At 70.1% G+C, this 56,497-nt stretch carries 51 protein-coding genes, 1 tRNA gene and 1 riboswitch (2 of these 53 cut by a window edge); of the genes, 25 read left to right on the top strand and 27 right to left on the bottom strand.

Features of this window, described 5'->3' with window-relative positions; translation table 11 throughout:
* Positions 1–428, top strand: partial view of a cobyric acid synthase gene (locus L8H00_RS07325; RefSeq protein ID WP_242096619.1) — the 3' portion only. The gene continues 1,027 nt to the left of window position 1, outside the view; the window shows 428 of its 1,455 coding nt (coding positions 1,028–1,455); the start codon falls outside the window, past its left edge; the stop codon is at positions 426–428.
* Here the strand turns inward: L8H00_RS07325 and cobS are convergent.
* The 6 genes from cobS to L8H00_RS07295 all read right to left on the bottom strand — a co-directional run bounded on the left by cobS (position 411) and on the right by L8H00_RS07295 (position 6,086).
* Positions 411–1,121 carry an adenosylcobinamide-GDP ribazoletransferase gene (gene cobS, locus L8H00_RS07320; RefSeq protein WP_242096616.1) on the bottom strand — a complete coding sequence of 237 codons (711 nt, stop codon included), beginning with the start codon at positions 1,119–1,121 and terminating at the stop codon, positions 411–413. The genes L8H00_RS07325 and cobS overlap by 18 nt on opposite strands.
* Positions 1,118–1,678, bottom strand: a complete 561-nt coding sequence (locus L8H00_RS07315; protein ID WP_242096614.1) for a histidine phosphatase family protein — start codon at positions 1,676–1,678, stop codon at positions 1,118–1,120. The genes cobS and L8H00_RS07315 overlap by 4 nt, the downstream gene beginning before the upstream one ends.
* Positions 1,675–2,688, bottom strand: a complete 1,014-nt coding sequence (cobT, locus tag L8H00_RS07310) for a nicotinate-nucleotide--dimethylbenzimidazole phosphoribosyltransferase (protein ID WP_242096612.1) — start codon at positions 2,686–2,688, stop codon at positions 1,675–1,677. Before cobT ends, L8H00_RS07315 begins: the two co-directional genes overlap by 4 nt.
* A complete protein-coding gene (locus tag L8H00_RS07305) occupies positions 2,685–3,080 on the bottom strand; it encodes a DUF1636 domain-containing protein (RefSeq protein ID WP_242096611.1) in 396 nt (131 codons plus the stop codon). The genes cobT and L8H00_RS07305 overlap by 4 nt, the downstream gene beginning before the upstream one ends.
* A gap of 141 nt (positions 3,081–3,221) precedes the next feature.
* A riboswitch (cobalamin riboswitch) is annotated at positions 3,222–3,406 on the bottom strand.
* 44 nt (positions 3,407–3,450) lie between these two features.
* On the bottom strand, positions 3,451–4,050 hold the full coding sequence (gene cobO / locus L8H00_RS07300; protein ID WP_242096609.1) for a cob(I)yrinic acid a,c-diamide adenosyltransferase: 600 nt from the start codon (positions 4,048–4,050) through the stop codon (positions 3,451–3,453).
* Positions 4,047–6,086 carry a prolyl oligopeptidase family serine peptidase gene (locus tag L8H00_RS07295; RefSeq protein ID WP_347340717.1) on the bottom strand — a complete coding sequence of 680 codons (2,040 nt, stop codon included), beginning with the start codon at positions 6,084–6,086 and terminating at the stop codon, positions 4,047–4,049. Before L8H00_RS07295 ends, cobO begins: the two co-directional genes overlap by 4 nt.
* A 181-nt stretch (positions 6,087–6,267) precedes the next feature.
* Between L8H00_RS07295 and L8H00_RS07290 the strand changes: the two genes are divergently transcribed.
* Positions 6,268–7,962: a thiamine pyrophosphate-binding protein gene (locus L8H00_RS07290; RefSeq protein WP_242096605.1), complete on the top strand. Its 1,695-nt coding sequence runs from the start codon at positions 6,268–6,270 to the stop codon at positions 7,960–7,962.
* A gap of 16 nt (positions 7,963–7,978) precedes the next feature.
* Here the strand turns inward: L8H00_RS07290 and L8H00_RS07285 are convergent, their stop codons facing one another.
* Entirely contained in the window at positions 7,979–9,064 is a 1,086-nt protein-coding gene (locus L8H00_RS07285) for an alpha/beta hydrolase (RefSeq protein WP_242096603.1), read from the bottom strand.
* Between the two features lie 173 nt (positions 9,065–9,237).
* Between L8H00_RS07285 and L8H00_RS07280 the strand changes: the two genes are divergently transcribed.
* The gene (locus L8H00_RS07280; RefSeq protein ID WP_242096601.1) at positions 9,238–11,265 is read left to right on the top strand and encodes an alpha/beta fold hydrolase; all 2,028 of its coding nucleotides are present in this window, start codon (positions 9,238–9,240) and stop codon (positions 11,263–11,265) included.
* A 204-nt stretch (positions 11,266–11,469) separates the two neighbouring features.
* Here L8H00_RS07280 and L8H00_RS07275 read toward each other — a convergent pair whose 3' ends face one another.
* Together L8H00_RS07275 and L8H00_RS07270 are read right to left on the bottom strand one after the other, a co-directional pair.
* A complete protein-coding gene (locus L8H00_RS07275) occupies positions 11,470–11,799 on the bottom strand; it encodes a hypothetical protein (protein ID WP_242096599.1) in 330 nt (109 codons plus the stop codon).
* Positions 11,800–12,647: 848 nt separating this feature from the next.
* Positions 12,648–12,734 (bottom strand) — tRNA-Leu (locus L8H00_RS07270).
* Positions 12,735–12,834: 100 nt separating this feature from the next.
* Between L8H00_RS07270 and L8H00_RS07265 the strand changes: the two genes are divergently transcribed.
* The 8 genes from L8H00_RS07265 (at position 12,835) to L8H00_RS07230 (ending at position 22,569) form a co-directional block, all read left to right on the top strand.
* Positions 12,835–13,779, top strand: a complete 945-nt coding sequence (locus L8H00_RS07265; protein WP_242096598.1) for a complex I NDUFA9 subunit family protein — start codon at positions 12,835–12,837, stop codon at positions 13,777–13,779.
* Between the two features lie 35 nt (positions 13,780–13,814).
* Positions 13,815–14,624, top strand: a complete 810-nt coding sequence (locus tag L8H00_RS07260) for an undecaprenyl-diphosphate phosphatase (protein WP_242096596.1) — start codon at positions 13,815–13,817, stop codon at positions 14,622–14,624.
* 152 nt (positions 14,625–14,776) lie between these two features.
* Positions 14,777–16,219, top strand: coding sequence for an NAD(P)-dependent oxidoreductase (locus tag L8H00_RS07255; RefSeq protein ID WP_242096595.1), 1,443 nt, complete (start codon positions 14,777–14,779; stop codon positions 16,217–16,219).
* Entirely contained in the window at positions 16,216–16,518 is a 303-nt protein-coding gene (locus L8H00_RS07250; RefSeq protein WP_242096594.1) for a nucleotidyltransferase domain-containing protein, read from the top strand. Before L8H00_RS07255 ends, L8H00_RS07250 begins: the two co-directional genes overlap by 4 nt.
* Positions 16,515–16,985, top strand: coding sequence for a hypothetical protein (locus L8H00_RS07245; RefSeq protein WP_242096593.1), 471 nt, complete (start codon positions 16,515–16,517; stop codon positions 16,983–16,985). Before L8H00_RS07250 ends, L8H00_RS07245 begins: the two co-directional genes overlap by 4 nt.
* Complete coding sequence (gltB, locus tag L8H00_RS07240) at positions 16,982–21,487, top strand: glutamate synthase large subunit (protein ID WP_242096592.1); 4,506 nt, start codon at positions 16,982–16,984, stop codon at positions 21,485–21,487. Before L8H00_RS07245 ends, gltB begins: the two co-directional genes overlap by 4 nt.
* A gap of 39 nt (positions 21,488–21,526) precedes the next feature.
* Positions 21,527–22,198 carry a glutathione S-transferase family protein gene (locus tag L8H00_RS07235; protein ID WP_242096591.1) on the top strand — a complete coding sequence of 224 codons (672 nt, stop codon included), beginning with the start codon at positions 21,527–21,529 and terminating at the stop codon, positions 22,196–22,198.
* Complete coding sequence (locus tag L8H00_RS07230) at positions 22,198–22,569, top strand: tRNA-binding protein (protein ID WP_242096590.1); 372 nt, start codon at positions 22,198–22,200, stop codon at positions 22,567–22,569. The genes L8H00_RS07235 and L8H00_RS07230 overlap by 1 nt, the downstream gene beginning before the upstream one ends.
* 27 nt (positions 22,570–22,596) lie before the next feature.
* Here the strand turns inward: L8H00_RS07230 and pepN are convergent, their stop codons facing one another.
* Positions 22,597–25,185: an aminopeptidase N gene (gene pepN, locus L8H00_RS07225; protein WP_242096707.1), complete on the bottom strand. Its 2,589-nt coding sequence runs from the start codon at positions 25,183–25,185 to the stop codon at positions 22,597–22,599.
* Positions 25,186–25,298: 113 nt separating this feature from the next.
* Between pepN and L8H00_RS07220 the strand changes: the two genes are divergently transcribed.
* A complete protein-coding gene (locus tag L8H00_RS07220; RefSeq protein WP_242096589.1) occupies positions 25,299–26,135 on the top strand; it encodes an NAD(P)-dependent oxidoreductase in 837 nt (278 codons plus the stop codon).
* Here the strand turns inward: L8H00_RS07220 and L8H00_RS07215 are convergent.
* The 6 genes from L8H00_RS07215 to L8H00_RS07190 form a co-directional block, all read right to left on the bottom strand.
* Positions 26,045–26,962, bottom strand: a complete 918-nt coding sequence (locus L8H00_RS07215; RefSeq protein WP_242096588.1) for an EamA family transporter — start codon at positions 26,960–26,962, stop codon at positions 26,045–26,047. The two genes, L8H00_RS07220 and L8H00_RS07215, sit on opposite strands and share 91 nt — an antisense overlap.
* The gene (locus L8H00_RS07210) at positions 26,959–27,960 is read right to left on the bottom strand and encodes a beta-eliminating lyase-related protein (protein ID WP_242096586.1); all 1,002 of its coding nucleotides are present in this window, start codon (positions 27,958–27,960) and stop codon (positions 26,959–26,961) included. The genes L8H00_RS07215 and L8H00_RS07210 overlap by 4 nt, the downstream gene beginning before the upstream one ends.
* A 53-nt stretch (positions 27,961–28,013) precedes the next feature.
* The gene (locus L8H00_RS07205) at positions 28,014–30,056 is read right to left on the bottom strand and encodes a PBP1A family penicillin-binding protein (protein WP_242096584.1); all 2,043 of its coding nucleotides are present in this window, start codon (positions 30,054–30,056) and stop codon (positions 28,014–28,016) included.
* Positions 30,057–30,130: 74 nt separating this feature from the next.
* Positions 30,131–31,171: a putative sulfate exporter family transporter gene (locus L8H00_RS07200; protein ID WP_242096582.1), complete on the bottom strand. Its 1,041-nt coding sequence runs from the start codon at positions 31,169–31,171 to the stop codon at positions 30,131–30,133.
* Positions 31,172–31,233: 62 nt separating this feature from the next.
* Positions 31,234–31,800, bottom strand: coding sequence for a hydrolase (locus L8H00_RS07195; RefSeq protein WP_242096581.1), 567 nt, complete (start codon positions 31,798–31,800; stop codon positions 31,234–31,236).
* A gap of 98 nt (positions 31,801–31,898) precedes the next feature.
* Positions 31,899–33,137: a M20 family metallopeptidase gene (locus tag L8H00_RS07190; RefSeq protein ID WP_242096579.1), complete on the bottom strand. Its 1,239-nt coding sequence runs from the start codon at positions 33,135–33,137 to the stop codon at positions 31,899–31,901.
* An 86-nt stretch (positions 33,138–33,223) separates the two neighbouring features.
* On the opposite strand from L8H00_RS07190, the gene L8H00_RS07185 reads away from it, so the two are divergent.
* Complete coding sequence (locus tag L8H00_RS07185) at positions 33,224–35,266, top strand: S9 family peptidase (protein ID WP_242096578.1); 2,043 nt, start codon at positions 33,224–33,226, stop codon at positions 35,264–35,266.
* Between the two features lie 48 nt (positions 35,267–35,314).
* On the opposite strand, the gene L8H00_RS07180 is transcribed toward L8H00_RS07185, so the two are convergent.
* Genes L8H00_RS07180 through L8H00_RS07170 form a run of 3 tightly spaced genes read right to left on the bottom strand, consistent with a single transcriptional unit; the run spans position 35,315 to position 37,435 of the window.
* On the bottom strand, positions 35,315–36,109 hold the full coding sequence (locus tag L8H00_RS07180; RefSeq protein WP_242096576.1) for an RNA methyltransferase: 795 nt from the start codon (positions 36,107–36,109) through the stop codon (positions 35,315–35,317).
* Positions 36,090–37,022: a rhodanese-related sulfurtransferase gene (locus tag L8H00_RS07175; RefSeq protein ID WP_242096575.1), complete on the bottom strand. Its 933-nt coding sequence runs from the start codon at positions 37,020–37,022 to the stop codon at positions 36,090–36,092. Before L8H00_RS07175 ends, L8H00_RS07180 begins: the two co-directional genes overlap by 20 nt.
* Before the next feature lie 38 nt (positions 37,023–37,060).
* On the bottom strand, positions 37,061–37,435 hold the full coding sequence (locus L8H00_RS07170; protein WP_242096574.1) for a reverse transcriptase-like protein: 375 nt from the start codon (positions 37,433–37,435) through the stop codon (positions 37,061–37,063).
* A gap of 119 nt (positions 37,436–37,554) precedes the next feature.
* Between L8H00_RS07170 and L8H00_RS07165 the strand changes: the two genes are divergently transcribed.
* From L8H00_RS07165 to L8H00_RS07150, 4 genes are all read left to right on the top strand, one after another.
* Positions 37,555–38,724 (top strand): NAD(P)/FAD-dependent oxidoreductase, encoded by a 1,170-nt coding sequence (locus tag L8H00_RS07165; protein WP_242096573.1) that lies wholly within the window; start codon positions 37,555–37,557, stop codon positions 38,722–38,724.
* Positions 38,725–38,775: 51 nt separating this feature from the next.
* On the top strand, positions 38,776–40,482 hold the full coding sequence (locus L8H00_RS07160) for a DEAD/DEAH box helicase (RefSeq protein ID WP_242096572.1): 1,707 nt from the start codon (positions 38,776–38,778) through the stop codon (positions 40,480–40,482).
* A gap of 2 nt (positions 40,483–40,484) precedes the next feature.
* Positions 40,485–40,937: a YaiI/YqxD family protein gene (locus tag L8H00_RS07155; RefSeq protein ID WP_242096706.1), complete on the top strand. Its 453-nt coding sequence runs from the start codon at positions 40,485–40,487 to the stop codon at positions 40,935–40,937.
* 87 nt (positions 40,938–41,024) lie between these two features.
* Positions 41,025–43,682 carry a TonB-dependent receptor gene (locus tag L8H00_RS07150; RefSeq protein ID WP_242096571.1) on the top strand — a complete coding sequence of 886 codons (2,658 nt, stop codon included), beginning with the start codon at positions 41,025–41,027 and terminating at the stop codon, positions 43,680–43,682.
* Here L8H00_RS07150 and L8H00_RS07145 read toward each other — a convergent pair.
* The 3 genes from L8H00_RS07145 to L8H00_RS07135 are packed head-to-tail and all read right to left on the bottom strand — an operon-like array spanning position 43,679 to position 46,597.
* Complete coding sequence (locus tag L8H00_RS07145) at positions 43,679–45,217, bottom strand: ABC transporter permease/substrate-binding protein (RefSeq protein WP_242096570.1); 1,539 nt, start codon at positions 45,215–45,217, stop codon at positions 43,679–43,681. The genes L8H00_RS07150 and L8H00_RS07145 overlap by 4 nt on opposite strands.
* Complete coding sequence (locus L8H00_RS07140; RefSeq protein ID WP_242096568.1) at positions 45,214–45,978, bottom strand: ATP-binding cassette domain-containing protein; 765 nt, start codon at positions 45,976–45,978, stop codon at positions 45,214–45,216. The genes L8H00_RS07145 and L8H00_RS07140 overlap by 4 nt, the downstream gene beginning before the upstream one ends.
* A 46-nt stretch (positions 45,979–46,024) precedes the next feature.
* Complete coding sequence (locus L8H00_RS07135) at positions 46,025–46,597, bottom strand: hypothetical protein (RefSeq protein WP_242096566.1); 573 nt, start codon at positions 46,595–46,597, stop codon at positions 46,025–46,027.
* A 119-nt stretch (positions 46,598–46,716) separates the two neighbouring features.
* Here L8H00_RS07135 and L8H00_RS07130 point away from each other — a divergent pair, with 119 nt between their 5' ends.
* The 3 genes from L8H00_RS07130 to L8H00_RS07120 are packed head-to-tail and all read left to right on the top strand — an operon-like array spanning position 46,717 to position 49,571.
* On the top strand, positions 46,717–47,385 hold the full coding sequence (locus L8H00_RS07130; RefSeq protein WP_242096565.1) for a response regulator transcription factor: 669 nt from the start codon (positions 46,717–46,719) through the stop codon (positions 47,383–47,385).
* A gap of 10 nt (positions 47,386–47,395) precedes the next feature.
* The gene (locus L8H00_RS07125; RefSeq protein ID WP_242096563.1) at positions 47,396–48,733 is read left to right on the top strand and encodes a HAMP domain-containing sensor histidine kinase; all 1,338 of its coding nucleotides are present in this window, start codon (positions 47,396–47,398) and stop codon (positions 48,731–48,733) included.
* Between the two features lie 52 nt (positions 48,734–48,785).
* A complete protein-coding gene (locus L8H00_RS07120; RefSeq protein WP_242096561.1) occupies positions 48,786–49,571 on the top strand; it encodes an SDR family oxidoreductase in 786 nt (261 codons plus the stop codon).
* Here the strand turns inward: L8H00_RS07120 and L8H00_RS07115 are convergent.
* On the bottom strand, positions 49,568–49,861 hold the full coding sequence (locus tag L8H00_RS07115) for a 4a-hydroxytetrahydrobiopterin dehydratase (protein ID WP_242096559.1): 294 nt from the start codon (positions 49,859–49,861) through the stop codon (positions 49,568–49,570). The genes L8H00_RS07120 and L8H00_RS07115 overlap by 4 nt on opposite strands.
* A 62-nt stretch (positions 49,862–49,923) precedes the next feature.
* Here L8H00_RS07115 and ccmA point away from each other — a divergent pair, with 62 nt between their 5' ends.
* Positions 49,924–50,511 (top strand): heme ABC exporter ATP-binding protein CcmA, encoded by a 588-nt coding sequence (ccmA, locus tag L8H00_RS07110; protein WP_242096557.1) that lies wholly within the window; start codon positions 49,924–49,926, stop codon positions 50,509–50,511.
* Positions 50,508–51,152, top strand: a complete 645-nt coding sequence (locus L8H00_RS07105) for a heme exporter protein CcmB (RefSeq protein WP_242096556.1) — start codon at positions 50,508–50,510, stop codon at positions 51,150–51,152. The genes ccmA and L8H00_RS07105 overlap by 4 nt, the downstream gene beginning before the upstream one ends.
* Here L8H00_RS07105 and L8H00_RS07100 read toward each other — a convergent pair.
* A complete protein-coding gene (locus L8H00_RS07100) occupies positions 51,149–51,973 on the bottom strand; it encodes an inositol monophosphatase family protein (protein WP_242096554.1) in 825 nt (274 codons plus the stop codon). The genes L8H00_RS07105 and L8H00_RS07100 overlap by 4 nt on opposite strands.
* A gap of 68 nt (positions 51,974–52,041) precedes the next feature.
* Here L8H00_RS07100 and L8H00_RS07095 point away from each other — a divergent pair, with 68 nt between their 5' ends.
* Both L8H00_RS07095 and L8H00_RS07090 read left to right on the top strand, forming a co-directional pair.
* The gene (locus L8H00_RS07095) at positions 52,042–52,572 is read left to right on the top strand and encodes a peroxiredoxin (RefSeq protein WP_242096552.1); all 531 of its coding nucleotides are present in this window, start codon (positions 52,042–52,044) and stop codon (positions 52,570–52,572) included.
* Positions 52,573–52,643: 71 nt separating this feature from the next.
* The gene (locus tag L8H00_RS07090; protein ID WP_242096551.1) at positions 52,644–53,663 is read left to right on the top strand and encodes a GGDEF domain-containing protein; all 1,020 of its coding nucleotides are present in this window, start codon (positions 52,644–52,646) and stop codon (positions 53,661–53,663) included.
* Positions 53,664–54,067: 404 nt separating this feature from the next.
* On the opposite strand, the gene L8H00_RS07085 is transcribed toward L8H00_RS07090, so the two are convergent.
* The 3 genes from L8H00_RS07085 to L8H00_RS07075 all read right to left on the bottom strand — a co-directional run bounded on the left by L8H00_RS07085 (position 54,068) and on the right by L8H00_RS07075 (position 55,946).
* Positions 54,068–54,685 (bottom strand): YbhB/YbcL family Raf kinase inhibitor-like protein, encoded by a 618-nt coding sequence (locus tag L8H00_RS07085; protein WP_242096548.1) that lies wholly within the window; start codon positions 54,683–54,685, stop codon positions 54,068–54,070.
* A complete protein-coding gene (locus tag L8H00_RS07080; RefSeq protein ID WP_242096547.1) occupies positions 54,685–55,266 on the bottom strand; it encodes a hypothetical protein in 582 nt (193 codons plus the stop codon). Before L8H00_RS07080 ends, L8H00_RS07085 begins: the two co-directional genes overlap by 1 nt.
* Positions 55,267–55,328: 62 nt before the next feature.
* Positions 55,329–55,946, bottom strand: a complete 618-nt coding sequence (locus L8H00_RS07075; protein ID WP_242096545.1) for a flavin reductase family protein — start codon at positions 55,944–55,946, stop codon at positions 55,329–55,331.
* A 44-nt stretch (positions 55,947–55,990) separates the two neighbouring features.
* Here L8H00_RS07075 and L8H00_RS07070 point away from each other — a divergent pair, with 44 nt between their 5' ends.
* On the top strand, positions 55,991–56,497 hold the 5' portion of the coding sequence (locus tag L8H00_RS07070; RefSeq protein ID WP_242096544.1) for a cytochrome b/b6 domain-containing protein. Its footprint extends 228 nt past the window's final position; 507 of the gene's 735 nt are visible here — the first part of the coding sequence; it begins with the start codon at positions 55,991–55,993; the stop codon falls past the right edge of the window.

Raw genomic sequence — 56,497 nt, 5'->3', positions numbered from 1 at the left:
ATCCGGATGGCATCGAGGGCCCGGCGGGGCAGGTCGCGGGCCTGGGGCTGCTCGACGTTGCGACGCTGCTGACCGGCGCAAAGGCGCTGAAGCCCGTCACCGGCACCGCGCTCGGCGCGCGGTTCGAGGGGTACGAGATGCATATGGGGGTGACGCGCGGGCCGGGCACCGCGGCGCCGCTCGTCCGCTTCGACGACGGCCGCGGCGACGGCGCGTCGAGCGCGGACGGGCTGGTGGCGGGCACCTATGTCCATGGGCTGCTGGGCCATGCCGCGCAGCGCAAGGCGTGGCTGGCGCGGATCGGGGTGGCGGGGCGCGGCCCCGATCACCGTGTCGCGATCGATGCGGCGCTCGATGCCATTGCCGACACGCTCGAACGCCATGTCGATATCGACGCGATCGTCCGGCTGTCAGACCGTGCGGACTGAGGCGATCGCGAGCAGCAGGCCGGTTTCGACCAGTTCGATCCCGGCGCCATGCGCATCGCCGGTCACGCCGCCGATGCGCCGCTTCAGCCACAGCCCGACACCCGCGATCATCAAGGGCGCCGCGATCAGCGCGGGCGCGATGGTGCAGGCGGCGGCCAGCAGCGCGGTCCAGCCGATCAGGTCGCGCCGCCGCACCGCCCGCGCGACCATCGCACCCAGCCCGGCATGGAGCGGCGGCAGCCAGCGCGCCCAGGCGAGCGGCCCGATCCGCGCCGCGAACGGCACCAGCACGAGCGCCCAGCCGGCAGCGCCGATGGCGTGGAGCAGCACGAGCTTGGCGACGAGCTGCAGCCCGATCGCGACGACGCCGAAGCTGCCGATATGCGAATCCGCCATCACCGCGAGCAGCCGAGCGCGGTCGCCATGCGCCGCGCCGATGCCGTCGGCGAGATCGCCCAGCCCGTCGAGATGGAGCGCGCCCGTCACCGCGACCCATGCGACCAGCGCGGCCAGCGCCCCCGTCCACGGATCGATCCGCCCGCCGAGCCACCCCGCCGCTGCCACCATCACCCCGATCGCGAGCCCCACGACCGGATAGCAGCGGATGGCGCGCGCGAAATCGTCGCGCGTGGCGCCCACCGACGGCATCGGCAGCCGCGTCAGAAAGCCGAAGGCGGCGACCAGCGGCTTCATGCCTGAAGTCCGGTGATCTGCGCGGCATCGGGCCACAGCCGCAACGATAGCAGCGCCGCGCAGGGCAGGTCGAACGCCCAAAGTTGGCGCCGGTCGAACCCGCACAGCGTGCCGATCGCGGCACGGATCGATCCGCCATGCGCGACCACGAGCGTGGTGCCGTCCAGCGCGCCGAGCGCGTCGGCGACGCGCGCCATGAGCGTCGACCACAGCTCGCCGCCGGGCGGCGGACCGGCATCGGGATCCTGCCAGAAGGCAGCGAGTGCCATGGGATCGATCGCGTCCGGCGCCAGCCCGTCCCAGGCGCCGAAATCGAGCTCGCGCCACCGCGGATCGATCGTGACCGGCACGCCGTGCCGCGCACCGATCGCCGCGGCGCAGGCCTGCGCGCGTTGCCGGTCCGACGTGACGATCCGGTCGAACGCGAGCGGCGCACCGCGCGCCACGCAGGCCGCGATCCCCTCCGGCGTCGCGGGGCTGTCGGTGATGCCGAGCATCCGTCCCGCCAGCACCGGCGCGCCGTGGCGCATCAGGTGGAGCGTGCGGGCCGCGCTCATCCCCCCGCCACGCCGGCCTCGGCAAAGGTCGCCATGCCGTCATGCGCCGCCAGCGCCGCACGGATCACGCCCGCCGCCACCGCTGCGCCGCTGCCCTCGCCCAGCCGCATGCCGAGCGCCAGCAGCGGGTCCAGCTCCAGCCGCGCGAGCAGCTTAGCATGGCCGGGCTCTGCCGAGACATGGCCGGCGATGCAGTGGTCGGCGATCCGGGGCCAAGCCGCGGCGATCGGTGCGATCGCGGCGCTGCCGATGAAGCCGTCGAGCACGACGGCGATCCGTGCGGTGCGGGCCGCCACCACCGCACCCGCCATCGCCGCGATCTCGCGCCCGCCGACGCGGCGCAGCGTTTCGAACGGCGTGCGCGGTGCCTCCGCATGACGGGCGAGCGCGGCATCGACCGCGGCGGTCTTGCGCGCCAGGCCGTCGCCATCCACGCCCGTGCCGGGGCCCACCCACTCCGCGCCGCTGCCGCCGAAGCTGCGTGCGCAAAGCGCTGCCGCGGCCGTCGAATTGCCGATGCCCATCTCGCCGAGCACGAGCAGGTCGATGCCATCCTCCACGACGGCCGCGCCCGCGTTCAGCGCGGCGAGGCATTCGGCCGCGTCCATCGCGGGGCCGCGCGTGAAGTCGGCGGTCGGCCGGTCGAGATCGAGCGGTACGACGCGCAGTTCGAGCCCGGAGGCGGCGGCAAGCGTGTTGATCGCGGCACCCCCGGATGCGAAATTGGCGACCATCTGCGCGGTCACTTCGGGCGGAAACGCGCTGACGCCGCGCGCCGCCACGCCGTGATTGCCCGCGAACACCACCGCACGACCGCGATCGATCCGGGGGCGCTCGCGGCCCTGCCAGCCGGCGAGATCGATCGCGATCGCCTCCAGCCGGCCGAGCGACCCCGGCGGTTTGGTGAGTTGCGCCTGACGCTCGGCGGCGGCGGCGCGCGCGGCCCGGTCGGGCGCGGGCAGGCTGGCGAGCGCGGCATCGAACGCGGCGACGCTGGAAAAGCCAATCATGCGACGACGAATCCGGCGGGCGGCGTGCGCGTCAGGAAATGGCCTTTGACGCCCTCGGGCCAGCTTTTGTACGGCACCTGCCCGTCGTCGCTCGCGGCATGGAGCACGGCATGATCCAGGATCGCGCGCGCCGCCGCCTCGTCGGGCGTGAACCGGCCGAGCACGTACCCGATCTTGCCGGGGGCGCGCAGATGGACGGTGCACGAATCCTGGCAGGCGAACAGGCACGGCATCGCCTGCACCGCGACGCCGGCATAGGCCGGGTCGGATGCCTTGACCGCGCGCAGCGCCGCGACCAGCCGCGTTCCGCCGCGGGGGCCGGTGGCATCATCGCCCGAGCGGCAGGTGGAGCAGGCGACGATTGCCGGGCCGTCCTCGACGGGGATCAGCATGGGCGGCACGGAATAGGGGATAGGGTGAACGGCACAGGAATCTCCTCGCGACACGGCACAGGCCGGCACGCGAGGCGCCGGCCGACGATGCCGCCGCTCGGGGTCACGCGGACCCCGCCCGCTCGGCGCACCCTGGCCGGACGGAGGACGACCGCGACGGGCAGGTCTCCTGGCTCGCGGGTCGTCACCGTCCGCGCCGCCTTCTCGGGAGGAATCCCAATGGCCTGTGGCGCGATGGCTCGCCGCGTACAGTTGCAGGGGCAGCCGGGGTGAGCCCCGTTCCCTTTTCACCCCGTCGCCGGGGAACCTGTCGCGCGGCCGGCCTATCGGTGGGCGATGGGGCCGTCAACGGCGACCCGCGCGCGGGTGGTCAGAACTCGATCCCCGCCTGCGCCTTCACGCCGGCGCGAAACGGATGCTTCACCGGCGTCATTTCCGTGACGAGGTCGGCCGCCGCGATCAGCGCCTCGGGCGCGTTGCGGCCGGTGACGACGACATGCTTCATCGGCGCGCGGGCGGCGAGCACCGCCAGCACCTCGTCCAGCGGCAGATAGTCGTAGCGCAGCACGATGTTGAGTTCGTCCGCCACCACCATCGCATAGGCCGGATCGGCGATCATCCGCTTCACCTCGTCCCAGGCGGTGCGGGTGACGGCGATGTCGCGGGCGCGGTCCTGCGTGTCCCAGGTGAAGCCCTCGCCCATCGGCTTGAAGGTCACTTGATCGGGAAAGGCGTCGAACACCGCCTTCTCCCCCGTGGCCATCGCGCCCTTCACGAACTGGACGACGCCCACCGTCATGCCGTGGCCGATCGCGCGCGCCACCATGCCGAAGGCGGCGGTCGACTTGCCCTTGCCCGCGCCGGTGTGGACGATCAGCAGCCCCTTCTCGATCGTCTTGTCCGCGATGATCGCCTGTTTGGCCGCCTGCATCCGGCGCATCTTGTCGGCATGGCGCGCGTCGTCGGTCATTCCATCAGTTTCTTCTGGAGGTAGGTCATGGTCAGCGCGGTGGTGCGTGCGGTCTGCTTCAGGTCCGCGCCGGAGCCGTGCCCGCCCTCGGTATTCTCGTAATAATAGAAGGGCAGCTTCATCTCCTCCATCCGGGCGGCGAACTTGCGCGCATGCTGGGGCCCGACGCGGTCGTCCTTGGTGGTGGTGAAGATGAACGGCTCGGGATAGGCCACGCCCGCCTTCAGATTCTGGTACGGAGAGGTCTTGCGCCAGAACGCCATGACGGCGGGATCGGCGTTCACGTCGCCATATTCCCCCTGCCACGACGCGCCCGCCGCAATCTTGGAGATGCGGATCATGTCGAGCAGCGGCACCTGGATGACCACCGCGTTCCACAGTTCGGGATGCTGGGTGAACTGCACGCCCATCAGCAGCCCGCCATTGGAGCCGCCCTCGATTCCGAGCCGCCGCGGGCTGGTGATCCGCCGCGCGATCAGGTCGCGCGCGACGCTCGCGAAATCGTCATAGACGATCTGCCGCTTCGTCCCGAGCCCCGCCTCGTGCCATGCGGGACCGAATTCGCCGCCGCCGCGGATGTTGGCGAGCACCAGCGCGCCGCCGCGTTCCAGCCACAGCTTGCCCGTCGTGCCCGAATAGGAGGGCGTCATGCTCACCTGGAACCCGCCATAGGCGGTCATCAGCGTCGGCGTGGTGCCGTCATAGGCGATGTCCTTGCGGTGGACGACGAAATACGGGATCTTGGTGCCATCGGTGGAGGTGGCCTCGCGCTGCTCGACCACGTCGCGCGACGCATCGAATTTGGGCGGCAGCGTCTTCACCGTCTGCAGCGTGCCCGTCGTCGTGTCGGCCAGATCGACCGTCGTCGGCGTCAGGAAGCCGTTCGTCACCACGAACGCGCGGTTGCTGTTCTCGTCGGTCGATCCGAAGCCGACCGACAGATTGTCGGGCAGCGCCAGCCGGGTGATGGTCCAGCCGCCGCCGCGCTTGGGCGCATAGACGAACGCGCGGCCCTGCACGTTGCTGAGCGTCTCGATCAGCAGATGGTCGCGCGTCGATGCGGTGCCGTTCAGCGCGTCGCGCGGGCCCGGGGTCCACACCAATTTGGGCGCCAGCCGATCGGGCGTGGCCTTCACCGCCGCCAGATCCAGCTCGGCGAGCGCGCCCGATACGAAGCTTGCGCCATGCGCCGGCCACGCCTCGTCCAGCCGCACGATGACGCGGCCATCGACCAGCTCGGCGACGCTCGCCTTGTCGGGAATCGCGAGCTGCCGCGTGCCGGTGGGGGTCACGACGAAGCTCTGGTGGCGGAACGTGTCGAGCGGCCGCTCGATCACCGCCAGCGTGCGGCCCTGGCCATCGCGCAGCACGCTGGGCGAGACGCCATAGCCGCCATCGTCCTTGCCGCCGCGATACACTTCGGTCGCCTGCGTCATCGCCTGGCCGCGCGCGAGCCGCTTGACGACATAGGGATAGCCGGACGGCGTCAGCTCGCCCGGAATCCAGTCGGTCGCGACGAGCAGATGGTCGATATCTTCCCAGGCGACGCGGTGCTTGCCGCGCGGCAGGTGGAACCCGCCCGCCACGAAGCGCATGGTGTCGAGATCGAACTCGCGCACCTCCACCGCATCCTCGCCGCCGTCGGACAAGGATACGAGGCAGCGTTTCTCATCGGGCGGCAGGCAGTCGAAACCGTGCGAAACCCAGCTCTTGCCCTCGGCCTTGCCCAGCGCATCGATGTCGAGCACCGTCGTCCATTGCGGATCGGCGGTGCGATAGCTCTCCAGCGTGGTCTTGCGCCAGATCCCGCGCAGATGCTCGGGATCCTGCCAGAAATTGTAGATCGCGCCGTGGATGAAGCCGGGCATCGGGATCCGGTCGCGCGCGCCCGCGATCGCCAGCGCCTCCTGGTAAAGCACGGGATAGCGCGGATCGGCCTCCAGCCGCTTCGTGCTGGCGGCGTTGTGACTTTCCACCCACGCCATCGCGCGCGGCGAGGCGGGCTCCTCCAACCAGATATACGGATCGTCCTTCATCGCCTGAGCGTGGACGCCCACCGGCGTGGCGGCAAGGGCGAGAAGGGCGATCAGGGTCTGGCGCATCGGCGAACTCCGGGGGCGGAACGATGCCGCCATGTCTACGCAAAGCCACGGGCATGGCAACCAAAGTCCGCCTGACACGTCCTCACGCTGTCCAGCCGAACACCGGAGCGTGCCCATGTCCTCGACCGTCGCCGAACTGCTCGTCGAAACCTTGGCGGAGATCGGCGTCCGCCAGGTCTTCGGGATCGTGGGCGACGCGCTCAATCCCTTCACCGATGCGATCCGCCGGCAGGACCGGGTCGAATGGATCGGCGTGCGCCACGAAGAGGGCGCGGCGCTGGCCGCGGCGGGGCAGGCCAAGCTGACCGGGCGGCTGGGCGTCTGCTGCGGCACCACGGGCCCCGGCGGCAACCATCTCGTCGCCGGGCTGTACGAGGCGCGCAAGGATCATGCACCGGTGCTCGCGATCTCGGGCGGCGTGCCGTCCAACCTGCGCGGCACCGATTATCTCCAGGAGGACAGCCCCGACCTGCTGTTCCGTGACGTCGCGGTCTATACGCAGACACTCGGCGCGCCCGAGCAGGCGCCAGCGGTGTTCCACCAGGCGATCGCCGAGGCCTATGGCGCGCGTGGCGTCGCGCATCTGTGCATCCCGCCCGACGTCTTCGCGGCCACGCTGTCGAAGGCGGTGCCGAGCATCCCGACGCTGCGTCCCCGACCCGAGGTGGCGCCCGCGCCCGAGGACATCGCTGCGGCGATCGCGCTGATCGACAAAGCCGAGACGATCGCGGTGTTCTGCGGCGCGGGCGCGCGCGGCGCCGAGGCGGAGCTGATCGCGCTGTCCGAGCGGCTGAAGGCGCCGCTCACGCACACCTATCGCGCGCAGGAACTGCTGCCCTACCATGATCCGCACTGGATCGGCGGCGTGGGGCTGATCGGCGGCCGGGCGGGCGTGGATGCGGTGCAGAAGGCGGACCTGCTGCTGATGCTCGGCACCGATTACCCCTATGTCGATTTCCTGCCCAAGCACGGCAACGTCATCCAGATCGACGAACGCGCCTTCGCGCTCGGCCGCCGCGCGCCGATCGCGCTCGGCATCGTCGGTTCGGTGAAGCCCGCGCTCCGGATGCTGCTCGACCGGCTCGCCGCGCGCGGGGACGATGCGTTCTTCACCACCGCGACGAAGGCACGCCACGCGTGGGACGTGATGCTGGACGAAAAGGCCGATCCCGCGCGCAGCGGCGACCGGATCCACCCCCAGGCGGTGGCGCGCGCGATCAGCGATCATGCCGCCGACGATGCGATCTTCGTGACGGATACCGGCGAGGTGACGCTATGGGCGGCGAACTGGATGCGCCAGACCGGTCGCCAGCGGATCACGGGATCGTTCAACAACGCCGCCGTCGGCACCGGGCTCGGCATCGCCAACGGCGCGCAGGCGCTCGACCGCGACCGGCAGGTGATCCTGCACAGCGGCGACGGCGGCATGACGATGCTGATCGGCGAGTTCATGACCGCGGTCGAGCACAAGCTGCCGATCAAGGTGGTGGTGTACGACAATGCCAGCTGGGGCCTTGTCCATCTGGAGATGGAGGGCGCGGGCAACCCGCCCTCGTCGGGCGCGAATTTCCCCAACATGGATTTCGCCGCCTTCGCCCGCGCCTGCGGTGCGCAGGGCTTCACCGCGCGCGATCCGGCATCGCTGGTCGCGACGGTGCAGGCGTTCCTCGCATCGCCGGGGCCGGCCATCCTTCACGCCATCGTCGATCCCGACGAGATCCCGGCGATGCCCCATATCGAGATCGGCCAGGCGTGGAAGTTCGGCATCGCCAAGGTGCGCGAGGCGATCGCGGCGGTGAGTCCCGCCTGACCGCAGGCGCCGTGGATCAGTCGGCGATGCCGAGGGCGCGCCTCAGCCGCGCGATGGCATAGCGATCGGCATCATAGGCCCCGCGAACGATCGCGCCCATGCCGAACATCGCGTGCGTGACGCCGGGGAAGGTGCGTTGCTCGACCGTGTCGCCTGCGGCCTTCATCGCGGCGGCCAGCGTCTCGCCGTCCGAGCGGAGCGGATCGATCTGTGCGTTGACGATCGTCGTCGGCGGCAGGCCGTGCAGGTCGGCGCCGACCAGATTGAGCCGCGAATCCTGCAGGTCGGCCGTCCTGTTCGTTTCGTAATAGGCGAACCAGTTCAGCATCGCGCCGTTCAGCGGCCGGGCGTTGGCGGCATCCATCCGCGACGGCAGCGCCATGCTGCTGTTCGCGATCGGATCGACCGCCAGGACATGGACGGGCCTGGTCAGGCCGTCGTCGCGCGCCCGGATGGCGGTGGCGATCGCCAGATTGCCGCCCGCGCCTTCGCCGGCCAGCGCGAGCCTGGCGGTGTCGCCGCCCCAGCTCGCCGCATTGCGCAACACCCAGCGATAGGCGGCGAACGCGTCGTCATGCTGCGCCGGAAACTTGAATTCGGGCGCGTGACGATATTCGACCGACACGACGATCGCGTTCAGTTGCCGGGAGAACAGCCGGGGCAACGCGTCATAGGCGGTCACATCCGCGAGCACCCAGCCGCCGCCGTGATAATAGACGATCACGGGCATCGACGCGCCCGTCGCCGCCACGGGCGTGTAGATCCGCGCATAGTGCATCGGATCGCTGCCATAGGGCAGGTCGCGCGTGGTCACCGCCGGATCGGGCGCGGTGGGCAGGCCCTTCCGGCGCATCACCGCGCGCACCGCGTCCGCCGCAGAGGCCTGGATCCGCGCCTCGGCCGGCGTCAGCGTCTCGATCGGCTTCGATCCGAGGCGCGCGAGCTGATCCAGCACCGCCTGCATGTCGGCGGCGGCTACGGGTGGCTGCGTAGCGATGCGCGGGGGCAGGGGCGGTGGCGCGTCCGTCGAAGAGCGCGATTGCGCGGTGGCGGCGCCCGATGCCCCGAGCAACGCGGCGGCCAGTAAAAGCGTGATGGTCATGGATGATGTCCTGTTTCCGCTTCGGCCCCAAACATGGCCGGCAAAGCCTCGTTCCCCCGTCGCGCCGCTGAAAATGGAAGCACTGATGCACATCACAGGGAACAGCTTAAGGCGGAACGCTGCGTGATCTACCGGGTTCTGGTGGCGACATTGCCAAGAACGAGTGTTGCCGCATGCCCGCCATCCTCACCGACGATCTGACGATCGCCTATTCCGAATTCGGGCCATCCTCCGGCCGTCCGGTGCTGCTGCTTCACGGCTGGCCCGACGATGCGTCGAGCTGGGATCGGGTGGCGGCTGCGCTGGCGGACGCGGGGTTGCGCGTGATCGTGCCGACGCTCCGCGGCTTCGGCGAGAGCCGGTTCCGCGGCGATGCGCCGCGCACCGGCAACAGCGCGATCCTGGCGATGGATGCGATCGCGCTGCTGGATGCGCTGGGCATCGACCGGTTCATGGTCGCCGGGCATGATTGGGGCTCGAACGCCGCCGAGGCGCTGGCGGTCGGCTGGCCCGATCGGGTCGAGCGGCTGGCGATGCTGGCCACGCCGCCGCGGATGGGCGGCATGCCGACGCCGCCGTTCGAACAGGCCCAGCGCCAATGGTATCACTGGTTCATGGCCACCGCCCGCGGCGCGCAGGCGGTGCGCCACGATCGCAAGGGCTTCGCGCATATCCACTGGGTGAACTGGTCTCCGCCGGGCTGGTTCGACGAAGCGACGTTCGACCGGGTGGCGCGCGCGTTCGAGAATCCCGACTGGGCCGACGTCACGCTCCACAGCTACCGCGCGCGCTGGGACGAGGCCGCTCCCGATCCGCGCAGCCTGTGGCTGGAGGAGAAGGTGAAGGCGACTCCGGCACTGTCGCTGCCGGCGCTCTATATCCAGGGCGCGCGCGACGGCGTGAACCCGCCCTGCGCCAGCGAACGCGTGCCCGCGAAGTTCACCGGTCCGTTCGCCTTCGTCACGCTCTCGGGTGTCGGCCATTTCCCGCAGCGCGAAGCGCCCGATGCCGTCGCGCGGCACCTGATTCACCTGTTCACCGGCGATCCCGCCGCGCTCACCGACACCACCGACCGGAGCCTCATCATGACCAAGACCAAGCCATTGCTCATCGGCCTCGCCGCGGTGGGCGTCGTCGCCGCTTCGGCGATCGGCGTCGCGCAGGCGCAGACCCGATCGACCGCGCTGACGCAGGTGGCGCAGTTCGATCATCAGGTCACCGGCGTCGCCGTCACCGCCGACGGCCGCCGGTTCGTCAACTTCCCGCGGTGGACCGACGATGCGCCGATCTCGGTCGCCGAGGTGCTGAAGAACGGCACGCTGCGCCCCTATCCCGATGCCAAATGGAACAGCTGGCGCAACGCGCGCGCCAACGAACTGCCGGTCGGCGACTATTTCGTCTGCGTCCAGTCGATCGTGCCCGATGGGCACGGCCATCTCTGGGTGCTCGATCCCGGCGCCCCGGGCAACGAGAAGATCCTGGAGGGTGCGCCCAAGATCGTCCGGATCGATCTCGCCACCAACCGCGTGACGAAGGTCGTGAAGCTGCCGCTCGATGTGGCGCTCCAGGGCACCTATCTCAACGACATCCGCTTCTCGCCCGACGGCAAGACGGGGTACATCACCGACAGCGGCACGCGCGGCGCGATCATCGTGGTCGATCTGGAAACCGGCAAGGGCTTCCGTGCGCTCGACGGCCATGCCTCGACCCAGATCGACAAGACGGTGACCGTCACGGTCGACGGCAAGCCGCTCGTCCGGCCGGATGGCCGCCAGCCCGCCTTCGCCGCGGACGGGATCGCGATCTCCAACGATGGCCGCACGCTCTATTATCAGGCGCTGACGGGCAACACGCTCTATGCGATCGACACCGCGCTGCTGCGCCCGGAGGTCGATGAAGCGGCACGCGCGGCAGGCGTGCGGACGGTGGCGCGCACGCACGTCGCCGACGGGCTGTGGATGAGCAAGGCGGGCACGCTCTACATCACCTCGCCGACCGACAACGGCATCTCCCGCCTCGTCGGCGATCATGTCGAGCCGGTACTGACCGATCGCCGCCTGCGCTGGCCCGATACCTTCTCGGAAGGGCCCGATGGCCGCATCTACGTGACCGCGAGCCACATCCAGGACACGAATTGGTTCAAGCCCGGCGCGCCGGCGTCGATCGTCACCCAGCTCTTCTCCTTCGCGCCTGCGGGGTGACGATCTGGCTGTCCGGTATCCAGCCACGGTAACGCGATCGGCCCGGTGCCGATCGCCCCACCCCCGGCCCATTCACAGATCATAGCTGGGGATGTCGTCCTCCAGCGGAGAAGAGGGGTAGACGACCGGCTTGTCGCCGAAATGCCGCTTCACGATGCGATCGCGCCGGTCCATGACATCCTCGTCCGGATCGATCTCATCAGCTTAGTATATGCCACCTCGAAGGTGTTGCCCTGATGAAATATGCGATTTCCGCCCAGCGGTGTTACCCAGATCCTTGAAGATCGGTTGCCCAGTCACGTTGCGATCGACTTGGGCGTATAGTAGCGTTAGCTCCGACGGATAGTGATCGTCGGCCATCAGCAACCCGCCGATCCCAGCCAGCAGCTTTTCCGATTCCGATTCTGCGATGGCGCTTCTCCGATCGTTCATTGGAAAATTGTTGGCTTTTCTCTTTGCCAACTGTCCGCCGCACATTGATCGTCGGCGGCGGAATGGAATCGCCGCTGAATTGTAGAACGATTTTACCGCCACCGCCCGTCCCACATGCTTGTCCCGCGCCCATTCGTTCTCGAGCAGACGGTAGCTGCCCCGGTTGAATTCGCATCTGTGCGAAATGGTTGAAGGCGATGTCGGACCGTTGAAGCGCGCCGCGACGTGATGACCACCACCGTCGCTCGCCCTGCGTTCCGCCCTACTGCCTGCCGCTGTGACGTACGAGACCGCGATGGCGTGTCGGCAATCGTCAATATGCCGGGAACATGCCGCGTTCGTTCTCGCGTGTCGATTTGATAGGTGTAGCCGTTTCGAACGACCGTACGAAATCGCTCGCTTTGCGCGCTTGCAGATCGTGGCGATGCCGTGCCCGTCGCGCCGGAGCGATCCGCAGACCCGATGACGATCCCCGAACCGCGTGAGGAGGCTGGAAGACGTCTTGGCTCGGATGGACCCCATGTTCCCGATGCCCCCGCGCCACCAAAGCTACCGCCGCCACCTCCGGTAAACTCGCCACTGGTCCATGTGCCTCGGTCGCACCGCCGCAACCAACCTTTCCGCCACCACCGCCAGAGAACCCGCCGCCCCACTGCCGCCCAGTATCTACGAAAGTGAACCGTCCGGTTTCGGGATCATGCCATCGATTGAACTTGAGTTCGATTCCATCGGCACTTCTTGGCGATGACAGCCTGCCGCTTCGCAGCCATATCGAGAAGGCACGCCGCCGTTCGTCTGACATGCCGATCATCTACCGCCCGGCTGCCCACGCGGCGAGAACATCCGAGCAACATTCTCCAACATGTCAAGCCGGAGCCGGCTAGGGCGGCCCGTTCGGCACCTAAGATGGTGCCCGGTTTTATCCGCAATAAGACTCGCTTGCACGAGTATGGTGCCCAGAAGAGGACTCGAACCTCCACGACCTTGCGATCGCCAGCACCTGAAGCTGGTGCGTCTACCAATTCCGCCATCTGGGCACGGGGTAGGCCGGCGCCTCTAGGGGACGGTCGGCGGCCTTGTCAACTGGGCGCTTGCTGGGGCAAGGGCGATCGCGAGACGAGCGAGGGCAGGACGGGCATGAACGACAGGCTGGTGACGCTGATCGGCGGCGGGGGATTTCTCGGCCGCTACGTGGCGCAGGGGCTGCTGGCGGCGGGCGCGCGCGTGCGGATCGCGCAGCGCGATCCGCGGCAGGCGTATTTTCTGCGGCCGCAGGGCGGCCTGGGGCAGACGCAGTTCGTCGCGATCGACGTGAACCGTCCCGAAACGGTCGCGCGCGCGGTCGAGGGGTCCGATTCGGTGGTGAACCTCGTCGGCATCCTCGGCGGCAATTTCGACCGGATCCATGTCGCCGGCGCGCGGCATGTCGCCGAGGCGGCGCGCGCGGCGGGCGTCGAGTCGCTGATCCACGTCTCCGCGATCGGCGCGGATGCACGCAGCCCGTCGGCTTACGGCCGGTCGAAGGGCGAGGGCGAGGCTGCGGTGCGTTTCGCCTTCGCCGATGCCACGATCATGCGCCCTTCGGTGGTGTTCGGCCCCGAAGATGCGTTCGTGAACCGATTCGCGGGCATGATCGCGAAGCTGCCCGTGGTGCCGGTGATCCGCGCCACCGCGAAGTTCCAGCCGGTGTTCGTCGGCGATGTCGGCGTCGCCATCGCCAACGCCGCCACCGCGCCGCAGGGCACGATGGGCAAGACCTACGAGCTGGGCGGACCCGACATACTCGCGATGGGCGCGCTGGTGCGCTGGATCGCCGGCGCGCTTCACCGCGACGTGGCGATCGTCGACGTGCCCGATCTCGTCGGCTCGGCGATCGCACGCGCCGGCATGCTGCCCGGCGCGCCGATCACATGGGATCAGTGGCTGATGCTCCAGCACGACAATGTCGTGTCCGACGGGATGCCGGGGCTGGCCGCGCTGGGCGTCGTGCCCACGCCGCTCGCGTCCGTCGCGCCCGACTGGCTGGTGCGCTTCCGCCGCCAGGGCCGGTTCAACCGCCGCGTCGAGGATCTCGCCGCCTGATCGCTTCGTCCTGAAGGCCCTTCCCGGAGAATCGCGTGACCGACCTGCTGACCGTCATCCTCCTCGGGATCGTGGAGGGCGTGACGGAGTTCCTGCCCGTCTCCTCGACCGGGCATCTGATCCTTGCCACGCGGCTGCTCGGCTATGACGCGGAGCCGTGGAAGGTGTTCAACGTCGTCATCCAGCTCGGCGCCATCCTCGCGATCGTGGTGCTGTACTGGCGCACCTTCTGGGCGGTGCTGATGGGGTTGGCGCGCCGCGAGCCCGCCTCGATCCGCTTCGTGCGCAACCTGCTGGTGGCGTTTCTGCCCGCGGCGGTGATCGGGCTGGCGCTGCACAAGCGGATCGAGGCCCTGCTCGGCAATGCGGACGTCGTTGCGATCGCGCTGATCGTCGGCGGGTTCGCGATCCTGGCGGTCGAGCGGTTCGCGCCGCCGGGAAGAATCTCGGGCGTGGCGGAAATTCCGCTCGGCAAGGTCGTCGGGATCGGCTTTCTCCAGTGCCTCGCGATGGTGCCGGGCGTCAGCCGCTCGGGCGCGACGATCCTCGGCGCGCTGGCATTGGGGGTCGAACGGCGCACCGCGGCCGAGTTCAGCTTCTTCCTCGCCATCCCGACGATGCTGGGCGCGAGCGCGCTCGAACTGTTCAAGGATCGCCACGTGCTGGCAGGCGGGCAGGGCGTGGGGCTGGCGGCGATCGCGATCGGTGCGGCGGTGGCGTTCGTCGTCGCGCTGCTCGTGGTGCGCTGGTTCGTGGGGATCGTCACGAAACATGGCTTCGTGCCGTTCGCGATCTACCGGATCCTTGCCGGTGGTGGTGCGCTGGTGTGGCTCTTGACACGTTAGGGCCACGGCGGACCCTGTTCTTTGGATAGTGATCGTTTTCGGCGCGAATATCAAAAAACTGGCGTCAATTATGGCAGCATCGCTGCCTATACTAACAATTCGTGCGTGACTCCGGAGCAGAACGCAACTAATGGCCATGGCGGAGGTCCGTCATGGCGAACGATCGAATGCTGCAATTTGTCGAGCGTGAGCAGGCCTATCCCGGCAAACGGGCGGCCGGCGACCGCGCCGCCGATTTCCGCGAGATCGCGGATCGTTACGCGGTGCCCTCGGCGGAGGATCAGGCCGGGCGCTGCTCGCAATGCGGCGTGCCCTATTGCTCGGTGCATTGTCCGCTGCACAATCACATCCCCGATTGGCTGCGCCTTACCGCCGAGGGGCGGCTGCGCGAAGCCTATGAGCTGAGCAACGCGACGTCGACCATGCCCGAGATCTGCGGCCGGATCTGCCCGCAGGACCGGCTGTGCGAGGGCAATTGCGTGATCGAATTCTCAGGGCATGGCGCGGTGACGATCGGCTCGGTCGAGAAGTTCATCACCGATACGGCGTGGGAAGAGGGCTGGGTCGAGCCGCTCGTGCCCGGCCGGCCGCGCGGTCAGTCGGTGGGTGTGATCGGCGCCGGGCCCGCCGGGCTGACGGCGGCGGAATATCTGCGCGCGGCCGGCTATGACGTGCACGTCTATGACCGGTACGACCGCGCGGGTGGTCTGCTCACCTATGGGATTCCTGGCTTCAAGCTGGAAAAGCCCGTCGTGACGCGGCGCATCGACCGGCTGAAGGCCGGCGGGATCGTCTTCCATCACGGCTTCGCGGTGGGCGAGGATGCGGGTCTCGACGAATTGCGCGCGCGCCACGACGCCATCCTGATCGCGACGGGCGTCTACCGCGCCCGTGCGGTGGACGTGAGCGGCGCAGACTCGGCCGGCGTGGTCGCGGCGCTCGATTATCTGGTCGCGTCGAACCGGAAGGGCTTCGGCGATGCGGTGCCCGCCTTCGACGACGGTTCGCTTGACGCCTATGGCCGCGACGTGATCGTGATCGGCGGCGGCGACACCGCGATGGATTGCGTACGCACCGCCAAGCGGCAGGGCGCGCGATCGGTGAAATGCCTCTACCGCCGCGACCGCGCCAACATGCCGGGCTCGCAGCGCGAGGTCGCCAATGCCGAAGACGAGGGCGTCGAATTCGTCTGGCTTTCCGCCCCCGCCGCCTTCGAGGGCGAGGGCGCGGTGTCGTCGGTGCGCGTCCGCCGTATGCGGCTCGGCGCGCCCGATGCGAGCGGCCGGCGCGCGCCCGAGCCCGATCCGGCGGGCGACGAGACGCTCCACGCCGATCTCGTGATCAAGGCGCTGGGCTTCGACGCGGAGGATCTGCCGACGCTGTTCGGCGCACCCGATCTGGGCGTGAGCCGCTGGGGCACCGTGCTGGTCGACGGCCGCACGCTGATGACGAGCCTCGACGGCGTGTTCGCCGCGGGCGACATCGTGCGCGGCGCGAGCCTGGTCGTGTGGGCGATCCGCGACGGCCGCGACGTGGCCGCGACGATGCAGGCCTGGCTTAAGACCAAGGCGGCACGCGAACGGGTGGCGGCGTGAGGCTGAAGCAGCGCGACATCGGCGCCATCAAGCGGGCCACGTCCGAAACCTTCGGCGCGTCCGCGACCGTCCGGCTGTTCGGCAGCCGCGTACGCGACGATCTGCGCGGCGGCGATATCGATCTGCTCATCGAAGCCGACCGCGACGATCGGGCCGAGTGGCGGCGCGTCGGGGCCTATCGCGATGCATTGTTCCGCCACATCGACGAGCAGAAGGTCGATGTCGTGTTGATCGAGCGCGGCAGCACGCCGTCCGCGTTCGCGCGACTCGTCGCCCTGGATGCGGTGCCGCTGCCGTGACGGTCGAGGAGGTGATCCGGGCGTCGGTTGCGCGCTGCGACCGGATCGTTTCCGGCATCGGGGACGTGCGGCCCATCCTCGCCCCGATCCTGCCGGCGACGGATGATGATCTCAGCCGGTCGCCGCTGCTCGAGCGTATCGCGTCCATCGCGATGCTGAAGCGTTACGAGCAGTTGCAGGACATGCTGGGCCGTCTGTTCCGCGCGTATCTGAGCTGGGAGGCGGAGGATGCGCGCGCGACGACCAGACGCGATCAGGCGAGCCAGCTCGAGAAGATGGGGATCGTCGATGATGCCGACGAGTGGATCGACGCCATCGAGCTGTGGAACCGCCCGGTCCACGAATATCCGATCGCGGAAAGCGAACAGGTCGATCGGGTGAACGACACCTGGGCCGCGATGCAGCGGCTGACGACAACTTACGCGGTGCCGCGAACGCGCATCGCCGCTCGGGGATTGCTGCCATGACCGACGAACGCACCCGCCTTGCCGAACACGGCATGTATCGCCCCGACTATGAATCCGACGCGTGTGGCGTCGGCCTCGTCGCCGCGACCGACGGCAAGGCGTCGCGCCGCGTCGTGCAGTCCGCGATCGATGCGCTGAAGGCGGTGTGGCACCGCGGCGCGGTCGATGCCGACGGCAAGACGGGCGACGGCGCGGGGCTCCACGTCGATCTGCCGCATCGGTTCTTCGACGATGCGATCGCAGGGTCCGGCCATAAGGTGCGGCCGAACCGGCTGGCGGTCGGCATGATCTTCCTGCCGCGCACCGATCTCGGCGCGCAGGAATCCTGCCGCACGATCGTCGAATCGGCGATCATCGAGGCGGGCTACACCATCTATGGCTGGCGCCAGGTGCCGGTCGACGTGTCGGTGATCGGCATGAAGGGGCAGGCGACGCGGCCCGAGATCGAGCAGATCATGATTGCCGGCCCGTTGCCCGAGGATCAGGATGCGGGCGAATTCGAGAAGAACCTCTATCTCGTCCGCCGCCGGATCGAAAAGCGCGTGATCGCGGCGCAGTTGCAGGGCTTCTATATCTGCAGCCTGTCGTGCCGCTCGATCGTCTACAAGGGGCTGTTCCTCGCCGAATCGCTGTCGATCTTCTACCCCGACCTGACCGACCGGCGCTTCGAATCGCGTGTCGCGATCTTCCACCAGCGTTATTCGACCAACACCTTCCCGCAATGGTGGCTGGCGCAGCCGTTCCGCTGCCTGGCGCATAACGGCGAGATCAACACGATCCGCGGCAACAAGAACTGGATGCTCAGCCACGAGATCCGCATGGCGAGCCTCGCCTTCGGCGAGGATTCGGAGGACATCAAGCCGGTGATCCCGGCGGGCGCCTCCGACACCGCGGCGCTCGACGCGGTGTTCGAGGCGATCTGCCGGTCGGGCCGCGACGCCCCCACCGCCAAGCTGATGCTGGTGCCCGAAGCGTTGGACGAGCGCGGCGACACGCCCGACGCGCATGCCGCGATGTATCGCTATTATGCGAGCGTCATGGAGCCGTGGGACGGCCCCGCCGCGCTGGCCATGACCGATGGCCGCTGGGCGGTTGCGGGGATGGACCGCAACGCGCTGCGCCCGCTGCGCTACACCCGCACGTCGGACGGGCTGCTGATCGTCGGCTCGGAAAGCGGCATGGTGGTCGTGCCCGAGAGCACGATCGTCGCCAAGGGCCGGCTGGGGCCGGGGCAGATGATCGCGGTCGATCTCGACGAGGGCGTGGTGCTCGAGGATCGCGCGGTGAAGGACCGGATCGCGGGCGAGGCGGATTATGCCGCCATGACCGGCGCGTTCCTGACGATCCACGATCTGCCGCCGAGTGAAGCCGCGATGCGCTATCCGCGCGCCGAGCTGACGCGCCGCCAGGTCGCGGCCGGGCAGACCGTCGAAGACATGGAGCTGATCCTGTCGCCGATGATCGATGGCGCCAAGGAAGCGATCGGATCGATGGGCGACGACACGCCGCTCGCGGTCATTTCCGACAAGCCGCGGCTCATCAGCCAGTTCTTCCGCCAGAATTTCAGCCAGGTGACCAACCCGCCGATCGATTCGCTGCGGGAACGCCATGTGATGTCGCTGAAGACGCGGTTCGGCAATCTGGCCAACATCCTCGATACCGAGGATCGGCGCACGCGCGTGCTGGTGCTCGATTCGCCCGTGCTGACCTGCGCGGACTGGGATCGGCTGAAGGCGCATTTCGCCGGCAGCGCGGCGACGATCGACTGCACCTTCGATGCCGGGGGCGGCCCCGAACGGCTGCGCGCGGCGATCCAGCGGATTCGCAACGAGGCCGAACAGGCGGTGCGCCAAGGCAAGAGCGAATTGTTCCTCACCGACGAGCAGGTCTGCGAAGACCGGGTGGCGATCGCTGGCGTGCTCGCCGCGGCCGCGGTGCACACGCATCTCGTGCGGCGCGGCCTGCGGTCGTACGCCAGCATCAACGTGCGCAGCGCCGAATGCCTCGACACGCATTATTACGCGGTGCTGATCGGCGTGGGCGCGACGACGGTGAACGCCTATCTGGCCGAAGCCGCGATCGCGGACCGCCATGCGCGCGGGCTGTTCGGCGATCTGGCGTTCGACCAGTGCCTGGCGCGGCACCGCACCGCGATCGAGGACGGGCTGCTCAAGATCATCTCGAAAATGGGCATCGCGGTGATCTCGTCCTACCGCGGCGGCTATAATTTCGAGGCGGTGGGGCTCAGCCGCGCGCTGGTGAACGATCTGTTCCCCGGCATGCCAGCCAAGATCAGCGGCGAGGGCTATGCCTCGCTCCACCTGAATGCCGCACTGCGCCACGAGGCGGCGTTCGATGCCGCGGTCGCGACGCTGCCGATCGGCGGTTTCTATCGCCAGCGGCACACCGGGGAGACTCACGCCTATTCCGCGCAACTGATGCACCTGCTGCAAAGCGCGGTGGCGACCGACAGCTATTCGCAATATCTGCAGTTCGCGCGCGGCGTGGCGGATATGCCGCCGGTCTATCTGCGCGACTTGCTACAGTTCAACTTTCCGGCCGAGGGCGTGCCCGTCGATCAGGTCGAGGCGATCACCGAAATCCGCAAGCGCTTCGTCACGCCCGGCATGTCGCTCGGCGCGCTGTCGCCCGAGGCGCACGAGACGCTGGCGATCGCCATGAACCGGATCGGCGCCAAGGCGGTGTCGGGCGAGGGCGGCGAGGACGTGCTGCGCTACAAGCCCTATGCCAACGGCGACAACGCCAATTCAGGCGTGAAGCAGATCGCCAGCGGGCGCTTCGGCGTCACCGCGGAATATCTGAACGCCTGCGAGGAGATCGAGATCAAGGTGGCGCAGGGCGCCAAGCCCGGCGAGGGCGGGCAGTTGCCCGGGTTCAAGGTGACCGAATTCATCGCGAAGTTGCGCCACGCAACTCCGGGCGTGACGCTCATCAGCCCGCCGCCGCATCACGACATCTATTCGATCGAGGATCTGGCACAGCTCATCTATGATCTGAAGCAGATCAACCCGCGCGCGCGGGTCTGCGTGAAGCTCGTCAGCTCGGCGGGGATCGGCACCGTCGCGGCGGGCGTGGCCAAGGCGCATGCGGACGTGATCCTCGTCTCGGGCCATGTCGGCGGCACCGGGGCGTCGCCGCAGACCAGCATCAAATATGCCGGCACGCCGTGGGAAATGGGCCTCAGCGAGGTCAACCAGACGCTGACGCTCAACGGCCTGCGCGGTCGGATCCGGCTGCGCGCCGATGGCGGTCTGAAGACCGGGCGCGACATCGTGATCGCCGCGATCCTCGGCGCCGAGGAGTTCGGGATCGGCACGCTCTCGCTCGTTGCGATGGGCTGCATCATGGTGCGGCAATGCCATTCCAACACCTGCCCGGTGGGCGTGTGCGTGCAGGACGAGCGGCTGCGCGCCAAATTCACGGGCACGCCCGAAAAGGTCATCAACCTGATGACCTTCATCGCCGAGGAGGTGCGCGACATTCTCGCCCGGCTCGGCTTCCGCAGCCTGGACGAGGTGATCGGGCAGACGCAGTTGCTGCGCCAGGTAAGCCGCGGCGCCGAGCATCTCGACGATCTCGATCTGAACCCGATCCTCGCCAAGGTGGATGCCACGGACGCCGAACGGCGCTTCTCACTTGCGACCTTCCGCAATGCGGTGCCCGACAGCCTGGATGCGCAGATCATCAAGGACGCCGCCGCCGTGTTCAGCCGCGGCGAGAAGATGCAGCTCACCTATTCGGTGCGCAACACGCACCGGGCGGTCGGCACCAGCCTGTCGGGCGAGATCACGCGCACCTTCGGGATGAGCGCGCTCGCCGACGGGCACGTCACCGTGCGGCTGCGCGGCAGTGCGGGGCAGTCGCTCGGCGCGTTCCTGTGCAAGGGCGTGACGCTCGAGGTGTTCGGCGACGCCAACGACTATGTCGGCAAGGGGCTGTCGGGCGGCACCATCATCGTGCGGCCCGCCGTGTCGTCGCCGCTTGCCAGCCAGAACAACACGATCGTCGGCAACACCGTGCTCTACGGCGCGACGTCGGGCCGTCTATTCGCGGCGGGCCAGGCGGGCGAGCGGTTCGCGGTGCGCAATTCGGGCGCGACCGTGGTGGTCGAGGGCTGCGGCGCCAATGGCTGCGAATATATGACCGGCGGCATCGCCGTCGTGCTGGGGCAGGTCGGCACGAATTTCGGCGCTGGGATGACGGGCGGGATGGCATTCGTCTACGATCCGCACGGTGCGTTCGCGCGCCGCGCCAATCCCGAGGGAATCGTGTGGCAGCGCCTCGCATCGCTCCACTGGGCGAGCGTGCTGCAGGATCTGGTGCGCGAGCACGCGCGCGCCACGGACAGCAAATGGTCGCGCGGGCTGATCGAGGATTGGGACCGTGTCGCGGGTGATTTCTGGCAGGTGGTGCCAAAGGAAATGCTGACGCGGCTGGCGCATCCGCTGGATGACGCCGAGGCGCTCGTCGCCGCGGAGTAGCGCTTGGCATAGGCCGTCCGGCGGGCCTACACGGGCGGGATGTGGCAACTCTACCAATTCCCGCTCTGCCCGTTCAGCCGCAAGGTGCGTCTCCTGCTGGGGGAGAAGGGCGTCGGCTATGAATTGGTGCGCGAATCGCCCTGGGACCGGCGCGACGAATTTCTCGACATGAATCCCGCCGGGCAGACCCCGGTGATGACCGACGCGGCGCGAGGGCTGTTGCTGATCGATTCGATGGCGATCTGCGAATATCTCGAGGAGACGGTCGACAAGGCGGCGATGATCAACGGCCCCGCTGCCAACCGCGCCGAGATCCGCCGGCTCGTCACCTGGTTCGACACGCAATTCTACCGCGACGTCACCGGCCCGCTGCTCCACGAACGCATGGTGAAACGGCTCGCCCACCGCGCCGCGCCCGATGCCAAGGGGCTGCGCGAGGCGATGAAGGCGGCCGTCGGGCATCTCGATTACACCGATTATCTGCTCGATCACCGCAACTGGCTGGGCGGCGCGACGATGAGCCTCGCCGATCTGGCGGCGGCGGCGCAGATCTCGGTGGCGGATTATCTGGGCGGCATCGACTGGAAGAGCCACGAGCAGACCGCGCGCTGGTATCGCGGCTTCAAGAGTCGGCCAAGCTTCCGCCCGCTGCTGTCCGAGCGGATGGAGCTGATCGGGCCGCCCGCCCATTACGACAATGTCGATTTCTGATGCACGTCGCGCATGATCCCGCCGCCCGGGCGGCCGATTCGATCGGCTTCGAGGATTTTCTGAAGGTCGACATTCGCGTCGGCACCGTGATCGCGGCAGAGCCCTTCGCCAAGGCGCGCAAGCCCGCGCTGATCCTGACAATCGATTTCGGCCCGACGGTGGGCGTGAAGCGATCGTCCGCGCAGATCGTGGAGCATCATCCGCCCGAGACGCTGATCGGGCGTCAGGTGGCGGCGGTCGTCAATTTTCCGCCGCGGCAGATCGGGCCGATGATGTCCGAGGTGCTGACGCTCGGCTTCCCCGATGCCGCGGGCAAGGTGGTGCTGGTGACGCCCGCCGCGCCGGTGCCGAACGGCGGCCGGCTCTTCTGATCGCGCCAGCGCGGCGCGGTTCCCGCGTCAGGCGAGGCTTTTCGACGCCTGTTCGAACAGATCCTTCGACACGCCGGGTGCGGCGACGATCCGTTCCAGCTCGCCCCGCATCAGCGCCGCACGCCCGGCATCGAAGCGGCGCCAGCGCGCGAGCGGCGGCAGCAGCTTGGCGGCGGTCTGCGGGTTCAGCCGGTCGAGCGCCAGGATCTGGTCCGCAAGGAAGCGATAGCCCGAACCGTCGGCGGCGTTGAACGCGCGCTGGTTCGCGCCGAACGCGCCGATCAGCGCGCGCGCGCGATTGGGGTTGGCGAGCGTGAAATCGGGGTGCTCCGCCAGTGCGCGGACCACCGCCCCCGCATCGTCGCGCGGCGACAGCGCCTGCGTCTGGAACCATTTGTCCAGCACCAGCGGATTGTCGCGATAGCGGTTGTAGAAGATATCGAGCGCCGCCTCGCGCAGATCGGACGGGCCGGCGACGAGCGTGGTCAGCGCGCCCTGGCGATCGGTCATGTTGTCCGCCTGTTCGAACTGCGCGAAGGCGAGTGCCGCGGCGTCGCCCGCGCCGCTCGCCGCCAGATAGCCGAGCGCCACGCTGCGCAGCCGCCGCAGCCCCTTGTCCTCGGGCGTGTAGCGATAGGGGCGTTCCGTGGGCAGCGCATGCGCGCGGCGCCACGGCCCCTCCAGCGCGCGGCCGAGGTCGCGGCGCAGCGCCTCACGCGCGTGGAAGATCGCCTGCGGATCGACGGTCGCCATCTGGTCGCCGATGAAGCTTTCGGACGGCAGCATCACCGCCTCTGCGACGAACGCGCGGTCGAGGCCGGGGTCCGCCAGCGTATGCGCCACCGCATCGATCACCGGCTGGTGATTCGCCGCACGGCCGGCGGCCGATGTCACCAACGTATCGAGCATGAGCTGCTGCATCGCCTCGTAGCGCGCGAAGGGATCGTCGTCATGCGCGCCGAGAAAGGCGAGGTCCGCCTGGCTTCGATCGCTCTCGATCACGACGGGCGCCGAAAAGCCGCGGTTGATCGATAGCACCGCGCGCTCGGTCAGCCCCTCGAATGCTATCGCGGCGTGCGGCGAATCCAGCAGCACCAGCCGCTCGTCGATCAGCGCGCGTCCGCTTTCCGCGCCGAACAGCCGGATCTTCAGCGGCAGCACCATGGGCTGTTTGCGCTCCTGCCCCGGTGTCGGCGGCACATGCTGGGCGAGATGGAGCGTCGCCCGCTCCCCTTCCTGCACCAGGCTGGCGGAGACGCGCGGCGTGCCCGCCTGCGCATACCAGAGGCGGAACTGCGTGAGGTCGATCCCGCCTGCCTCCTCCATGCAGGCGACATAGTCCTCGCAGGTGGCGGCGGTGCCGTCGAACCGGTCGAAATACAGATCGGTCGCCGCGCGGAACTTCACTGGCCCCAGCATCGTCGCCATCATCCGAATGAGCTCGGCGCCCTTGTTGTAGATGGTAGCGGTGTAGAAGTTGCTGATCTCCTGATAGCTGTCGGGGCGCACCGGGTGTGCGAGCGGGCCGGCATCCTCCGGGAACTGCGCCGCGCGCAGGCCGCGCACATCCTCGATCCGCTTGACCGCGGGCGAGCCCTGGTCGGCGGAGAAGCCCTGGTCGCGATAGACGGTGAAGCCTTCCTTGAGACTCAACTGGAACCAGTCGCGGCAGGTGATCCGGTTGCCCGACCAGTTATGGAAATACTCGTGCGCGACGACGGCGGCGATCGCGTCGTAATCATAATCGGTCGCGGTGTCGGGATCGGCGAGGATGTAGCGGCTGTTGAAGATGTTCAGCCCCTTGTTCTCCATCGCGCCGAAGTTGAAATCGTCCACGGCGACGATGTTGAACACGTCGAGATCATATTCGCGGCCATAGACCCGCTCGTCCCACGCCATCGCCAGTTTCAGCGCATCGAGCGCGTGCACGGTCTTGGCCAGATCGGCGGCGCGCACCCAGATGCCGAGCCGCACGCGGCGGCCCGAGCGCGTGACGAATTCGGCGCAGTTCTCGGCGAGGTCGCCCGCGACGAGCGCGAAGAGGTAGCTCGGCTTGGGGAAGGGGTCGTGCCATTCCGCCCAGTGGCGGCCGTCTCCCGCATCGCCCTGCGCGACCGGGTCGCCGTTCGCGAGCAGCACCGGATAGCGCGCGGCATCGGCCGTCATCCGCACGGTGTAGACGCTCAGCACGTCGGGGCGATCGGGGAAGAAGGTGATCCGGCGAAAGCCCTCCGCCTCGCACTGGGTGCACAGGTTTCCGCCGCTGGCGTAGAGGCCCATCAACTGGGTGTTGCGATCGGGCGCGATCCGCACCTCGGTCTCGATGCGGTGCCGGTCGCCGGCGAGCGGGATCACGAGCTGGTCGCCCTCGATCCGCCAATCGTTCACCGCCACGCCGTCGACGCGGACGGCGAGTGGCTGCTGCCCGGCACCGTCGAGGCGCAGCGGGGCGTCGTGCGCGCCGTTGCGCGTGACCGTCAGCGCGGCCGTGACGCGCGTGTTCGCCGCATCCAGGTCGAAGTCGAGCGCAACGGTCGGCACCAGCCATTCGGGCGGTCGGTAATCTTCACGCTGCGTGACGGCGGGCTGGGCGAAGTGGTGGCGGGCGTCGAGCATCGTCTCGATATAGGCCAAGCCCATCACGCCGCCAGCCAAAGCTTGCATGGAGATGTTCGCGCGAACAAACGCCCGGGATCGCGCACGGCGGAAAACCGGCTAAGGATCGAGCCATGATCCATCTGTTCGTCTTCGGCATGGGATATAGCGCACGCCGCATCGCCGACCGTGTCGGTGCGAAGGGCGGATCCGTCGGCGGCACGACGCGGAGCGGCGGAGCCGGGCTGCTCCGCTTCGACGACGATGCCGCGGTTTTCGGCGAACTCGCGCGGGCGACTCACATTCTCTCCTCGGTTCCCCCCGACGGCAACACCGATCCCGTGCTGGCGCGCTACGGCGATGCAATCGCGCGGAGCGGCGCGTGGCTGGGCTATCTGTCGTCCACCGGCGTCTATGGCGATGCGGGCGGCGCGTGGGTGGACGAGACGGCACCGCTTGGCGGCCGGCGTCCGGCGCGAACCGCGGCGGATGCGGCATGGCGCGCAATCGACGCACACGTGTTCCGCCTGCCTGGCATCTATGGCCCCGGCCGGTCCGCGCTGGAGCGCGTCGCGGCGGGCACCGCGCACCGCGTCGGCCTGCCCGAACAGGTCTTCAGCCGCATCCATGTCGACGATCTGGCAAGCGGCGTGGTGGCGGGGTTCGCGGCGCCCCCCGGCGCCTATAATCTGGCGGACGACCGGCCGTCTTCGCAGGACGACGTCATGGTCTTCGCCGCGCGCCTGCTGGGATTGCCGCCGCCGCCGGTGGTGGCGCTGGAGACGCTGTCGCCGATGGCGCGCGGCTTCTACCGCGAGAATCGGCGGGTGGCGGCGGGCAAGGCGAAGCGCGTGCTCGGCTGGGCGCCGCGCTATCCCGATTACCGTGCCGGCCTGCGCGCCCTCAAGGCAATCACCAGCCCGATCGCCGCGAGCACCGCCCCGCCCACCGCGAGCGGCGACCAGCGATAGCCCTCGAAGAGGGTGGAGAGCAGCATCGCGATCACGGGCACGATCACGCCGGAATAGGCCGCCTTGGCCGGCCCGATCGCGCGCAGCACCTGGAAATAGAGCGTGAAGGCGACCGCCGATCCGAACAGCCCGAGATAGAGGATGCCGGCGAAATAGCCGAGACGCAGCTCGATCACCGGCGGCCCGGTCAGCGCATAGGCGACGCCGGCATCGAGCGCCGCACCGATCAGCATCGCCACCGCCAGCATCGCCGCCATGGGGTAACGCTTTGCGGTCTGGGTGGCCTGCATCACATTGGCGGTGGAGGCCGCGGCAATCCCGCACAGGGTGAGGCCGATGCCGGTGAGCGCCGCGCCGGGCCCGGCGGTCGCGGATCGGGCCTCATGGACGAACAGCAGCGCCACGCCGCCCATCGCCACCGCAGAGCCGACGATGAGCTGCCGCCCCATCCGCTGCCCGAGAAACACGCGCGCCAGCACCGCATTGGGCACCAGCAACAGCGCATAGACGAGCGCCACCAGGCCCGAGGTGATGAACGCCTCCGCGCGGTAGACGAAGTTGAAGTTGAGGCAGAACTGGCTGACGCCGAGCAGCACCGCAAAGCCCCATCCCCGCGCATCGAAGCCGAGCCGCTCGCGCCGCGCCAGCGCAACCGCCGCCATCGCGAGACCGCCGACGAGGAAGCGATAGCTGACCGACCAACTGGGCGGGACGACCGCGATCTGGTCGCGGATCACGAGCCAGGTCGATCCCCAGATCAGCGTGACGATGCCGAACGGGATCAGGATCGCCGCCTGCGCGGAACGGGGCGGCGGCGAACCGCTCACAGCGCGCCGATCGCCTCGGCCAGCGCCGCCACCGCCTCCACCGGGCTGTCCCAGGCGGTGACGAGCCGGATCTCGCCCGGCGCCCAGTCGTAGAAATCGAAGCCTTTCGCCCGCAACGCCGCGGCCTCGGCGGGGGTCGCGCGCAGGAACAGCTCGTTTGCCTGCACCGGATGGACGAGCCGGCCGCCCGCCTGCGCTCCCAGCGTAGCCGCGCGCGCATTGGCGGCACGGCCATTCTCGATCCACAGATCGTCGTCGAGCATCGCGAGGATCTGCGCCGCCAGATAGCGGCCCTTGGACAGCAGCAGCCCCGCCCGCTTGCGCCGCCGCAGCGTTGCATCGGCGAGGTCGGTGCGGAAGAACACCAGCGCCTCCGCGCTCATCGCGCCGTTCTTGACGAAGCCGAAGCTCAGCGCATCGACGCCCGCGCGCCACGTCACCTCGGCGGGCGTGCAGCCGGCGCTGGCGACGGCATTGGCGAATCGCGCGCCGTCCATGTGCAGCCCCAGCCCGCGCGACTTGGCCAGCGCGCCGATCGCGGCGACCTCGTCGGGATCGTAGACGAGGCCATATTCGGTGGCGTTGGTGATCGAGATCGCGTGCGGCTGGACGCGGTGCACGTCGTCGGCCACCGCATCGATCACTGCCGCGATCCCGTCGGGCGTCAGCTTCGCGCCATCGCCCTCGGCCAGCATCAGCTTGGCGCCGTGGGTATAGAATTCGGGCGCGCCGCCCTCGTCGTTCTGGATATGCGCGTCGCGGTGGCACACCACGCCGCCATAAGGCGGGCACAAAGCGGCAAGCGCGAGGCAATTGGCGGCCGTGCCGGTCGGCACCCACAGCACGCGCACTGCGGTCTCGAACGTCTCGGACAGGCGGCCGTCGAGCGCCTTGCTCCACCGATCGCCGTCATAGGCGGTGTCGAGCGTGTTCGCGGCGGCGATGGCGTCCATCACGTGCGGGTGAACGGCGGCGGCGTTGTCGGAAAAGAAGCGCATGGCCGGATGCGTAGAGAGCCGGAGGGGGCGTCGTCAACGCGCGTCGGTGGGCTTCACTCGCGGTCGGGCGGTCCATCCTCCGGGCGGCGATCCTCGGGCGGGGGGCCTTCGCGGTCGCGGTCCCGGTCGCGCCCACGGCCCAGCGTGATGCTGCCGTCATCGCCCAGATGCAGATCGAGGCCGAGGCCCTGCACCGCACCGGCGATACTGCCCGCGGCATTGTCGACATCGGTCTGGATCGAATCGGGGTCGACCGCCTCGTCGTCCACGGTCGGCGGCGGCGCGGCGGGCGCGAGGTTCAGCGCCTGCGTCATGAAGTCGCGCCACACGCGGGCGGGCACGCCGCCGCCCGACAGCCCGGGATTGGCGCTGTTGTCGTCGTTGCCGACCCACACGCCGACGACGAGCCCCTGCGCGAAGCCCATGAACAGCGCGTCCTTGCTGTCCGACGTGGTGCCGGTCTTGCCGAACGCGTCGACCGCAATGTTCGCCTGCCGCCCGGTGCCGTTGCGGATCGAGGCGGCCAGCAGGTCGAGCATCTCGGTATGGATGGTGTCGGGCATCGTCGTCGCGCCGCCGGTGAGCGACTGATACCAGCTCTTCTGCCGCACATCCTCCAGCCCGCGCGGCTGCACGGGATAATGGCCCGCCTCGACCGCGGCATAGGCGGCGGTGAGCTCGAGCAGCGAGACGGTCGAGGTGCCGAGCCCGATCGTCGCCTCGTTGGCGATCGGCGTCGAGATGCCGAGATCGCGCGCTGCCTTGATGACGGCCTTCACGCCCACCTGCTGCGTCAGCCGCGCGGCGGCCACGTTGGACGAGCGCGCGAACGCCTGTCGCAGCGTGATCCGCCCCTGATACCGGCCATCGGCGTTGCGCGGCTTCCAGTCGCCGATCGTGACGGGTTCGTCGAGCACGGTCGAATCCGGCGTCATCCCCGCGCGCATCGCCGCCAGATAGACGAACAGCTTGAAGGTGGAGCCGGGCTGGCGCCGCGCCTGGGTGGCGCGGTTGAACGGGCTGGCGGCGTAGTTCTTGCCGCCCACCATCGCCACCACCTCGCCATCGGGCTTCATCGCCACCAGCGCGATCTGCGCCTGGCGCAGCCCGGCGCGCTTCACCGCGCGCTCGGCGTCGCGTTGCAGCCGGGGATCGAGCGTGGTGCGCACCGTCGCCTCGGTCTTGATCTCCCCCGCCTGGTCGCGCGCTTCGGGCAGCACCCAGTCGGCGAAATACGTCCCGCTCGGCAGTTGCTGCGGCCCCTGCGCCAGCACGCGCTGCGGCTGCACGTCCGCGGCCTGCGCCGGGGTGAGGAAACCGGCGGCCACCATCGCCTGTACCACCACCATCTCGCGGTCGCGCGCGCCCTCCAGATTGCTCGTGGGGGCAAGGCGCGAAGGCGCCTTCACCAGCCCGGCGAGCATCGCCGCCTGGCCGATGTTGAGCGTGGCCGGCGTCCGCCCGAAATAATGTTTCGCCGCGGCCGACAGGCCATAGACGTTGTCGCCGAAATACACGTTCGACAGATAGCGCGACAGGATCTCGTTCTTCGACAGCCAAGCCTCGAGCCACAACGCGATCATCGCCTCGCGGATCTTGCGCCCCGCGGTGCGGTCCGAATCGAGGAACGCGTTCTTGGCGAGCTGCTGCGTGATCGTGCTGCCGCCCTCGCGCACGCTGCCGCCGCGCAGATTGTGCCAGCCCGCGCGCGCCACGCCGCGCGGGTCGATCCCCCAATGCGAATAGAAGCGGCGGTCCTCGATCGCCAGGAACGCCTGCGTCACATGCTTGGGTAGCGTTGCCGCATCGACCCGGGGCCCCAGGATCGCACCGCGCCGCGCGATCGGCGTATGGTCGTCGTTCGCCAGCAGCGTGATCGACGGCGGCGTCGGCGGCTGGAGCGATTTGGACAGCGGTGCGGTGATCGCCAGCCACAGGCAGGCGATCACCAGCAGCAGGATCAGCCCGCCCAGCCCGCGCATGAACCACCGCCACCGGCTCGTCCGCCGCGGCGCGGGGGTTCCGTCATCGGTCGGAAAGCGGGCGAGCTGATCGTCCCAGCCCTCGAACCGGTCGTCCAGATCGGGGGGCGGCATCCGCGTATATCCGTGATCGGCCATCGCGCTGTATTACCGATCTACGACAGTCGCCGCAACGCCGATGATGCGGCTCAGTGGATCAGGAACTGCGCGGCGAGCAGCGCCAGCCCGAGCGCGCCGACCGTGGCCGCCAGGATCACGAACAGCGGCCGGGGCCCCGCTTCGAGCAGTTGCGCCAGCGGCGAGCGGATCGCGGTGGCGGTCACGGCGGTGGCGAGCAGCCCGGTCGCGGTCCGCTCCGCGCCGCTGGCGATCACCGGCGGGATCACGCCGAGCGAGTTGATGCCGGCCAGCACGAAGAAGCCGATCACGAACCAGGGCAGCCCCGGTCCGCGCGCGCCGCCCTCGCCGCGCGGCAGGAACAGCGCCACCACCGCGAGCACGGGTGCGAGCAGCGCCACGCGCGTGAGCTTCACGATCGCCGCGATCTCGCCTGCGCCCTTGGAATAGGAATAGCCCGCGCCCAGCGCCTGCGCGACGTCGTGGATCGACGCGCCGAGCAGGAACCCGGCGCGCAAGTCGCTCATCCCCAGCGCATGGCCGATCAGCGGGTAGAGCACCATCGCGGTGGCGCTCATCGCCGAGATGCCGACGAGGACGAGCGTCAGCTGCGCCTGGCCCGCGCGCTTCTCGCCCAGCGTCGTCGCCAGCGCCATCGCCGCCGATGCGCCGCAGATCGCCACCGCGCCGCCCGCCAGCGTGCCGAAGGCGGGTCCGAGCCCCAGCCGCCGCGCGACGAGGATGCCGATTCCCATCGTCGCCGCTACGATCGCGACCACCGCGAGCAGCGCCACCGGGCCCAGCGCGGCGATCTGCCCGAAGGTGATCCGCACGCCCACCAGCACGATGCCCCAGCGCAGCAGCGTGCGCGAAGCGAGCGCGAGGCCCGGCGTCAGCCGCGCATCCGCCGACAGGAAGTTCAGCCCCAGCCCGATCAGCAGCGCCATCAGCGTCAGTGGCGCGCCGTAATGATCCGACAGGAACCCCGCGGCCAGCGTGCCGAGCGCGGCGATCGCGACGCCCGGCAGATAGCCACGCCAGGTGGCTTTGGGGCTGGGTTCGATGTCGCCATAGAGGTCGGCGGCCATCGGCAGGGTGCGGGGTGTGGTCATGGCCCGCTGTACGGGGGCGGCGACGCTTGCGCCACACCCCTCCTATGCGGGCGTGGCGCCGATCACTCCTGCCGCAACGTCACGTCGTCGCTGGCGATCACATGCGCGATCGCCGGCAGGATGTTGTCGATCGCGAACCGGTGCAGCGCTTCGCTGCGCGAGGTGCACGCATCCTCGGCGATCACCACGTTGTAGCCGAGTTCCCAGGCGCTGCGGGCGGTCGACTCCACGCCGAAATTGGTCGCGACGCCCGCCAGCACGATCGTCGTCACCCCGCGCCGGCGCAGCTGGAGATCCAGATCGGTGCCGATGAACGCGCCCCAATGATGCTTCAGGACGACGATGTCGCCGGGCTCGCGCAAGCCTGCGGTCAGGTCGCTCCAGTCGGCGGGGAAGCCGCCAGCGGGCGCGGCCATCGGCTTGTCCGCCTCGGCGCTCGGCCGCTCGCCCTCGCCGAAGCGGACATGGACGAGCACCACGGGCGAACCCGCCGCCCGGAACCGCGCCGCAAGGTCCTTCGAGCGTTCGACCACCAGATTCGCGGGATAGGGCGCGAGGTCCATGGCGAGGATGCCGTTCTGCAGATCGATCAGGACGAGCGCGGTGGTGGCGGGGTCGAGCGTCTTCATGGGGCCTATCTCCGTGGGATCGGAGGCGCAAACGGGCGGCGGGCCGCGCGCGTTCCCGCCATTCCGTCATCCGCGACGCGTCGCCCGGCCGCCGCCGCCTATTCGCCCAGACCGCGTTCCAGGAACCGCTCCGCCACGCTGCAATGCATCGCGATCCCGCGTGCCATCACCCCCTCGGCGATCGTCATCCGCGTGTTGTGCAGCGGCGGGTTGGTCGCGGGGTCGCTGCCCTCGGGCGCGGTGCCGATGAACGCCATCGCGCCGGGTATCTCGCGCAGCACATAGGAGAAATCCTCGCCGCCCATCATCGGCGCGGGCATCGTCGCATAGCCGCCCGCGCCGCCGATCGCGGTGGCGCAGGCGGTCATCAGCGCGGTCGCGCGCGCGTCGTTGGCGGTGACCGGATAGCCTTCCTCGATCCGCGCCTCGCCGGTCAGGCCGTGCGCGGCGGCGACATTCTCGACGATGCGGAGGAACGCCGCGCGCATCAGCCGCCGCGTCGGTTCGGACAGGGTGCGCAGCGTGCCGAGCATCGTCACCGTGTCGGGCACCACGTTGTGCGCGAAGCCGCCCTCGATCCTGGTGATCGACAGCACCGCCGGGTCGGCCACCGGCACCTGCCGCGCGAGGAAGGTCTGGAGCGCGCCGACGATCTCGCACGCGACCGGGATCGGATCGAGGCATTCGTGCGGCATGGCGGCATGGCCGCCGCGCCCGCGGATCGTGGCATGCAGCGTGTCGGTCGACGCCAGCAGCGCGCCCGCGCGGCTGACGACCGTGCCCGCGGCGATGTTGGGCGAGATGTGGAGCGCGAACGCCGCTTCGGGCCGCGGCTCGGCCAGCAGGCCGTCGGCGATCATGTGGCGCGCGCCGTGATGGCCCTCCTCGCCCGGCTGGAACATGAAGACGATCGTGCCGTTCAACTGCTCGCGCCGCGCGCACAGCGCCTTGGCCGCGCCCACCAGCATCGCGGTATGCGCGTCATGCCCGCACGCGTGCATCGCACCCGGCGTGCGCGAGGCGAAGGGCAGGCCCGTCTCTTCGGTGAGCGGCAGCGCGTCCATGTCGCCGCGCAGCAGCACCGTGCGGCCGTTGCTGCCCGACCCGGCTGCGTCGTCGCTGCCGCCGCCGCGCAGGATCGCGACGAAGCCCGTGGTGGACGGCCCCTCGCGGATCTCCAGCGGCAGCCCGGCAAGCGCGGCCTTCGCCTTCTCCGTGGTGCGCGGGCAGTGCAGCCCAACTTCGGGGTCGGCGTGGATCGCGCGGCGCAGTGCGATCGTGTCGGCCAGTTCGGCCTCTCCCGCGGCGATCCAGTCGGTGGCGAGACGTGCGTCCATGATTCCGGTTCCTTGGGTAAACCGTCAATGTGGACCCGCAGCCGCCCGATTGCCAGCGATGCGCGATTGGGCTTTAACCCCGCCCCATGAAGATACTGCTCGCCACCAGCCTGGCCGCACTGGCGCTCGCCGCCACGCCCGCGTCCGCCCGCCCGCTCACCATCGCCGACGTCACGATGCTGTCGCGCGTTTCCTCGCCCGCCGTGTCGAAGGACGGGCATTGGCTGGTGTGGCAACAGCGCGAGACCGATCTGGCCGCCGACAAGGGCCGCTACGATCTCTGGCGGCTCGACCTGACGCGCAAGGGCGCCAAGCCCGAGCCGCTCGCCGCCGAGGCCGACGTCAACGAGACGAGCCCGCAATTCTCCAACGACGGGACAACCGTCTATTTCCAGAGCGACAAGGGCGGCGACGATGCGGTCTGGGCGATTCCCGTCACCGGCGGCGGCGCGCGCAAGCTGACCGGCTTTCAGGGCGGGTTCGGCGGCTTCAAGGTCGCGCCGACCGGCGACCGGCTGCTGATCTGGGCGGACCGCAAGCCCGGCGCGCCGAGCCTTGCGCCCGCGGTGACGAAGAAGGACCCCCAAGCCGGTCAGGCGCGGACCTATGACCAGCTCTTCGTGCGCCACTGGGACACATGGGCGGACGGCACCCGGTCGCAGCTCTTCGTGCTGCCGCTCGGCCGCGACGGCGCGCCCGGCGACGGGGTCGCGATCGAACACGGGTTGATCGGCGACACGCCGTCGCGGCCCAATGGCGGCGGCGAGGAGGTGGCGTGGAGCGCGGATGGCCGCACCGTCTATTTCGCGCTGCGCGAGGCGGGGCGGATCGAGGCGCTGTCGACCAATCTCGACATCTTCGCCGCGCCCGCCGACGGATCCGCCGCGCCGGTGAACCTCACTGCGGCCAACCAGGCGACCGACACGCTGCCGACCGTCTCGCCCGACGGCCGCACGCTCGCCTATGTCGCGATGAAGCGGCCGGGGTTCGAGGCGGACCGGCAGGTGCTGATGCTGCGCGATCTCGCGAGCGGCCGGGTGCGCGCGCTGACCGAAGGCTGGGATCGCTCGATCGGATCGATCGCGTGGAGCCCCGATTCCCGGCGGATCTACGTCACCGCCGAGGACGTTCAGGACAATCCGCTCTGGTCGGTCGATCCCGCCAGCGGCGCCGTGACGCGGCTGACGGGGGCGGGCAATATCGCCGCTGCGGTGCCGATGCCGCGCGGGGTGCTGGTCGCGACCGACAGCCTCGTCGCGCCCGACGATTTCTACATGGTGGAGGGCAAGCGCGCGCCGCGGCGGCTGACCGCGGTGAACGCGACCAGGCTCGCCGGGATCGATCTGCCCAGCGTGACGCGCTTCAGCTTCAAGGGCGCGAAGGGCGACACCGTCTGGGGCTATGCGGTCCGGCCGCACGGCTCTCCGGCCAAGGTGCCGATCGCGTTCATGGTGCATGGCGGGCCGCAGGGGTCGAGCAACGACAGCTGGTCCTATCGCTGGAACCCCGCGGTGTTCGCGGGCGCCGGCTACGGACTGGTGGCGATCGATTTTCACGGGTCGACCGGTTACGGCCAGGCCTTCACCGATGCGATCAGCAACGATTGGGGCGGCGCGCCGCTCGAGGATCTGAAGGCCGGGCTGAAGGCGGCGACCGACCGGTTCGGCTGGCTCGATGCGGACGATGCCTGTGCGCTGGGCGCGTCCTATGGCGGCTATATGATGAACTGGATCGAGGGCAATTGGCCCGATCGGTTCAAGTGCATCGTCCAGCATGACGGCGTGTTCGACGCACGCGCCATGGCTTATGAGACGGACGAACTGTGGTTCGACGAATGGGAGCATGGCGGGAAGGCCTATTATCAGGACCCGCAGGCGTTCGAACGCTACAATCCGGTGAACTATGTCGCGCAGTGGAAGACGCCGATGCTCGTCATCACCGGCGAGAAGGATTTCCGCATCCCTTATACGCAGGGGCTGGCGGCGTTCACCGCGCTTCAGCGGCGCGGCATTCCGTCGCGGCTGGTGGTGAACCCCAACGAGAATCACTGGGTGTTGAAGCCGCTGAACAGCCGCCAATGGTATGGCGAGGTGCTCGGCTGGATGGATCGCTGGACCGCGAAGAAGTAGCGCGGCGCGACTTTCTCTCGTTCCCCGGCCTTCGTCGGGGAACGGGGATCACCCCTGCATCAGATGGTGCAGCACGATTCCGCTCGTCGTCGCGACGTTGAGCGAGTCGAAACCCGGCGCCATCGGGATTCGCACCCCCGTCGCGCGCGCGACGATCGTGTCGGGCAGGCCCGGACCCTCCGCCCCGAACAGCGCCGCCATGCGCCCGCCCGGTACGATCTCGGCGAGGGTGCGCGCGCCGGTGAGGCTCAGTGCCAGCACGGTGAAGCCATGCGCCTGGAGTTGCCCGACCATGTCCTCGCCGCGCGCGAGCCTGGCGAACGGCACGCTGAGCGCCGCGCCCACCGAAACGCGGATCGCCTTGCGGTAGAGCGGGTCGCAGCAATCCGCATCGAGCAGCACCGCATCCGCACCGAACGCGGCGGCGTTGCGGAAGATGCCGCCCATATTGTCGTGATTGGCGATTGCGGACAGCGCCACCACGCGGGCGCGTTCGGGCAGTCCGGCCAGCAGCGCATCCGCATCCGGCGCGGCGATCCGTCGCCCGATGGCGAGGATGCCGCGGTGGAGCGGAAAGCCGGCGATCGCATCGAGCACCGGCTGTTCGGCGGCATAGACGGGCACGGCGTCGGGCACGTCCGCGAGCAGGTCGCCAAGACTCGCGATACGGTGCGCGGCGATCAGCAGCGACTGGGCGGCGAAGCGCGGTGAGGCGAGCAGCATCGCCAGCACCACGCGGCCCTCCGCCACGAACAGCCCTTCGCGGCCGACCAGATCGCGCTCGCGAATGTCGCGGTACGCGGCGATCCGCGGGTCGGCGGGATCAGCGACCGGGTGGATCATAGGTCGCGCCGACATGGGCCTGCCCGCGCGCCTCGGCGAGCCGGGCCTGGCGGTGGCGCTCGGCATAGCCCGCGCGGGCCGCATCGTCGCGCGTGCCGTGGCAGGCCGGGCAGGCGACGCCGTCCTCGTAGAGCGGCGAGGCGCGATCCTCGGGCGATACCGGCATCCGGCAGCCGCGGCACAGGACGTGCGTGCCGGCGGCCAGCCCGTGGCCGACCGCGACTCGCTCGTCGAACACGAAACACTCGCCCGCCCAGCGGCTTTCGGCGGGCGGCACGGTTTCGAGATAGTTCAGGATGCCGCCATCGAGGTGGAACACGTCCGCCACGCCTTCGCGCTTCAGCAGCGCCGTCGCCTTTTCGCAGCGGATGCCGCCGGTGCAGAACATGGCGACCTTGCGCCCCGCCCATTCGTCGCGATGCGCGCGGAACCAGGCGGGAAAGTCGCGAAAGCTCTCGGTGCCCGGATCGATCGCGCCGGCGAAGCTGCCGATCTTCACCTCATAGGCGTTGCGGGTATCGATCAGCACGGTGTCGGGATCCGCGATCAGCGCGTTCCATTCCGCGGGCGCGACATAGGTGCCGGCCTCGCCCAGCGGATCGACCGCCTCGCCCATCGTGACGATCTCGGCTTTCACCCGCACCTTCAGCCGGTGGAAGGGCATCGCTGGGGCATCGGCATATTTCAGCGTCAGCGCGGCGCAGCCGGGCAGGGCGCGCAGATGCGCGACCACCGCCGCGATCGCATCGGGCGCGCCGGCGATCGTGCCGTTCAGCCCCTCGCCCGCGAGCAGCAGCGTGCCGCGCACGCCGCGCGCGCGGCACAGCGCTTCGATCGGTGCACGGAGCGCCTCGGGATCGGGAAAGCGCGCGAACCGGTAGAGGGCGGCGACGCGGATCGGCTGGTCGGACATCCGCGCGCGCTTACCGCAAGCGGTGTCGGGGGTCGAGATCAGCGCCGGCCATGCCGCTTCTCGAGCGCGGTGCCCGCCAGATTCTGCGCGCGGCCGATATGGCGGATGCGGACGCGCGCGAAGCCCGCGGCCTCCGCGCGGAACGCCTCGCGCTCGGCGGCGAGCGCCGCGCTGCGGCACGGCGCGCCGTTCGCCTGCGCCACGACGCGCGCCGAATCGCCGACGAGCACGATATCGGTCGCACCCAAGTCGCGCGCCACGCGGAGCGCATGACGCGCGGCGCGCCACTCCGCCTGGTCGTTGCTGCCGATACCGATCCCGGTGGCGTGATGCACGATCCCCCGCGCCACGACCGCGGTTTCCATCGGGCCCGGATTGGGCCGGCAGCCGCCATCGAAGAAGAGCTTGAGCATGGGGCGTCGTAGCATTTCCCTCTAACATAGCAGCTCCCCGGCCTTCGCCGGGGAACGATGGTGCGGATGAACCTCCTCGCGCCCCTCCCTGATCGTGCGCGGATCGGCTACGGCGCGGCATGGAGTATGACGCGATCATCCTGGGGGCGGGGGCCGCCGGCCTCATGTGCGCCGCGGTCGCGGGGCAGCGGGGGCGGCGCGTGCTGCTGGTCGATCATGCCGATCGGCCGGGCAAGAAGATCCTGATCTCGGGCGGCGGCCGGTGCAACTTCACCAATCTGGGCACCGCGGCGGACCGCTATCTTTCCGCCAACCCGCATTTCGCCAAATCCGCGCTCGGCCGCTACGCCGCGGCGGACTTCCTGGCGCTCGTCGAAAGCCACGGCATCGCCTGGCATGAAAAGACGCTCGGGCAGCTCTTTTGCGACGGCTCCGCCAAACAGATCGTCGCCATGCTGGAGGACGAATGCGCCAAGGGCGGGGTGACGCTCGCGCTCGGCCACCCGGTCACGAACGTCGCGCACGCCGATGGCCGTTACCGCGTGACGATCGGCGATCGCAGCCATGACGCGTCCGCGCTGGTGATCGCGACCGGCGGCCCCTCGATCCCGAAAATGGGCGCGACCGGCTTCGCCTATGATCTTGCACGCCAGTTCGGGCTGAAGCTGGTCGAGCCGCGCCCCGCGCTCGTGCCGCTGACGTTGGGGCAGGACGAGGCGCTGTTCCGCGAATTGTCGGGCGTGTCGGCCGACGTGGTCGCCGGATGCGGCAAGACGCGGTTCCGCGAGGCGGCGCTGTTCACGCATCGCGGGCTGTCGGGGCCGGCGATCCTCCAGATCTCGTCCTATTGGCGCCACGGCCAGCCGGTCGCGATCGACTTCCTGCCGGGGCGCGATCCCGACTGGATCGTCGCCGCCAAGCGCGAGCAACCGCGCGCCACGTTGCGCAAGCTGCTCGGCGGCGCGCTGTCGGCGCGGCTGGCCGAGACGCTCGCCGATCGGATCGGGCTGGACGGCCCGCTGGCCGGCGCGACCGACCGCCGCCTGGCCGAGGCGGGGCGCGCGCTGGCGGCGTGGCGGTTCGCGCCGAACGGCACCGAGGGCTATGCCAAGGCGGAGGTGACGATCGGCGGGATTTCGACCGCGGAGCTGTCGTCGCAAACAATGGAAGCCAAACGCGTGCAAAACCTGTATGCGGTCGGCGAAGCGGTCGATGTCACGGGATGGCTCGGCGGCTACAACTTCCAATGGGCATGGGCGAGCGGATGGGCCGCGGGCCGGGCCCTTTGACTTGTGCACGCCTTGCCCGTGGTGGCGGCGCGCCCCATCTTGGACCCGATCATGCCTTTCTCGAAACTCCCCGCGCTCCTGTCGGACGCGCTCACCGCGCGTGGCTATGAAGCACCCACCCCCGTCCAGGCCGCCGTCCTCGAACCCGAGGCGCATGGCCGCGACCTGATCGTCTCGGCGCAGACCGGTTCGGGCAAGACCGTCGCCTTCGGTCTCGCCATGGCGGACCAGTTGATCGGCGACAACGGCCTGCCGCCGCCCGCCAAGCCGCTCGCGCTCGTCATCGCGCCGACGCGCGAACTGGCGCTCCAGGTCAGCCGCGAGCTGATGTGGCTCTATGGCAAGGCGGGTGCGCGCATCTCCACCTGCGTCGGCGGCATGGATGCCTCCAAGGAGCGCCGTTCGCTCGGCCACGGCGCGCATATCGTCGTCGGCACGCCTGGCCGCCTGCGCGATCACCTGGAGCGCGGCGCGCTCGACCTGTCGTCGCTGCGCGTCGCGGTGCTCGACGAAGCGGACGAGATGCTCGACATGGGCTTTCGCGAGGATCTGGAGCAGATTCTCGACGGCACGCCCGATCAGCGCCGCACGCTGCTGTTCTCGGCGACGATGCCGCGGCCGATCGTGGCGCTCGCCAAGCGGTACCAGCGCGACGCGCTGCGGATCTCGACGGTGGGCGAGGATCGCGGGCATGGCGACATCACCTATCAGGCGGTGACCGTCAGCCCGTCCGAGATCGAGCATGCGGTCATCAACCTGCTGCGCTTCCACGAGGCGGAAACGGCGATGCTGTTCTGCGCCACGCGCGACAATGTCCGCCACCTTCACGCCAGCCTGCTGGAGCGCGGGTTCGCCGCGGTCGCGCTGTCGGGCGAGCATTCGCAGTCCGAGCGCAACCAGGCGCTCCAGGCGCTGCGCGACCAGCGTGCGCGGGTGTGCGTCGCGACCGACGTGGCGGCACGCGGCATCGATCTGCCGACGCTCAGCCTCGTCGTCCATGTCGAGCTGCCGCGCGATGCCGAGGCGCTGCAACACCGTTCGGGCCGCACCGGTCGCGCGGGCAAGAAGGGCACCGCCGTGCTGATCGTGCCCTATCCCAAGCGCCGCCGCGTCGAGGGCATGTTGCGCGGCGCGCGGATCAACGCCGAGTGGATCGACGCGCCGACCGCCGACGACATCCGCGCGAAGGATCGCGACCGCCTGATCGAGACGCTGCTCGCGCCCGTCGAGATCGACGACGAGGATCGCGTGCTCGCCGAACGCCTGCTCGCCGAGCGCACGCCCGAAGAGATCGCCGCCGCGCTGGTGCAGGCGCACCGCGCCAAGCTGCCCGCCGCCGAAGAGCTGATGGAGGCGGGCGCGCCGCGCCAGAGCGACCGCAACGAGGGGCCGCGCGCCGGATTCGAGGACACCGTCTGGTTCCGGATGGACGTCGGCCGCCGGCACAATGCCGATCCGCGCTGGCTGCTGCCGCTGATCTGCCGCCGCGGGCACATCACCAAGAACGAGATCGGCGCGATCCGCATCGGCCCGAACGAAACCGCGTTCGAGATCCCGCGGATGGTGGCGGCCAAGTTCGCCGATGCGGTGAAGCGCACCGCAAAGAGCAATGCCGACGACGAGAGCGGCGTGCAGTTCCTCCCCGCCGATGGCGATCCCGGCCATGCCGCGAGCGGCCCGCGCCGCAACCCCCGCCAGTCGAACGCCGCCCCGGTGCGGCACAAGCCGCGCGCGTATCAGGGCAAGCCGGCGCGGTGAACCTGCGCATCCTGGTCGACGCGGACGCCTGTCCGGTGAAGGACGAGGTGTACAAGGTGGCGTGGCGGCACGGCGTGGCCGTCACGATCGTGAGCAACCAGCGGATCCGGATCCCCGACCATCCTCTGGTGTCGCGCGTCGTGGTGAGCGACGCGTTCGACGCCGCGGACGACTGGATCGCCGAGGTGGCCGACCCGGATGCGGTGGTCGTAACCGCCGACATCCTCCTCGCCGACCGCTGCCTGAAGGCGGGCGCGCAGGTGCTCGGCCCCAATGGCAAGCCGTTCACGACCAGCTCGATCGGCGGTGCGATCGCCACGCGCGCGATCATGGCGGATCTGCGCGCGGGCGGCGACGCGATCGGCGGCCCGGCGCCGTTCGCCGCCGCGGACCGGTCGCGCTTTCTCTCCGCGCTCGATGCCGCGCTCGTCCGGATGAAGCGTCGCCCGGCATAATCCTGCGACAATTGGCGGCTAGCGGCGGCACGGCACCGGATCGATTTCGTTCGCGGAGGATCGGGCCGCGCGGGTGAAGGGGTGAACATGCGTTTCGAAATCGGGTTGATCGCGGCGCTGGGCGTCGCGCCGGGCATCGCCGCCGCGCAGGACGTGCCGGCGGCGCAGGCCGGTGCGCCCAAGACCACATCGCCCACCCGCGCCACGCCCGCCGACGAGGCGACGGACGAGCCCGACATCATCGTCCGCGGCACGCGCACGCCGCCCGGATCGGTGATCGGCGACATCACCCCCGATCAGGTGCTCGGGCCCGCCGACATCCGCTCCTATGGCGTGAGCACCATCGCGGACCTGCTGAACGAGCTGTCGCCGCAGACGACCAGCGGCCGCGGCAGCGGAGCGCCCGTCGTGCTGCTCAACGGCCGCCGCATTTCGAGCTTCGCCGAGATCCGCGACATCCCGACCGAGGCGATCGCCCGCGCGGAGATCCTGCCCGAGGAGGTCGCGCTGAAATATGGCTATCGCGCCGACCAGAAGGTGGTCAACATCGTGCTGCGCCGCCGCTTCCGCGCGGCCACGCCCGAACTGAACGACACGCTCGCCACCGCCGGGGGCCGCAACACGCCGCAGGGGCAGATCGACCTGCTCCAGATCGCGCGCGACAAGCGGTTGAACCTGCACGTCAATTATACGGAGAGCTCGGCGCTCACCGAAGCCGAGCGCGATATCGCGCCCGTCGCCGGCACCACGTTCGACGGCGTCGACCAGCGCCCCTATCGCACGCTGCTACCCTCGGCGCGCGACTTCAGCACCAATGCGGTCCTCGCGCGCAACATTTTCGGCACGATCGGCGCGACGCTCAACGCCCGGATCGAGGCGACGCAAGGGGTCGGCGATTTCGGCCTGCCGACCGTCGCGCTCACCGTGCCCGCCACGAGCCCGTTCGCGGCGGCGGGCACCGGCACCGTGGTGCGGACGCTCGGCACCGATCCGCTGACGCAGACGAACGAGGCCATCACCTATCACGCCGGCACGACGTTCAACGGCGATCTCGGCCATTGGCGCTGGTCGCTCACGGGCAATTACGACCGGGTCGACAGCAAGACCTTCACCGCCACCGGATTCGATGCCAGCGCCTATCAGGCGCGGCTGAACGCGGGCGATCCGACCGCCAATCCGCGCGGACCGCTGAACGTCGGCGACTTCGATGCGCTCGGCGTGAACAGCGCGCGCTCCACTTCCAATGTCGGCGGCGCCGATGCGCTGTTCAACGGCACGCTGTTCGATCTGCCAGCGGGCGCGATCGGCACCAGCGTGCGCGTCGGCGCGTCGGCGAGCGATTTCACCAGCCGCTCCTATCGCTCAGGCCTGACGCAGAGCGGCGACGTGTCGCGCGACATCGTCAACGGCCAGGTGAACATCGACGTGCCGATCACCAGCCGGTCGAAGAATTTCCTGTCGGCGGTCGGCAATCTGTCGGCCAACTTCAACCTGGCGGAGGACCATCTCTCCGATTTCGGCACGCTCCAGACGCTTGGTTATGGCGCCAACTGGTCGCCGATCGAGGCGCTGCGCTTCCTCGTCTCGCACACCGATCAGGACGAGGCGCCGACCGCGGCGCAGCTCGGCAACCCGCAGGTGACGACGCCCAATGTCCGCGTGTTCGACTATATCGCCGGTACCACCGCGACCGTCACGACGCTGACCGGCGGCAACCCGAATCTCGTCGCGGACGATCGCCACGTCACCAAGATCTCGATGACGCTGAAGCCGTGGAAGGCGAAGGACCTGACGCTCACCGCGGATTATGTGGCGAGCCGGATCGAGAATCCGATCGCCTCCTTCCCGAGCGCCACCGCAGCGATCGAGGCGGCGTTCCCCGGCCGCTTCACGCGCGACGCCGACGGGCAGTTGCTCCGCGTCGATTCGCGCCCGATCAACTTCGCCGAAAGCCGCAGCTCGCAACTGCGCTGGGGAATCAACTTCTCGCACCCGCTCAAATCCAAGATCCAGAAGGAGATCGCGGCGTTCCGCGCCGGGCTCGGCCCGAATCCCTTTGCGGGGCTGAACTTTCCCGGACGGCCGGGCGAGCGCGGGCCGGGCGGCGAGGGGCCGCCGCCCGGTGGCGGGCCGAGCGGAGCCCCGGGCGGCGGTGGGCCCGGTGGTGGTGGTCCCGGCGGCGGCGGCCCTGGCGGCGGCGGCGGGCGCGGCTTCGGTGGTGGTGGCGGCGGTCCCGGTGGCCGTGGCGGGCAGGGCGGTGGGCGGATCCAGTTCGCGGTCTATCACACCTGGCACTTCACCGATCGCGTGCTCGTGCAGCAGGGCGGCCCTTCGCTCGATCTGCTGAACGGCGACACCGTCGGATCGGGCGGCGGCCAGGCGCGCCACGAGGTGGAAGGCCAGGCCGGGATCACCAACAACGGGCTGGGGGCGCGGCTGTCGGTCAACTACGCCAGCGGCACGCGCGTGAACGGCGGCACGACGGCCGCGCCGGAGACGCTCAACTTCGGCGGGCTCGCCACCGCCAATCTGCGCCTGTTCGCCGATCTGGGACAGCGGCTCGATCTGCTGAAGGCGCACCCCTGGGTGCGTGGCATGCGGCTCAGCCTGTCGGTCGAAAACATCCTCGACAGCCGCCAGCGCGTGACCGACGCGACGGGGGCGACGCCGGTCAGCTATCAGCCCGACTATCTCGATCCGCTCGGCCGCACCGTGCGCTTCACGATCCGCAAGCTGTTCTTCTAGAGGCCGATCGTCCTGGCTAGCCAGCGCGCGGCCGCTTCCGGGCTCTGCTTGTCGGCGTCGCGGTCGACGCGGTAGTTCGCCGCGCGCATCGCCGCCACCGGCACGCGCCCGACGAGCGGGCGCAGCGTCGCCAGCAGCCGAGCATCATGCGCATGCGCGGGTGCGACGAGCAGGATCGCGTCATAGCCGGGGATCGCGCGTGCGGGATCGCTCAGGACGCGCAGGTGATCGGCGGCGATCCGCCCGTCGGAGGAAAAGGCCGAGATCGCATCCGCCCGGCCGCTCTCCAGCGCGCGGTACATGAAGGTGGGGCTGTACGGCGTCGTCGCGGCGAACCGCATCGGATAGGCGCGCTTCACCGCCGCCCATTCGGGCCGGTCGAGAAATTCGAGATCGGAGCCGAGCCGCAGCGCGGGCGAGGCGCGCGCCAGATCGGCGAGCGTCGCGATCCCCCGCGCCTGCGCATCCCCCTCGCGCATCGCAAAGGCATAGGCGTTCTCGAAACCGAGCGGCCCGACGAGCGCGACGCCGTGCGCGCGCGCCGCCCAGTCGCGGATCGCTGCCACCATCGCGGCATGATCGGGCACGTCGGTGCGCTTCATCTCCGCGGTCCAGATCGTGCCCGCATAATCGACATAGACGTCGACCGCACCGCTCGCGACCGCGCCGAAGATCACTGCCGAGCCCAGGCCGTCGCGATAAGTGACATGGTAGCCCGCGCGCGTGAGCCGGTCGCCGATCAGGCGCGACAGAATATATTGCTCCGAGAAGTTCTTGGCGCCCACCACGATGTCGCGCGATCCGGCACGGTGCGCCCAGAGCGGCGCGGTCGACAGCAGCGCGCCGCCGAGGAGCGCCGCCACGCCGGCGACGATCATCCAGCGCCGCCGCTCCGTCAGCCCGCGCTCGATCAGCCCGATCAGCAGATCGACCGCGAGCGCGAGCGCCGCGGAGGCGACGCAGCCGGCCAGCACCAGCGCCCAGGCCTGGGTCTGGAGCCCCGCGAAGATCAAGTCGCCGAGACTCGCATAGCCGACCGTGGTCGACAGCGTGGCGGCGCCGATCGTCCACACCGCGGCGGTGCGGATGCCCGCGATCAGCACGGGGGCGACGAGCGGCGCCTCGACCAGGCGCAGTTTCTGCGCGGGCGTCATCCCCACCGCATCCGCCGCGGCGATCACCGCGGGATCGAGCCCGTGCAGCCCCGCGACCCCGTTGCGCAGGATCGGGAGCAAGGCATAGAGCGTCAGCGCGATCAGCGACGGCAGAAAGCCGAGCGCGGGGATGCCGCCGCCGACCAGCGACGAGAGGATCAGCAGCAGCGGATAGAAAAGCGCCAGCAGCGCGAGGCTGGGGATGGTCTGGACGAGGCTGGCAAAGCCCAGCGCGACCCGCGCGACCGCGGGCCGCCGCGCCGACCACATACCCAGCGGCAGGCTGATAACGATGCCGAGCAGCAGCGCGCTGCCGGCGAGCAGCACATGTCCGGCGAGCAGCGGCGGCACGCGCGCCATGGCATCCCAGAACGCGCTCACGGCGTGCGCTCCCGCAGCCGTTCCGCCTGGTCGCGCGGCACCGCGACGAGCGCCTGCGCCGCATCCCCGCCCCGGCCCGACAGAAGCGCGGCCGGCGCTTCATCGGCGACGATCCGCCCGGCCTTCATCACCAGCACGCGGTCGGCGAGCAGCAGCGCCTCCGCCATGTCGTGCGTGACGAGGATGGTGGTGAGCCCCAGCCGGTCGTGCAGCGCGCGGATCGACCGGCCGAGCGCGTCGCGCGTCACCGGATCGAGCGCGCCGAACGCTTCGTCGAGCAGCAGCAGCCGGCCGCCCGGCGCCAGCGCGCGCGCGATGCCCACCCGCTGGCGCTGGCCGCCCGAAAGCTGGCCGGGCATGCGCCCGGCGAGCGCGGGGGGCAGCTCGACCTGTTCGAGCAGCGCTTCCACCGGCGCGTCGGCACGGCCGGCGATGCGCAGGCCGATCGCCACATTCTCCGCGACGGTCATGTGCGGGAACAGGCCGATCTCCTGAAAGACATAGCCGATCCGACGGCGCAGCGCCGGCGCGGGGCCGGCGGCGACATCGACCCCGTCGATCGTCACGCGGCCCGCGCTTGGCACGACCAGCCGGTTGATTGTCTTCAGTAGCGTCGATTTTCCCGATCCCGACGTGCCGACCAGCGCGACGAACGTGCCGCCGGCGATCGCCAGCGACACGCCATCGACCGCGGGCGCGCCCTCGCCGAAGCGTTTCGTCACGCCCTCGAAGGCGATCGCGGGGCCTTGCGGGTCTGCCATCGCCCGAAAGCATGGGCGATGGCCGAGGGCTGGTCAAACCGGTAACTCAGCGCGTGGCGGGCACCGCCGTCGCGACAGGCGTCACCGAGGGTGCGGCGACCGCTGCGGGGGGCGGTGGCGGCGGCGCGGCGCGGTCGTCGGGGCCGGGGCCGTGATCCGGGCCGTCGCCATGGGGACCGTGGCGGCCATGCGGCCCGCCGAGCGGCTCCAGCGCGGTCACCTTGCCATCGGGGCCGACGAGGAAGGCGGCATGGAGGAAGCCGCGATCGAACCGGCCCTGCACGGTCACCGCCTCGCTCGGGCGGACGAGCCCGCCATTCTCGCCTTGGCGGCCGGTATCGACCAGCGCGCGGCCGGTGGAATCGGCCATCACGAACTTGTTGCCGAAGACCTCGACGACGCGGCCGCGGATGGTGACGATGCCGTCGTCGCTGAGCGAGCGGATCGCGACCGGGGTGGCGGGCGCCATGGTGACGCTGGGCCGCGTCGCCTCGACCGCGAGCGCCCCGGCGCCCCCGCCGAGGACGAGCATGCCGGCCGCGACCGCGGCGATCGTGCCGCGGCGGCCGAGGCGATGGCTGATGGAGCGGGGGCGGATGGAGCGGGACGGATCGGTCATGATGGTTACTCCTCGAGTTGACGATGCCCTTCTATCGCTGCCATCCCGACCCCCACTGAACCGCGCCGTTCAGCTTCGGTTTGGCCGGGGGCGATAGCGGTCGGGGCAGGAGGACGGCCATGCGCATCTTGGTGGTGGAGGACGATGCCGCGCTCGGCGACGGGCTCGCACGGGCGCTGCGGGCGCAGAATTTCGCGGTCGATGTCGCGACCGACGGCGAGGATGGCGCGCATCTGGGCGAGACCGAGCGTTACGACGCCGCGGTGCTCGACATCGGCCTGCCCAAGCGCGACGGGATCGCGGTGCTGCGCGGCTGGCGCGCGGCTGGGCGCGACCTGCCGGTGCTGATCCTGACCGCGCGCGACGGCTGGTCGGAAAAGGTCGAGGGCTTCAAGGCGGGGGCCGACGATTACCTCACCAAGCCGTTCCGCATCGAGGAGGTGGTGATGCGGCTGCGCGCGCTGGTGCGCCGCGCGGCAGGCCATGCATCGGCCAGGGTCGTTTGCGGTCCGCTCGCGTTCGATGCGCAGCTCGGCACGTTCGAGCTGGACGGGCTGCCGCTGAAGCTCACCGCCTTCGAATGGCGCGTGCTGTCGCAACTGATGCTGCGCCGCGAGGTGGTGGTGGAGCGCGCCGACCTGATCGAGCGCGTCTACGAAGGCGATGCGGACGTCGATTCCAATTCGATCGAGGTGATCGTCGGCCGCCTGCGCCGCAAGATCGGCGCGACGCTGATCGAGACGGTGCGTGGGCGCGGCTACCGCCTCACCGCGGACGGCTGGACGTGAGGATCTGGGCGTGAGGATCGTGCCGCGGTCGCTCTACGGCCGGCTGCTGGGCATTTCCGCGATCACGACGCTGATCGCGCTGGCCTTTGCGGGCGTGGCGATCGGGCGCGTGCTCGAACGGTTCGTGGTACGTGGGCTCGACCAGCAGCTCGATGCCGAGACCGGGATGCTCGCGCGCGCGGTGCGCCCCGACGGCGTGCTGATGCCCGGTCGGATCGTCGACCTGCCGGCCTTCGCCGATGCCGAGCCGGGCTGGGGCTGGCGCGTCGATTCGCCCACGCGCCACTGGGTGCGCGGCGATGCGGCGGATGTGCCGCCCGCGCAGGCGCCGGACGGCCCGGGGCCCCGGCGACATGGCGGTCCGCATCCCGGCGAGGCGCGGGCGCTGGGGGGCGAGCGGGTCCATCTGCGCAGCGTGACGGTCGCGACTGGCGCCGGACCGGTGACGATCGCCGCCAATGCCCCGGCGCGGATCGCGCTGGCGCCCTTGTACGAGGCGCTGGTCCCGCTGCTCACGTCGCTGGCGGTGCTGGGGCTGGGGCTGGCGGCCGCGACCGCGCTCCAGTTGCGGCTGGGGCTGCGCCCGCTGCGCCGGCTCGCCGGTTCGCTGGGCGCGGTGCGCGCGGGGCGGGCGCGGCACATCCCCGCCGACCAGCCCGCCGAGATCGCACCGCTTGCCGCCGAGCTCAATGCGCTGATCGACCAGAATAGCGAGCGGCTCGACCATGCCCGGCGTCATGTCGCCAATCTCGCCCACGGCCTGAAGACGCCGCTTGCCGCGCTGGGGCTGGCACTGGCCGAGGAGGGGCGCGATCCCGACGGTACGCTCGGGCGGATGGTCGCGCGCATCGACGCGCAGGTTCGCCATCATCTCGGCCGCGCCCGTGCCGCCGCGCCCGGCGGCGGGCAGCGCGTGCGCACCCCGCTGGGGCCCGCCGTCGCGGATCTGGCGGCGGTGCTGGCGCGCATCCATGCCGATCGCGCGGTGACGGCGACGATCGCGGTGGCGGACGATCTGACGGTCGCGGTCGACCAGCAGGATCTGGACGAGATGCTCGGCAATCTGCTCGACAATGCCTGGCGCCACGCGCGCGGCGCGGTGCGGATCGCGGCGGTGCGCGCGGATGCCGTCATGGTGCTGGCGATCGAGGACGACGGCGCGGGGCTCGACGAGGGCGCGCGCGTCGAGGCGCTGGTGCCCGGCCGCCGGTTGGACGAGCGCGGCGATGGGCATGGCTTCGGCCTGCCGATCGCGGTGGAGCTGGCCGAACTGAACGGCGGCACGCTCACGCTCGAACCCGCGGCCGGACTCGGCGGATTGCGCGTCGTGCTGACGCTGCCCGCCTGACCCTCGACAGCGCGGCCGGCCCCGCGCATGCTGCGCGCAAAGAGGAGAGATCATGGCGAACGAACGGGCGATCTTCATCACCGGCGGCGCATCGGGAATCGGGCGGGCCACCGCGCAACTGTTCGCCGGCCGCGGCTGGCGCGTCGCGCTCGCCGATGTGAACCCGGCGATGCTCGTCGAAACCGCCGCGACGATCCCCCAGGGCCTTGCGACCACCTATGTGATGGACGTGCGCGACCGCGATGCCTGGGTCGAGGCGCTGGACGCGTTCACGGCGATGACGGGGCGGCTCGACGTGCTGTTCAACAATGCCGGCATCGGCCTCGGCGGGCCGCTCGCCGAGGCGCCGTTCGACGCGATCGACCGGGTCGTCGCGATCAACTTCATGGGCGTGCTGAACGGCGCACGGATCGGCCATGCCTATCTGGCGCGGACGCCGGGCTCGTGCCTGCTCAACACCGCATCGGCGTCGGCGATCTATGGCTCGGCCGGGCTCGCCACCTATTCCGCCACCAAATTCGCGGTGCGCGCGCTGACCGAGGCGCTGGACGGAGAATGGGCCGCGGACGGGATCAAGGTGCGCGGGCTGGTGCCCGCCTTTATCGACACGCCGCTGATCGACGCGCCGCCCGAAGGCTCGAACCGCTCGATCCGCACCGTGGTGAGCGATGCCGGCATGGAGATCACCCCGGTCGAGCGCGTGGCGCAGGCCGCATGGGACGCGGTCCACGGCGATCGGCTGCAGACGCTGGTCGGCCGCACCGCCCACCGGCTGGCGTTCGCCGCGCGCTGGATGCCCGGATCGCTGCGCAAGCGCATGCGCCAGCGGCGGCGCTAGCGGTCGAGGATCGCGTCGATCGCGGTCGCCATCTCGATGTCGCGCGGCGACAGGCCGCCGGCATCGTGCGTCGTCAGCAGGATGGCCACGCGGTTCCACACGTTCGTCCATTCCGGGTGATGGTCGGCCTTTTCCGCGATCAGCGCGACGCGCGCCATGAAGCCGAACGCCTCGGCGAAATCGGCGAAGACCACGTCGCGCGTGATCGCGTCGCGCGCCTCGTCATAATCCCAGTCGGGCAGTCCATCGAGCGCCTCGGCCCGTTCCGTCTCGTTCAGCGCCTCGATCACCGTTCGCCTCCCCTCGCTCGCCCGCTTGCCGTGGCCGCGACGCCACGGGTATGGCGGCGGGGATGGCGGGGCAAGCGACTTTCACCGATCGGCACGGCGCGCTGGCCCTGACGGGCGTCGCCTGCACGCGGGGCGGCCGGACGCTGTTCGAAGGGCTCGACCTCGCGCTCGGCGCAGGCCAGGCGGTGCTGGTGACCGGCCCCAACGGTGCGGGCAAATCGAGCCTGTTGCGGATCGTGGCGGGTCTGCTCGCGCCATCGCACGGGCAGGCGCGATGCGAGGGCGGCGTCGCGTTGCTGGACGAACGCCATGCGCTCGATCCCGAACGGCGGCTGTGCGACGCATTGGGATTTTGGGCGCGGCTCGATGCCGGGGAGGCCGCACTGACGGCGCTGGCGCTCGATCGTCTGGCCGCGGTGCCGGTGCGGCTGCTTTCGACCGGCCAGCGCCGTCGTGCCGCGCTCGCGCGCATCGTCGCCGGCGACGCGTGGCTGTGGCTGCTCGACGAACCCGCGAACGGCCTCGATGCGCCCGGGCTGGCGCTCGTCGAGGCGCTGATCGCGGGCCATCGCGCGGCGGGCGGTGCCGTCATGGTGGCGACGCACCTGCCGATGGCGCTGCCCGGCGCGACGGCGGTGCGGCTCGGATGAGGGCGTTCGCCACGCTCGTCGGGCGCGACCTGCGCCACGCCTGGGCCGGCGGCGGGGCGGGCTGGCCGATCGCCTTCTTCCTGCTCGTCGCGATCCTGTTCCCCTTCGCAGTCGGGCCGGACACGGCGTTGCTCGCGCGGGTCGGCGGCGGCGTGATCTGGGCGGCGGCGCTGCTCGCGGCGCTGCTTCCCGTGGACCGCCTTTTCGCGCCGGACCTGGAAGCGGGGGTAATCGACCAGTTCGCGGTGCGCGGGATCGCGCTCGCGCTCGTCGCCGCTGCGCGCACGCTGGCGCATTGGCTGAGCTTCGGGCCGCCCTTGATGCTGGCGGCGGTGATCGCGGCGGGGTTGCTGGGGCTGCCGGGCGCGACGCTCGCGCGCGTCGAGATCGGGCTGGCGATCGGAACGCCCGGCCTCGCCGCGCTGGCGGTGGCGACGGGTGCGCTGGTGGCTGGCCTGCGTCCGGCCGGGGCGGTGGCCGGGCTGGTGATGCTGCCGCTCGCGGTGCCTTTGCTGATCTTCGGCGCGGGGGCGATCGATGGCGGGGCGGGCGCGATCAAGCTGCTCGCCGCGGTGTCGCTGCTGCTGCTGGCGGGTGGCCCCTTCGTGGCGGCGGCGGCGCTGCGGGCGGGGATGGACTAGCCTGCCCGCGGCACGGCGTCTTGGTCGTGCACGCCGTGGATCGCCTCCAGCACGTCGTCGGTGCGCGCCGGATCGCCGATCGCGAGCACATGGCCCGCGCTCGCCGCGGTCAGCGGATCGCCGTTCCAGTCGCACATCCGCCCGCCCGCGCCCTCGACCACGGGCACCAGCGCGGCGAAATCATAGAGTTGCAGGCCGGATTCGCACACGATGTCGAGATGGCCGCTCGCGAGCAGCCCGTAATTGTAGCAATCGCCGCCATAGACCGGTCCCTGGCGCGGCTGCCCGCCCGAGACGGCGGCCACGAGCGCGAGGAAATGCGGCACGTCGCCCTCGCCGAACAGATGCGGGCTGGTGGTGGCGACGATCGCGCCGTCGAGCTGCGCGCAGGTCCGCGTCCGCGTCGCCACGCCGTTCAGCGTCGTCGGCCGCCCCGCCACGCCCAGCCAGCGCTCGCGCTGCACCGGCTGGTCGATGATGCCCAGCACCGGCCAGCCATCCTCCACCAGGGCGATCAGCGTGCCGAAGATCGCCCGGCCGACGGTGAAGCTGCGCGTGCCGTCGATCGGATCCAGCACCCATTGCCGCCCGGTGATGCCCGGCTTCTCGCCATATTCCTCGCCCACGATCCCGTCGCCCGATCGCTCGGCGTCGAGCAGCCGGCGCATCGCCGCCTCGGCCTCGCGGTCGGCGCGGGTGACGGGGGAGCGATCCGCCTTGATCTCCAGCCCCTGTTCGGCGCGGAAATAGGGGCGGATCGCGGCACCCGCCGCATCGGCGAGGCGGAGCGCGAGTTCGATGTCGGCGCGGGAAACGGGCATGCGCCGGTGCCTATCGCAACGCCGCGGCGCGCGCTAGGATGGGGCTCGATCATACAAGGATGTCCCCGATGCGCCGCCTGACCCTGCTCGCCGCCCTTCTGCTCGCGGCCCCCGCCATGGCAACGCTCGCACCGGGCGCCAAGGCACCCGATTTCACCACGCGCGGCGCGATCGCGGGCAAGGTGTTCAGCGTCCATCTCGCCGACCAGCTGAAGAAGGGCCCGGTCGTGCTGTATTTCTTCCCGGCGGCCTATACCGGCGGCTGCAACGCCGAAGCGCACGCCTTTGCCGATGCGATCCCGCAGTTCCAGAAGGCGGGTGCGACGGTCATCGGCATGTCGGGCGATCCGGTCGACACGCTGGTCAAATTCTCCGCCGAGAAATGCGCGGGCAAGTTCGCGGTGGCGAGCGCGGGGCCTGCGGTCATCAAGGGTTATGACGTGAGCCTCGGCCGCCAGGTGATGGGCCATGACGCCACCACGCGCACCAGCTATGTGATCGCCCCCGACGGCAAGGTGGCGTTCGTGCACGACGACATGAACCCGGCCGATCACGTCGCGATGACGCTGGCGGCGGTGGAGAAGATCACCCACCGCTGAGGATTTACGGCGCGCGGGCAATCTTATCCTAACCATTTCGTGTCAGCAGGGCAGGGGGAACGGAGGGAGCGATGGGAAAGGCGCAGGGACGGCCAAAGGAGGCGGACGATCTGTACGATCGCATCGGCCTGTTTCTGGCGACCCAGGGGCTGAGTGCCGAGCCCGAGCATTACCGCTTCGCCTATGCCGCGCTCGCCGATCCGGAGAGCCTGGTGGGGCAGGCGGTGGCACGGCTGACGTTGGATGGCGTGCGACTGACGCGCCAGGATATCGAGCGGCTCGGCGGATCGGTCTCGACCCGCCAGCCGCCCGTCCGCGCGCGCGCGCCGGGTGACGACGAGGCGGAGCGTCTCGTCGCCGAAACCGCGGCGCAGGTGGATGGCTTCGCCACGATGATGCAGGCGATCCGCGAAGAAACGCGCGATTTCGGCGCCGATCTCGCGCAGAGCGCCGCGTCGATCCAGCGCTCCCAGGAACAGGCGGGGATCGAGCGGATCGCGCGCGTCGCGAGCGCGATGGTCGCCCGCGTCCGCGAAACCGAAAGCCGGCTCGCCCAGGCGACGCGCGAAACCGAGGCGTTGCGCAGCAAGCTGGCCGAGGCCCGCAACGCCGCGCGGCACGACGCGCTGACCGGCCTGCCCAACCGGCGCGCGTTCGAGGAAGCCTTTGCGGCACGCGATGCGAGCGACGGCCCGTGGTGTCTGGCGGTGATCGACGTCGATCGCTTCAAGCAGGTGAACGATGCGCACGGCCATGCGGTGGGCGACCGCGTGCTGAGCGCGATCGGCAAGGTGCTGACCGAAATGTGCGAAGGCCATCTGGTGGTGCGCCATGGCGGCGAGGAATTCGCCGTGCTGCTGCGCGGCGTCGCGCTCGCCCAGGCCGCCGAGGTGTTGGATGCGGCGCGTGGCGAGATCGCGGGCAAGCGCTTCCGCAGCCGCGAAACCGGCCAGCCGCTGGGCGAGGTCACCTTTTCCGCCGGCGTGACGGCGGTGCGCAAGAGCGAGACGGCGGAAACCGCCTTCGCCCGCGCCGACCGGCTGCTCTATGCGGCCAAGGCTGCCGGCCGGGATCGCGTGAGCGCCGGCTGAACGAACGCGCCACAAGCTGGCGCGATTTCATGGACGAAGATGGCGGAAATCGCCACTATCGATCCCGCCAAAACAAAGAAACGAGCGAAACCAGCCATTTAGCGATTTGGCACGGGGCCTGCAAAGCGTCTGGGGTCACCGGATGATCCGGTGGCAGAAGCCGAAGGAACCCACCATGTCGCTCCGTTTCGCCGCCGCCCAACGCTTCGCCCTCACGCTGTCGGGCGCGCTCGTCTTCGCCGCGCTGTTCGTCAGCGCCGCCGTCCCCGTCCTCCCGGTCGCCTGAGCGCCGAGCCTGTCCGGGAGATATCCGATGCGCCCCACGCTCCTCATCGCCCTCGCTTCGTTCGCGACCTCCATCCTCGTCCTGTTCGGCACCGGCGGGACCGCGCTCGGCTGAACCGTCAGGCGGGTACGCCCGCACCGATCGGCCCCGCAGGCACCGCTTCGCCCCGCGAATAGGTGCCGATCAGCAGCGCGGCGGCCAGCACATGCCCCTGCATCGCCTCGACCAGCGCCGACCGTCCGGGGGTCGCGCCGGGATCGGCCGCGCCTGCACCCAGCGCGAAAAGCTGCAAGGCATAACGATGCGTGCCATGCCCTGTCGGCGGATCGGGCGGCAACCAGCCCTCGCGCAGGAACGAATTGCGGCCGACATCGCGGCCGGATGAATCGCCGTCGCCGTCCGCCACGATCGCGCCTTCGGCCAGCCGGCCGATATCGGGCGCGAGGCCCCAGACGATCGCATGCACCAGTGGCGAAGGCGCGGGCGCGTCCGCATCCTCGACGAGCAGCGCCAGCCGCGCGGTGCCGGCGGGCGGCGCCTCCCACATCAGGGGCGGCGAGACCCCCGCGCCGTCCGCGGTGAAGCGTTCGGGCAGGCGCGCGCCGTCGGCGAAGGCGGGGCTCGTCAGGCCGAACGTCGCAAAGCCGTTGCCGAGCTTGGCGATCGCCAGCGTATCGGCGCCCGCGCGCCAGCCCGAGAGCGCCTGGCCGAGCCAGCCGGGAATATGTTCCAGCATCAGCCGGCCGCCGCGGCGCTGCCGTTGGCGGCTCCGGCGCGGGCGGGATCGCGCGGTGCGCCGTCGCCCGACGGGCAATCGCCGGCGCGGGTCGCCGGCGCCGCGCCCGCATACCAGCGCGAGGTGGCACCCATCGTCGCGGCGTCGTGATAGCAGGCCTCGCCCTTGCGTGTCTTGGGATCGACGAAGAGCGTCCAATCATGGTCGCCGCAATCATGCGCCTCGCAGCCCCAGCTCGCGATCCGTCCGCGATCGGCGAAGATCGGCGTCTGCGGTCCGCCGCCGTTCACGATGATCCGGCGCACCTTGGGGTCGATCACCGCGCCGTTGAGCGCGCTCGCCACTTCGGTGCGATCGAAGAACGCCACGCCGTCCACCGCATCCGACGGATAGTGGCCGACATAGGCGGTGATCGGCGTGGTCTGCGTCTGGCCGGGCAGCGGCGTGGCGGGCTTAACCTCGGGCGGCACGAAGCCGGCCGCCACTGCGGCATTGCCGGCCGCGGCGGTATCCTCGGTCGATTTGTGGCACGCCGACAGGGCCAGCGCGGCCACCAACAATCCCGTCAACTGCGTGCGCATAGGCGATCTCCGTTCGACCTTCCAACGCCGCGATCCGCCCTGCGGTTGCGCAGCCGTCACGATCAGCCCGGCCGGCGCATTCGGAACAGCGCATCCTCGGTGATCTCGAAGTAATCGGCCGGGCCGCCGCCGCGCGTGATCGGCCGCGCGCGCGCCGTCTGGTACACGCCGTCCTCCAGCATCGCGGTGTCGATATGGATGCCGATCGCCTCGCCGATCACCAGCCACTGGTCGAGCGCGCGACCCTCCTTCGTCTCCAGCCGGATCAACTGCGTCAGCCGGCATTCGAAGCTCACCGGGCTCGCCGCCACGCGCGGGGGCGCGACGAGGCGCGAGGGCGCCGTTTCCAGCCCCGCCAGCGCGAATTCGTCCACCGCGGCGTCGACGCCCGCCGAGCTGGCGTTCATCGCCTCGGCCAACGGGCGGGTGGCCAGATTCCACACGAACTCGCCCGTCGCTTCCGCATTGGCCACGCTGTCCTTCCAGCCCATCGAGGAAAAGCCGATCAGCGGCGGGCTGTAGTTCAGCGCGTTGAAGAAGCTGTAGGGCGCGAGATTGGCGACGCCGTCCTTCGAGACCGTGCTGATCCAGCCGATCGGCCGCGGTGCGACGATCGCGTTCAGCGGATCGTGCGGCAGGCCATGGCCTTGCGCGGGCTCGTAGAAATGCCATTCGGTCATGCGGTTCGTTCCTGCTATGCTGTGGCCAGAAGCGAAGGACAGGCATGGACGTTCCCCCGACCCCCGGCAGTTTGGTCCACCGGCATCGCCTGGCGACGCGGCTCTGGCATTGGGCGAATGCGGTGGCGATCCTGATCCTGCTTGGATCGGGCCTCGGCATCTCGAACGCGCATCCGCATCTCTATTGGGGCAAATATGGCGCCAATTTCGATCACGCCTGGGCGAATCCGCCGTTCATGCCCGGCTGGATCACCATTCCCACGACCTACAATCTCGCGCTGTCGCGGCGCTGGCACCTGTTCTTCGCGCTGGTGCTGGCCTTCTCGCTGCTCGCTTTTCTGGTGGCGGGGCTTCTCAACCGCCATTTCCAGCGCGACCTGACGATCCGCGCGCGCGAGCTCGCGCCCCGCCATCTCCGGGCCGACGTCAAGGCGCATCTGGCGTTCCGCTTCCACGATCCCGATCGCCCGATCGCCTACAACATCCTTCAGAAACTGGCCTATGCCGTCGTGATCTTCGGGCTGATCCCACTGATGATCTTCACCGGGCTC

It is taken from the genome of Sphingomonas sp. CROZ-RG-20F-R02-07 (assembly GCF_022662335.1).
Classification (GTDB): domain Bacteria; phylum Pseudomonadota; class Alphaproteobacteria; order Sphingomonadales; family Sphingomonadaceae; genus Sphingomonas.
This window is presented reverse-complemented; position numbering and strand designations above follow the sequence as displayed.

Bases quoted from the DNA above. Each gene is read 5' to 3' on its own strand.
- gltB (WP_242096592.1), top strand. From the start codon at position 16,982: ATGACCGACGAACGCACCCGCCTTGCCGAACACGGCATGTATCGCCCC.
- L8H00_RS07220 (WP_242096589.1), top strand. From the start codon at position 25,299: ATGATCCATCTGTTCGTCTTCGGCATGGGATATAGCGCACGCCGCATC.
- L8H00_RS07100 (WP_242096554.1), bottom strand. From the start codon at position 51,973: ATGCCCGTTTCCCGCGCCGACATCGAACTCGCGCTCCGCCTCGCCGAT.
- L8H00_RS07305 (WP_242096611.1), bottom strand. From the start codon at position 3,080: ATGCTGATCCCCGTCGAGGACGGCCCGGCAATCGTCGCCTGCTCCACC.
- cobS (WP_242096616.1), bottom strand. From the start codon at position 1,121: ATGAAGCCGCTGGTCGCCGCCTTCGGCTTTCTGACGCGGCTGCCGATG.
- L8H00_RS07130 (WP_242096565.1), top strand. From the start codon at position 46,717: ATGCGCATCTTGGTGGTGGAGGACGATGCCGCGCTCGGCGACGGGCTC.
- L8H00_RS07315 (WP_242096614.1), bottom strand. From the start codon at position 1,678: ATGAGCGCGGCCCGCACGCTCCACCTGATGCGCCACGGCGCGCCGGTG.
- L8H00_RS07160 (WP_242096572.1), top strand. From the start codon at position 38,776: ATGCCTTTCTCGAAACTCCCCGCGCTCCTGTCGGACGCGCTCACCGCG.
- L8H00_RS07195 (WP_242096581.1), bottom strand. From the start codon at position 31,800: ATGAAGACGCTCGACCCCGCCACCACCGCGCTCGTCCTGATCGATCTG.
- L8H00_RS07190 (WP_242096579.1), bottom strand. From the start codon at position 33,137: ATGGACGCACGTCTCGCCACCGACTGGATCGCCGCGGGAGAGGCCGAA.
- L8H00_RS07150 (WP_242096571.1), top strand. From the start codon at position 41,025: ATGCGTTTCGAAATCGGGTTGATCGCGGCGCTGGGCGTCGCGCCGGGC.
- L8H00_RS07105 (WP_242096556.1), top strand. From the start codon at position 50,508: ATGAGGGCGTTCGCCACGCTCGTCGGGCGCGACCTGCGCCACGCCTGG.
- L8H00_RS07140 (WP_242096568.1), bottom strand. From the start codon at position 45,978: ATGGCAGACCCGCAAGGCCCCGCGATCGCCTTCGAGGGCGTGACGAAA.
- L8H00_RS07170 (WP_242096574.1), bottom strand. From the start codon at position 37,435: ATGCTCAAGCTCTTCTTCGATGGCGGCTGCCGGCCCAATCCGGGCCCG.
- L8H00_RS07210 (WP_242096586.1), bottom strand. From the start codon at position 27,960: ATGCGCTTCTTTTCCGACAACGCCGCCGCCGTTCACCCGCACGTGATG.
- L8H00_RS07075 (WP_242096545.1), bottom strand. From the start codon at position 55,946: ATGACCGAATGGCATTTCTACGAGCCCGCGCAAGGCCATGGCCTGCCG.
- L8H00_RS07135 (WP_242096566.1), bottom strand. From the start codon at position 46,597: ATGACCGATCCGTCCCGCTCCATCCGCCCCCGCTCCATCAGCCATCGC.
- L8H00_RS07120 (WP_242096561.1), top strand. From the start codon at position 48,786: ATGGCGAACGAACGGGCGATCTTCATCACCGGCGGCGCATCGGGAATC.
- L8H00_RS07230 (WP_242096590.1), top strand. From the start codon at position 22,198: ATGCACGTCGCGCATGATCCCGCCGCCCGGGCGGCCGATTCGATCGGC.
- L8H00_RS07265 (WP_242096598.1), top strand. From the start codon at position 12,835: ATGAACGACAGGCTGGTGACGCTGATCGGCGGCGGGGGATTTCTCGGC.
- cobO (WP_242096609.1), bottom strand. From the start codon at position 4,050: ATGACCGACGACGCGCGCCATGCCGACAAGATGCGCCGGATGCAGGCG.
- L8H00_RS07205 (WP_242096584.1), bottom strand. From the start codon at position 30,056: ATGCCGCCCCCCGATCTGGACGACCGGTTCGAGGGCTGGGACGATCAG.
- cobT (WP_242096612.1), bottom strand. From the start codon at position 2,688: ATGATTGGCTTTTCCAGCGTCGCCGCGTTCGATGCCGCGCTCGCCAGC.
- L8H00_RS07080 (WP_242096547.1), bottom strand. From the start codon at position 55,266: ATGCGCACGCAGTTGACGGGATTGTTGGTGGCCGCGCTGGCCCTGTCG.
- L8H00_RS07095 (WP_242096552.1), top strand. From the start codon at position 52,042: ATGCGCCGCCTGACCCTGCTCGCCGCCCTTCTGCTCGCGGCCCCCGCC.
- L8H00_RS07295 (WP_347340717.1), bottom strand. From the start codon at position 6,086: ATGAAGGACGATCCGTATATCTGGTTGGAGGAGCCCGCCTCGCCGCGC.
- L8H00_RS07180 (WP_242096576.1), bottom strand. From the start codon at position 36,109: ATGATCCACCCGGTCGCTGATCCCGCCGACCCGCGGATCGCCGCGTAC.
- L8H00_RS07235 (WP_242096591.1), top strand. From the start codon at position 21,527: ATGTGGCAACTCTACCAATTCCCGCTCTGCCCGTTCAGCCGCAAGGTG.
- L8H00_RS07165 (WP_242096573.1), top strand. From the start codon at position 37,555: ATGGAGTATGACGCGATCATCCTGGGGGCGGGGGCCGCCGGCCTCATG.
- L8H00_RS07085 (WP_242096548.1), bottom strand. From the start codon at position 54,685: ATGCTGGAACATATTCCCGGCTGGCTCGGCCAGGCGCTCTCGGGCTGG.
- pepN (WP_242096707.1), bottom strand. From the start codon at position 25,185: ATGCTCGACGCCCGCCACCACTTCGCCCAGCCCGCCGTCACGCAGCGT.
- L8H00_RS07175 (WP_242096575.1), bottom strand. From the start codon at position 37,022: ATGTCCGACCAGCCGATCCGCGTCGCCGCCCTCTACCGGTTCGCGCGC.
- L8H00_RS07185 (WP_242096578.1), top strand. From the start codon at position 33,224: ATGAAGATACTGCTCGCCACCAGCCTGGCCGCACTGGCGCTCGCCGCC.
- L8H00_RS07090 (WP_242096551.1), top strand. From the start codon at position 52,644: ATGGGAAAGGCGCAGGGACGGCCAAAGGAGGCGGACGATCTGTACGAT.
- ccmA (WP_242096557.1), top strand. From the start codon at position 49,924: ATGGCGGGGCAAGCGACTTTCACCGATCGGCACGGCGCGCTGGCCCTG.
- L8H00_RS07285 (WP_242096603.1), bottom strand. From the start codon at position 9,064: ATGACCATCACGCTTTTACTGGCCGCCGCGTTGCTCGGGGCATCGGGC.
- L8H00_RS07290 (WP_242096605.1), top strand. From the start codon at position 6,268: ATGTCCTCGACCGTCGCCGAACTGCTCGTCGAAACCTTGGCGGAGATC.
- L8H00_RS07200 (WP_242096582.1), bottom strand. From the start codon at position 31,171: ATGACCACACCCCGCACCCTGCCGATGGCCGCCGACCTCTATGGCGAC.
- L8H00_RS07280 (WP_242096601.1), top strand. From the start codon at position 9,238: ATGCCCGCCATCCTCACCGACGATCTGACGATCGCCTATTCCGAATTC.
- L8H00_RS07255 (WP_242096595.1), top strand. From the start codon at position 14,777: ATGGCGAACGATCGAATGCTGCAATTTGTCGAGCGTGAGCAGGCCTAT.